Source organism: Thalassomonas sp. RHCl1 (assembly GCF_947387555.1).
GTDB lineage: Bacteria > Pseudomonadota > Gammaproteobacteria > Enterobacterales > Alteromonadaceae > Thalassomonas.
The window spans coordinates 1-50,171 of record NZ_CANDNZ010000026.1; the positions used below are offsets into that span (position 1 = coordinate 1).

General features: G+C 47.6%; 45 protein-coding genes. 18 read left to right on the forward strand and 27 right to left on the reverse strand.

Features of this window, described 5'->3' with window-relative positions:
• Positions 1-322: 322 nt before the first annotated feature.
• The 3 genes from QL234_RS31125 to QL234_RS31135 all read right to left on the reverse strand — a co-directional run bounded on the left by QL234_RS31125 (position 323) and on the right by QL234_RS31135 (position 2,988).
• Complete coding sequence (locus tag QL234_RS31125; RefSeq protein ID WP_281561621.1) at positions 323-601, reverse strand: SymE family type I addiction module toxin; 279 nt, start codon at positions 599-601, stop codon at positions 323-325.
• A 537-nt stretch (positions 602-1,138) separates the two neighbouring features.
• Positions 1,139-1,885: a transporter substrate-binding domain-containing protein gene (locus QL234_RS31130; protein WP_281561622.1), complete on the reverse strand. Its 747-nt coding sequence runs from the start codon at positions 1,883-1,885 to the stop codon at positions 1,139-1,141.
• 200 nt (positions 1,886-2,085) lie between these two features.
• Positions 2,086-2,988 carry an alpha/beta hydrolase gene (locus tag QL234_RS31135; protein WP_281561623.1) on the reverse strand — a complete coding sequence of 301 codons (903 nt, stop codon included), beginning with the start codon at positions 2,986-2,988 and terminating at the stop codon, positions 2,086-2,088.
• Positions 2,989-3,142: 154 nt separating this feature from the next.
• Between QL234_RS31135 and QL234_RS31140 the strand changes: the two genes are divergently transcribed.
• A complete protein-coding gene (locus QL234_RS31140; protein WP_281561624.1) occupies positions 3,143-4,039 on the forward strand; it encodes a LysR family transcriptional regulator in 897 nt (298 codons plus the stop codon).
• Positions 4,040-4,179: 140 nt separating this feature from the next.
• On the opposite strand, the gene QL234_RS31145 is transcribed toward QL234_RS31140, so the two are convergent.
• The 7 genes from QL234_RS31145 to QL234_RS31175 all read right to left on the reverse strand — a co-directional run bounded on the left by QL234_RS31145 (position 4,180) and on the right by QL234_RS31175 (position 10,617).
• Positions 4,180-4,566 carry a hypothetical protein gene (locus QL234_RS31145; protein ID WP_281561625.1) on the reverse strand — a complete coding sequence of 129 codons (387 nt, stop codon included), beginning with the start codon at positions 4,564-4,566 and terminating at the stop codon, positions 4,180-4,182.
• A gap of 357 nt (positions 4,567-4,923) precedes the next feature.
• A complete protein-coding gene (locus tag QL234_RS31150) occupies positions 4,924-5,406 on the reverse strand; it encodes a Rid family detoxifying hydrolase (RefSeq protein WP_281561626.1) in 483 nt (160 codons plus the stop codon).
• A complete protein-coding gene (locus QL234_RS31155) occupies positions 5,403-5,816 on the reverse strand; it encodes a GFA family protein (RefSeq protein WP_281561627.1) in 414 nt (137 codons plus the stop codon). Before QL234_RS31155 ends, QL234_RS31150 begins: the two co-directional genes overlap by 4 nt.
• Before the next feature lie 46 nt (positions 5,817-5,862).
• Positions 5,863-6,489, reverse strand: coding sequence for a TetR/AcrR family transcriptional regulator (locus tag QL234_RS31160; RefSeq protein ID WP_281561628.1), 627 nt, complete (start codon positions 6,487-6,489; stop codon positions 5,863-5,865).
• A gap of 176 nt (positions 6,490-6,665) precedes the next feature.
• Entirely contained in the window at positions 6,666-7,964 is a 1,299-nt protein-coding gene (locus QL234_RS31165) for a M20 family metallopeptidase (RefSeq protein ID WP_281561629.1), read from the reverse strand.
• Between the two features lie 79 nt (positions 7,965-8,043).
• Positions 8,044-9,468, reverse strand: a complete 1,425-nt coding sequence (locus QL234_RS31170; protein WP_281561630.1) for an amidohydrolase family protein — start codon at positions 9,466-9,468, stop codon at positions 8,044-8,046.
• Between the two features lie 258 nt (positions 9,469-9,726).
• Positions 9,727-10,617, reverse strand: coding sequence for a LysR family transcriptional regulator (locus QL234_RS31175; protein WP_281561631.1), 891 nt, complete (start codon positions 10,615-10,617; stop codon positions 9,727-9,729).
• Positions 10,618-10,805: 188 nt separating this feature from the next.
• Between QL234_RS31175 and QL234_RS31180 the strand changes: the two genes are divergently transcribed.
• Positions 10,806-11,516, forward strand: a complete 711-nt coding sequence (locus QL234_RS31180) for a hypothetical protein (RefSeq protein ID WP_281561632.1) — start codon at positions 10,806-10,808, stop codon at positions 11,514-11,516.
• 89 nt (positions 11,517-11,605) lie between these two features.
• Here QL234_RS31180 and QL234_RS31185 read toward each other — a convergent pair whose 3' ends face one another.
• A complete protein-coding gene (locus QL234_RS31185; RefSeq protein ID WP_281561633.1) occupies positions 11,606-12,259 on the reverse strand; it encodes a Crp/Fnr family transcriptional regulator in 654 nt (217 codons plus the stop codon).
• Between the two features lie 192 nt (positions 12,260-12,451).
• On the opposite strand from QL234_RS31185, the gene add reads away from it, so the two are divergent.
• Positions 12,452-13,447, forward strand: a complete 996-nt coding sequence (gene add, locus QL234_RS31190) for an adenosine deaminase (protein WP_281561634.1) — start codon at positions 12,452-12,454, stop codon at positions 13,445-13,447.
• A gap of 122 nt (positions 13,448-13,569) precedes the next feature.
• Here the strand turns inward: add and QL234_RS31195 are convergent, their stop codons facing one another.
• Positions 13,570-14,217: a hypothetical protein gene (locus tag QL234_RS31195; protein WP_281561635.1), complete on the reverse strand. Its 648-nt coding sequence runs from the start codon at positions 14,215-14,217 to the stop codon at positions 13,570-13,572.
• Between the two features lie 287 nt (positions 14,218-14,504).
• Between QL234_RS31195 and QL234_RS31200 the strand changes: the two genes are divergently transcribed.
• Positions 14,505-16,340, forward strand: a complete 1,836-nt coding sequence (locus tag QL234_RS31200; protein WP_281561636.1) for a hypothetical protein — start codon at positions 14,505-14,507, stop codon at positions 16,338-16,340.
• 178 nt (positions 16,341-16,518) lie between these two features.
• Here the strand turns inward: QL234_RS31200 and norR are convergent, their stop codons facing one another.
• Positions 16,519-18,096 (reverse strand): nitric oxide reductase transcriptional regulator NorR, encoded by a 1,578-nt coding sequence (norR, locus tag QL234_RS31205; RefSeq protein ID WP_281561637.1) that lies wholly within the window; start codon positions 18,094-18,096, stop codon positions 16,519-16,521.
• 167 nt (positions 18,097-18,263) lie between these two features.
• On the opposite strand from norR, the gene hmpA reads away from it, so the two are divergent.
• On the forward strand, positions 18,264-19,445 hold the full coding sequence (gene hmpA / locus QL234_RS31210; protein ID WP_281561638.1) for an NO-inducible flavohemoprotein: 1,182 nt from the start codon (positions 18,264-18,266) through the stop codon (positions 19,443-19,445).
• A gap of 92 nt (positions 19,446-19,537) precedes the next feature.
• The gene (locus QL234_RS31215) at positions 19,538-20,089 is read left to right on the forward strand and encodes an HPP family protein (RefSeq protein WP_281561639.1); all 552 of its coding nucleotides are present in this window, start codon (positions 19,538-19,540) and stop codon (positions 20,087-20,089) included.
• Between the two features lie 54 nt (positions 20,090-20,143).
• On the opposite strand, the gene QL234_RS31220 is transcribed toward QL234_RS31215, so the two are convergent.
• Positions 20,144-20,488 carry a Fis family transcriptional regulator gene (locus tag QL234_RS31220; RefSeq protein ID WP_281561640.1) on the reverse strand — a complete coding sequence of 115 codons (345 nt, stop codon included), beginning with the start codon at positions 20,486-20,488 and terminating at the stop codon, positions 20,144-20,146.
• 47 nt (positions 20,489-20,535) lie between these two features.
• Positions 20,536-21,171, reverse strand: coding sequence for a DsbA family protein (locus QL234_RS31225; protein WP_281561641.1), 636 nt, complete (start codon positions 21,169-21,171; stop codon positions 20,536-20,538).
• A 335-nt stretch (positions 21,172-21,506) separates the two neighbouring features.
• Here QL234_RS31225 and QL234_RS31230 point away from each other — a divergent pair, with 335 nt between their 5' ends.
• On the forward strand, positions 21,507-22,694 hold the full coding sequence (locus QL234_RS31230) for a glycosyltransferase (protein ID WP_281561642.1): 1,188 nt from the start codon (positions 21,507-21,509) through the stop codon (positions 22,692-22,694).
• A 70-nt stretch (positions 22,695-22,764) separates the two neighbouring features.
• Here the strand turns inward: QL234_RS31230 and QL234_RS31235 are convergent, their stop codons facing one another.
• The 6 genes from QL234_RS31235 to QL234_RS31260 are packed head-to-tail and all read right to left on the reverse strand — an operon-like array spanning position 22,765 to position 30,650.
• Positions 22,765-23,592 carry a Stf0 family sulfotransferase gene (locus QL234_RS31235; protein ID WP_281561643.1) on the reverse strand — a complete coding sequence of 276 codons (828 nt, stop codon included), beginning with the start codon at positions 23,590-23,592 and terminating at the stop codon, positions 22,765-22,767.
• Positions 23,593-23,650: 58 nt separating this feature from the next.
• Positions 23,651-25,225 carry an AMP-binding protein gene (locus tag QL234_RS31240; RefSeq protein WP_281561644.1) on the reverse strand — a complete coding sequence of 525 codons (1,575 nt, stop codon included), beginning with the start codon at positions 25,223-25,225 and terminating at the stop codon, positions 23,651-23,653.
• Between the two features lie 54 nt (positions 25,226-25,279).
• Complete coding sequence (locus tag QL234_RS31245; protein WP_281561645.1) at positions 25,280-26,092, reverse strand: nucleotidyltransferase domain-containing protein; 813 nt, start codon at positions 26,090-26,092, stop codon at positions 25,280-25,282.
• Positions 26,082-27,941, reverse strand: a complete 1,860-nt coding sequence (locus QL234_RS31250) for an alpha/beta hydrolase (protein WP_281561646.1) — start codon at positions 27,939-27,941, stop codon at positions 26,082-26,084. Before QL234_RS31250 ends, QL234_RS31245 begins: the two co-directional genes overlap by 11 nt.
• The gene (locus QL234_RS31255; protein ID WP_281561647.1) at positions 27,934-29,118 is read right to left on the reverse strand and encodes a glycosyltransferase; all 1,185 of its coding nucleotides are present in this window, start codon (positions 29,116-29,118) and stop codon (positions 27,934-27,936) included. Before QL234_RS31255 ends, QL234_RS31250 begins: the two co-directional genes overlap by 8 nt.
• Before the next feature lie 53 nt (positions 29,119-29,171).
• A complete protein-coding gene (locus QL234_RS31260) occupies positions 29,172-30,650 on the reverse strand; it encodes a 4-hydroxyphenylacetate 3-hydroxylase N-terminal domain-containing protein (RefSeq protein WP_281561648.1) in 1,479 nt (492 codons plus the stop codon).
• A 603-nt stretch (positions 30,651-31,253) separates the two neighbouring features.
• Between QL234_RS31260 and QL234_RS31265 the strand changes: the two genes are divergently transcribed.
• The 6 genes from QL234_RS31265 (at position 31,254) to QL234_RS31290 (ending at position 36,902) form a co-directional block, all read left to right on the forward strand.
• Positions 31,254-32,069 (forward strand): hypothetical protein, encoded by an 816-nt coding sequence (locus QL234_RS31265; protein WP_281561649.1) that lies wholly within the window; start codon positions 31,254-31,256, stop codon positions 32,067-32,069.
• Entirely contained in the window at positions 32,056-32,892 is an 837-nt protein-coding gene (locus QL234_RS31270; RefSeq protein ID WP_281561650.1) for a hypothetical protein, read from the forward strand. Before QL234_RS31265 ends, QL234_RS31270 begins: the two co-directional genes overlap by 14 nt.
• A gap of 81 nt (positions 32,893-32,973) precedes the next feature.
• Positions 32,974-33,402: a GNAT family N-acetyltransferase gene (locus QL234_RS31275; protein WP_348650748.1), complete on the forward strand. Its 429-nt coding sequence runs from the start codon at positions 32,974-32,976 to the stop codon at positions 33,400-33,402.
• Positions 33,403-33,578: 176 nt separating this feature from the next.
• A complete protein-coding gene (locus QL234_RS31280) occupies positions 33,579-34,436 on the forward strand; it encodes a DUF692 domain-containing protein (protein WP_281561651.1) in 858 nt (285 codons plus the stop codon).
• A 33-nt stretch (positions 34,437-34,469) separates the two neighbouring features.
• The gene (locus tag QL234_RS31285; protein ID WP_281561652.1) at positions 34,470-36,032 is read left to right on the forward strand and encodes an AMP-binding protein; all 1,563 of its coding nucleotides are present in this window, start codon (positions 34,470-34,472) and stop codon (positions 36,030-36,032) included.
• A gap of 12 nt (positions 36,033-36,044) precedes the next feature.
• Positions 36,045-36,902 (forward strand): phytanoyl-CoA dioxygenase family protein, encoded by an 858-nt coding sequence (locus QL234_RS31290; protein ID WP_281561653.1) that lies wholly within the window; start codon positions 36,045-36,047, stop codon positions 36,900-36,902.
• A 120-nt stretch (positions 36,903-37,022) separates the two neighbouring features.
• On the opposite strand, the gene QL234_RS31295 is transcribed toward QL234_RS31290, so the two are convergent.
• Together QL234_RS31295 and QL234_RS31300 are read right to left on the reverse strand one after the other, a co-directional pair.
• Entirely contained in the window at positions 37,023-38,135 is a 1,113-nt protein-coding gene (locus QL234_RS31295; RefSeq protein ID WP_281561654.1) for a DUF6136 family protein, read from the reverse strand.
• Positions 38,132-38,746: an ATP-binding cassette domain-containing protein gene (locus QL234_RS31300; protein ID WP_281561655.1), complete on the reverse strand. Its 615-nt coding sequence runs from the start codon at positions 38,744-38,746 to the stop codon at positions 38,132-38,134. Before QL234_RS31300 ends, QL234_RS31295 begins: the two co-directional genes overlap by 4 nt.
• Positions 38,747-39,071: 325 nt before the next feature.
• Between QL234_RS31300 and QL234_RS31305 the strand changes: the two genes are divergently transcribed.
• Genes QL234_RS31305 through QL234_RS31315 form a run of 3 tightly spaced genes read left to right on the forward strand, consistent with a single transcriptional unit; the run spans position 39,072 to position 39,822 of the window.
• Positions 39,072-39,329, forward strand: a complete 258-nt coding sequence (locus QL234_RS31305) for a type II toxin-antitoxin system ParD family antitoxin (RefSeq protein ID WP_281561665.1) — start codon at positions 39,072-39,074, stop codon at positions 39,327-39,329.
• Positions 39,319-39,618: a type II toxin-antitoxin system RelE/ParE family toxin gene (locus tag QL234_RS31310; protein WP_281561656.1), complete on the forward strand. Its 300-nt coding sequence runs from the start codon at positions 39,319-39,321 to the stop codon at positions 39,616-39,618. Before QL234_RS31305 ends, QL234_RS31310 begins: the two co-directional genes overlap by 11 nt.
• A 30-nt stretch (positions 39,619-39,648) precedes the next feature.
• Entirely contained in the window at positions 39,649-39,822 is a 174-nt protein-coding gene (locus QL234_RS31315; protein WP_281561657.1) for a hypothetical protein, read from the forward strand.
• Between the two features lie 165 nt (positions 39,823-39,987).
• On the opposite strand, the gene QL234_RS31320 is transcribed toward QL234_RS31315, so the two are convergent.
• The 3 genes from QL234_RS31320 to QL234_RS31330 all read right to left on the reverse strand — a co-directional run bounded on the left by QL234_RS31320 (position 39,988) and on the right by QL234_RS31330 (position 43,257).
• Positions 39,988-40,305 (reverse strand): CcdB family protein, encoded by a 318-nt coding sequence (locus QL234_RS31320; RefSeq protein WP_281561658.1) that lies wholly within the window; start codon positions 40,303-40,305, stop codon positions 39,988-39,990.
• Positions 40,305-40,550, reverse strand: coding sequence for a type II toxin-antitoxin system CcdA family antitoxin (locus QL234_RS31325; protein ID WP_281561659.1), 246 nt, complete (start codon positions 40,548-40,550; stop codon positions 40,305-40,307). The genes QL234_RS31320 and QL234_RS31325 overlap by 1 nt, the downstream gene beginning before the upstream one ends.
• Positions 40,551-40,833: 283 nt before the next feature.
• Entirely contained in the window at positions 40,834-43,257 is a 2,424-nt protein-coding gene (locus QL234_RS31330; RefSeq protein ID WP_281561660.1) for a BREX system ATP-binding domain-containing protein, read from the reverse strand.
• Between the two features lie 169 nt (positions 43,258-43,426).
• Here QL234_RS31330 and QL234_RS31335 point away from each other — a divergent pair, with 169 nt between their 5' ends.
• Both QL234_RS31335 and QL234_RS31340 read left to right on the forward strand, forming a co-directional pair.
• Positions 43,427-44,596 (forward strand): DUF917 domain-containing protein, encoded by a 1,170-nt coding sequence (locus QL234_RS31335; protein ID WP_281561661.1) that lies wholly within the window; start codon positions 43,427-43,429, stop codon positions 44,594-44,596.
• Positions 44,597-44,863: 267 nt separating this feature from the next.
• Positions 44,864-45,349 carry a papain-like cysteine protease family protein gene (locus QL234_RS31340; RefSeq protein WP_281561662.1) on the forward strand — a complete coding sequence of 162 codons (486 nt, stop codon included), beginning with the start codon at positions 44,864-44,866 and terminating at the stop codon, positions 45,347-45,349.
• Positions 45,350-45,961: 612 nt separating this feature from the next.
• Here the strand turns inward: QL234_RS31340 and QL234_RS31345 are convergent.
• A complete protein-coding gene (locus tag QL234_RS31345; protein WP_281561663.1) occupies positions 45,962-49,297 on the reverse strand; it encodes a type 2 lanthipeptide synthetase LanM family protein in 3,336 nt (1,111 codons plus the stop codon).
• Positions 49,298-50,171: the final 874 nt, after the last annotated feature.

Below are 50,171 nucleotides of genomic sequence, written 5' to 3' on the forward strand. Positions count from 1 at the left end.
ATTTGATTGATCTTGCTTGATAACTTTTTCAATCATGGCACATTACGATGCCTTTGCGGAGTGACCATCTCAAGCATCCACAAGCTGATCTCTTTAAACTTGAATATGGGGTTACTAATAAGTTTTCAATTAATTAGAAAATATATGGAAAAATGTTCACTGCTAATGTCAGCAGTATGCACTACCCCGACAGTAGAGTTATATTGAGAGTTAGTAGAAAACTACCTGTTAACATCCGGGAAAATACGGTTTACGGCATGCTTGGCAAGCTGCTGCATCAGGAGACACAGCAGCTTGGCTTCTTTTAGCCGTTATGCCGGGTTTATTCCTCCGTTATTTTGCTTGCCTGCTTAGGTGTGATGGTAAGCCCATCTTGATTTACCCTAATACTGATCTTTTGCCCGATGGCGAAGCCGGCCAACTTTAGCCACTTTCCCCTGAGCACAATGCAAGGTTCAAGCTTTACCGGCACATAGTTAATCCCTATGCCGCGGGTTTTCGAAGCCGTGCAACAAACGGTTTCCTGTACGGTAAGTTGCCGATAAATAGGATATTTTACTTTTGCCGAGCCTGGCTCTGACGTATGATGATATTCAGCCATGACTTACTCCTAGCTAGTTTGTTGTGGTTAGCGACCTCTGGGTGTGGGTGCACTCAGGGGTTGCGACTTGCGTTGTTGCCTAAAGGGCAACAGCTGGTGAATTAACAATCTGGAATGGGGGCTCTCCTTAATTGGATGGATCGCACTATTAAATAAAGCCCTTATAACGGGATAAATCAATAATAAGTGGCTTTTTATTTTGAAAGCCATTTGAGGGAGAAGATCATAGGTAAGCTTCTCTATTTATTAGGAAATATATCGCTGATTATTTACTGCTTATGGCAGAAATATGCACTTTTAAGCCGTTAACCTTCATGAGGGCATATCACAGGCCAGCCTGCCAATAGGGAACATACCGGGTGAAAAAATTTCAAGCCTGGGTTTTATCTGAACCTGACAGGCTGATTTAAGCGCTGCGCTGCAAGCCTGAATGTTAACAACCATCAGCGTCAGACACGTCTGACTCTCCTTAACCTGCTCAGATTTTTAAATTATTTTAACGACGGCGAGAGAAGTTTAGTGGCCAGCCTGGCAAAGTTATTCTCGGGCGGGGGGATTTTCAGCCGCCTGATTAACTTGTGACAAGGCAGCCCTGACTTTTTCCACGATAGCTACCGGTGTCGCTAAATTAAAAGCCATACAATTGCCGCCAACCATTTGGGTGCTAAATTCATAAACAGCTCTCATTTTGGTATCTTTATAACCCAGGCTTTTTAATCTTGTGTCTATCGAATGCCGGGTGCCAATAACCAGGTCTATTCTTTGATTTATCAGCTTATGCAGGCTGGTATTGTACGTAGAAGAGATGTCCAGGTGCCGGTGATCTTCAAAGCCACGCTCAAGCAAATATTGATAGGCATACTCTTCCCTGGCACTTCCTATGATATATCGCTTAAGATCATCCAATTTTTTTATGTTAATGTCCCGGCGCTTTGATAATGCATAAGCATATATTCGCTCCATTGGTAAAAAAGGGCATAACCATTGAAACTTTAATTCCCGTTCTTTTGTTCTGTAGATGGAATATATCAAAACATTTTTTTTACTCAGCGCAGTTCTGTAAGCCCGGGTCCAGGGATAAAGGTTAATGGTATATTCAAATCCCGCTTTATTTAAAATACGGCGAACTTTAGCTGTCGCTGTGCCGCCGATACTGCCATCGGGTAAAAGGTAACTATAAGGTTCCCAGCTTTCGGTAACGACTTCGATCGTTTCTACAGCAAAAGCAACCGCTGACATTTTCAGCAAGATACCGGTAAATAATAAGGTTTTGATTATTTTCATTTATTGTCCGGTAAGAAAACATATACCTACTAAATTATAATTGAGGATCTTTGCTAATGATGTTTAAAAGCGATTGCAATGGGGATTATGCTGCTTGCTTTGTGCTTATTTTATGGGGGTGAAAAGTTGCCTTTTATTTGCAAACACCATTGCGAGCCGGGAGATAGGAACTCCCCCGGGGCAGAGATAAGCGTTTTTTATTAAGCTTTCATGTTGGTTAACAGGTAAGTCATGATTTCATCGTCGTTTTCTATCAGTTTTTCAATAATATCAAGATGATCCCTGTTTTGGGCTAACTTCAGGTAACAGCTTCGGCCTTGTGCCAGGAGTTTTTGCTGATATTCCTTGGTTTGCCGGAAAAACTCCGGGGTATCCAACTCGGGCAACAGTAAATGCACCGGGCAGTTATGAGCCGCCGGCGCCAGCGGCAGCAATTGCGGGCTTACGCTGGCTGCAGAGGAGGGCGACATCTTGATTTCATCGTTAACAAAACTGTCCACTAACGGGCGGATGTCAAACAAGCCTGCTAGTGAAAAGATCCCTTTGAGTTTTTGCACTGCCGGCTCAGAAACATTAAATTGTTGCCAATCGGTGTGCTGCATCATAGTCACTAACTGACCGCCTGCCGAGTGTCCCACCAGGTATACCGCAGGGGCGGCGCTTTTCTCCGCTACCTTGAGTATGGCGGCCAGGGCATATTGCATTTGTCTGACGATAGACTCCATAGGCGCATTGTTCTCCCAGTCAGGCGCCATACGATAACCGGGCATATAAACCGCAAATCCCTGGTGATTAAACGGCTGTGCCAAATAGGAAAACTGTTCTTTGCTAAACCACTGCCACCAGCCGCCATGAATATAAACCACAATAGGGGCATTTTCCGGTAACGTATCGGGACGAAAGACATCTATTGAGCCGGCAAATTCAGCTTCACCGAATTCAAGTGTTGCCACGCCCCTGGCCCGGTATGACGCGCTTTTTTCCTGGGTGAAGGCTATATGGGCCGGCAGGAGTTCCTCTGTCGGTAAACGCTGTGTCCATAAGGTCGGGTTATATTGTTGATCATTTTTTTCTCTTGAAAAAGCATGCCAGAATTCGTTCATTGTTATTTCCTTCCTGTCTGTGTGATCACTGCCGCGAAGCGATTTATGACCCCTTGGCCATCAGCACCTGAGTCATGGAATTTTTGCTTGTCAGTGTTTAAGGGCTAGTATATTGTTTCAATAACTAAAGATAATTAACCAGAAAATGAAATAAATGTTCATAAAATCTGAACACAAGCGCTTGCCCTACCAAATGATGATCTTCGATGAGGTGGTGAAAACCGGCTCCTTTACCAAAGCTGCACAGGCTTTGGGTCATACCAAGTCGGCGGTGAGCCAGTATATCAGCCAGTTAGAAGCCGATTTGGGGGTGAGGTTACTGAACCGCAGTACCCGGCGCCTGAATTTGACGGTGGCAGGCCAGCAACTTGCCAAACGCAGCGAGCAGCTGGTGACTATGCTCAGCACCAGTGTCGAAGAGGTGGTGTCTCAGGTGGCGGCGCCGCAGGGGCGCCTGGCAATAACCGCCCCTTTAGCTTTTGATACCGAATTAGTGACTCCCGTGATTGCCGGATTGATGCGGGAGTACCCTAAGCTTGAGCCTGAGCTGATATTTACCGATGAGCGCCTGGATCTGTTGAGCCATAAGCTGGATTTGGCTATTTCTGTCGGTATGCAAAAAGACAGCAGTTATCATGCGATTTTATTGGGAAATATCGGCAGTATTCTGGTGGCATCTCCTGAATTTATTGCCCGCCACGGGATAATAGAGCCCGGGATGCTGCCGGCTTTACCTTTAATTATTTTGCCCTGGCAGCAGGGGAACGCTAAGGTTGAATACAAAGGCAGCAGTTTGGCTTTTCACTCGGCTGCAGCGGTTAAAATCAATACCAGCTTAGGGGCCATGAGTGCGGCAATCAATGGTTTGGGACTGGCATTGGTGCCTGAGATTTTGGTGAGTCAGGCAATCAGCGACGGCCGGTTGCAGCAAGTGTTGCCTGATTATAGCGGTGAGCACCGACAGGTTTATGCGTTGCACTCTTATCAGCAGCAATTACCTTTAGTGATCCGTTTATTTGTCGAGCGGTTAAAGTTGCGTTTTACCTCTTAGCCAAATAATGCCATCGCTATGGTTAAGCTTTTCACTGAAGAATACTGGCCGGCACCGCCTGATTCAATAGGCAATAAGGCCGGCGTTCGGTGATTTATCCTGCCGGCATTGTTGTTGAATTGAGCATACAAAAAACCGCACTAAAACAGTTCAATTTCACCAAATTCCTGCTCAGCAAATTCTTTTTCAGAGAACTTCCTTTCCGCTTTGTGGTTAGTATTCATTATTTGATGTAATTCAACATGCCAGGTCGAAAAGATATAGATACCAATAGAAAAGAGAAGTTTTTCAAAGCCTTGTTCATTATATCGATAATTTAAACGTTTTAAGACCCGCCTGGAAAGGGGAGTGATCTCCAGCAATGAAGTGTTTAACGCAGCTAAGGTTAAATTAAATTCTTGTGAAACGTATTCTTGTAATTCACGCTTTGCATCAATTGAATAGTTTTCGATGATGTAATCAATATCTTCGTTTGTCAGTTCATTGATATGGGTTGATATAGTACTCCAAAATCGATGTGGTGACATGTCAATTCCTATGAGTATCTGCTATCCCTGGATAGAAAAGTGTAGTTGAAAAATGATAAATATTTCAAAATTTGATAGCAGTTCTCCTGTTTTTAACGGCAGTATAGGCCTTAGGCAGCCGGGTGAATCAACTAAAGCTGTTTTTATGATTAACCCGGTGAACTTTAGCTGATGTATGGCTATCCAACATTGCTATTTTCACCGGTGCTTAACCTTAGCAAGACGGCGGTCAGCCAGCCATATTAAGGGGCCTGTTTATTTACCAGGCGCCCCCTTTTAAGCTTCAGGCCGGATACTTCTGTTTTTTCTTATTTGATGCGTGATAAGTAAAACAATATTCCTTGCCTTTTCACAAAGCTAATCAAAAACAGCGGCAATACATTCCACTTCAACACTGGCATTTAATGCAAGCTTATTAACGGCAAAGGCGCTTCTGGCTGGATAAGGAGGCGAGAAGTACTGGGTATATACTTGATTAAATGCTTTAAAGTCAGCAATGTCCGTTAGCATGACCGTACATTTGACCACTTGATCCATGTTATATCCATGGGCTTGCATCGTTTGTTTAATATTTTTCAGGGTCTGGTCAGCTTCGCCTTTAAAGCCGCCGCTTGCCAGCTTTTTTGTTGCCGGATCCAGGCCTATCTGGCCCGAGAGGTACAGGGTGTTTTCAACCCGGACTATCTCAGAAAAAGGTAACCGGGTCGAAGGCGCTTTCGTATTTAAAAACTCTACTGCCTTATCACTTTCTTTCGCCGCTATGGCGGGACTTAGCTGCAAGCCTGCTATAGCAGTAGCAAGCAGGCTCAGGTTTTTTAGGTTATTTTTCTTAAACATCATGTTGACGGCACCGTTTCAAATTTTGTCATTTCAGGTAAATCATCGAGCCAGGGCACTGACGAGCGGCACCAGATCTGACTCGATGGAATAAGTTCGCTTCTTTGATGCACCGACCCGACCCGGATACCGTAAATCCGGTTTGTTTTATCGGTCGAGGTTGCATAAATACTGCTGCCGCAATTGCTGCAAAAACCTTGCGCGCGCTCATTGCCGCTTTCGGCTATTTTTATATATTCTTTTGCCTGTCCCTGGCTAAAGGTTAATCCGTCGGGCTTTGATACCACCACGGTTCTAAAGGCCGCACCTGAGAGTTGCTGACAATCTATGCAGTGGCAAATAAGGACTTTTTCAGGGTCTATTTGCGCATGGTATTTCAGTTCGCCGCAGTGGCAGCCGCCGGTGATTTCCATGGTTACTCCTTTCCTTTTTCTAGGGGTTAGCGTTTAGTGTTAACTTTTAAGCACTTAAATAAGGCATGATCATTTTCGGTAACTCCAGCGAAAATTCCCCGGCATCCAAATCACAGGCAATGGCGGGGGTCAACCCGGGGTAGAGTACCTTGTCCAATAAAGTGTTAATCATCATAAAAACAACCATACCGGCTGCTTTTTCCTTATCACTTGCCGTGATCTCCTGGCTGAAGGTCAATAAAATTCCGGCAAGACGCTGGTAAATTACTTTACGGTCAACGACCTGATCCGAGTCTAATAATGCCGAATGTAGCCGGGAATTGAGATGCAAGGTTCTAAAAACGCTTTTCCGGCCGGCCAAAAATTGAAAGGTCGCTATCGACAGTTTCTCAACCGCATCTGCCAGTGAAGCATATTTTGTTTGCTCCAAGCCGCTTACCCATAATGTCAGATCATTACCAAAATCTTGATAAAGCAAGGGCAGCAATGATTCCTTATCCTTAAATCGCCGATAAAACGTGCCGACTGACACTCCCGCATGTTCGGCAAGTTCCTTAATGGTAATGTGCTCAAAAAATTTATCTTGCAGGCAAGTATGTAAAGCAGTTAACAATTTTCGCTGGGTATCCTGGCTTCTTTGCTGTTTGGGCAGAAAAACATTTTTTGTTGGCATAATGATGGCTGTGTATCGGTAAAAGTCGTTCGCTGGCCGAAATAATGCGTTTTTTTATGAAAAACAGCAATATAATAATTTGTTGGCATGAGTGCTAGCCACAATCATCTCAACGAGTTTTTTATATTGCCGTTTTTTACCTTGTCACTATTTACCTCTCGGTAAGGGGACTCGGGTTATTTCGCCTGTGCCATGTAATCAAGCGTAAGCCGGATCAAGGTCTCGGTACCGGTTTTAAAGGCTGATTCATCGGCGAAAAAGTAAGGCGAATGGTTGCTCGGTGCCTGTTTGGGATCCTGGCCAAGTGGCGTGCCGCCGAGAAAAACGAACAAGCCGGGAACCTCCTGGGCATAAAATGAAAAGTCTTCCGCACCGGTTATTTTCGGCATCATGAGCACCTTGTCCTGGCCGGCGGCTTTTTCCAAACTCGGCAACATTTGCGCCGTCAGCTCCGGGTTGTTCACGGTAACCGGGTAACCTTTGAATATTTCGACCTCGGCCTTGGCCCCTGATGCAGCGGCAATGTGCGTGGCGGTGGTCTTAATTTTATCGAATATCTGCTGGCGGTTATTCATGTCAAAGTTGCGGATGGTGCCGACCATTTCTACTTTTTCGGGCACTATGTTGCTGCGCACCCCGCCGGATATTTTGCCAAAGGAAACAATGGCCGGCTCTTTGGTAATATCGATATGGCGGCTGATGATATGATTGACTCCACTGACGATTTGCGCGGCGGCAGCAATGGGGTCAACACCGTTCCACGGCGTTGAGCCATGGGTTTGCTCGCCGTGGACGGCAATCTCAAAGCTGTCGGCACTGGCCATGGCAGGGCCGCTGCGGTAACCTATTGTTCCTGCTGGTAATTTTGAAGTGATGTGCAGGCCAAAAGCGACATCCGGCTGATGTCTTTCGAAAATACCCTGCTTTAACATCAATTCGGCGCCACCTTCTTCCCCTTTGGGGGCGCCTTCTTCAGCGGGCTGAAACACAAACATCACATTGCCGTGAAGTTGCGCTTTCATGCCCGCCAGTACTTCGGCTGTGCCCATTAACATGGCGACATGGGTGTCATGACCGCAGGCGTGCATCACACCGACATCTACACCGCGGTAATTGGTGGTTTTGGTCGACTTAAAGGGCAAGTCTGTTTTTTCGGTTACCGGCAGGGCATCCATGTCGGCCCGCAACATCACGGTAGGACCCGGTTTAGCGCCTTTTAACATCGCTACGACACCGGTATAAGCAATATTGGTTTCCACTTCCATGCCAAGGTTTTTTAAATGCGCGGCGACAATTTTGGCAGTACGGGTTTCACGGTTACCTAATTCGGGGTTTTGGTGAAAGTCGCGGCGCCATTCGATCACCTTGCTTTCGACACTTTTCAGTAAATCAGCCGTTTGCGCCGGGGCGGCGTGGCCACTGCCTGATACTAATAAACCGAAAGTCATAGTGCTGGCTAAAATTGATTTTTTCATTATGATCCCAATATTGTTGTTTTTGTTAAATTAAATATGCATTAACACCTGCTGTAAACGACTAATGTTCTACACAGCTTTAGTGCAAACCTACCACAGCTTTTGTTGCTTCGACAATTTTGTTGCTGCTATAACCGATACCATTTTTAAAAACGACGGACATTTTGCGTATCATCGAGGCATCAGCCTTTAAGTCGCCGTCGATTAATACCATGTCGGCATTTTTTCCGCTTTCAATGGTGCCTATTTCGTTTTCACGGTTTAAATAATGTGCCGCATTCGAGGTCGATATTTTAATGGCTTGTTCTATGCTAAAACCGCTCTCTACCAGTAATTCAACCACCCGTTGGTTGGAAAAACCGGCGATCACGCCGCCATAACCTGTGGGATCTGTGCCCGCCATGAGCTTACCGCCTGCTTCGACAAATTTTTTCTCCAGCGCCATCATTTTTTTATAAACTATTGGCCAGGTGGCATTTTCCTGTTTGGCAATTTTCTCCCAACGGGCTTCATATTGATCGCGTACTTGCGGGGTCAGTGCTGCCAGGGCTTTGTCTGACGTCTTAGGCCGCCCCTGGGTAAAGGTTTCAAAGACAGTTAGCGTCGAGGTCAGGGTGACATTTTTACTCACCAAAAAGGCGATCAGTTCATTGACTTGGTCTGATTCAATGTCTAAATCGACTAAAGACTGGTGTACCCCTGTTTTGGGGCATAAATCTTTCTTTTTGTCTTTAACAAAATCGGTTGCGGCAAAAAAACCATGTTCGAGGTTATCTATGCCTAATTCTGCTGCTTCCCTGTAGGTAATCGAGCATAAATGTGCGGTAACCTTGTGATCACGCTTATGCGCCTGCTTGATCACCTCGGCTAATTCATCCCGGCGAATGTGCATATAGGCCTTGTAGGAAGTCACGCCTTCTGACATCCAGTATTGCATCATGGTTTTGGCATTTTCCGCATCCCGCAGCGGCTTAATTTTTAAAATAGGCAGACCCGGGCCATTGAGGTAGGGGGCAGTAACGTCAATATCCGGGCCTATGGTTTCACCCTTTTTGATCGCATCCCTTAAATTTAAATCGGCATAAGGGGCTGTGGTGCCTGCGGTTCTGATGGTGGTTGCCCCTCCGGCGAGATACAGACGCGGAAAGCTGTATAACATCTCGGTATAGTTTGCCTTACCGGTTGGGTAAAACATGTGCTCATGCATCATCACTAGACCCGGGATCAAGGTTTTTCCCCGACCATCAATAGCTGTGATCCCCTCAGGTATAACGACTTCGTTGCTATGGCCTACCTTGCGTATGGTGCCGCCTGCCAACAACACGGTTTGATTGCGCCGGGTCGGCTCTCCAGAGCCATCAATAAGGGTGACGTTTTTAATCGCGATTTTATCCTCTTGATATTCGATAAAATCGCTGTCTTTACCGTGGCTTGGCTGTATCACGAAAGCGGCGAGCAAGCAGGTTAATGTGAATATTTTGCTGGCTGACAGGTGGTTTTTCATAGGCTGTTGGTCTGTTATCTGCGTCTGGCTTTGCTGCAATACTAATCAGTGCAGAATGAAATGTAAATACAGATTCACATTTTTATTCGGCAATATAATTCAGCTCTCAAGCGGGTAGCTGTTTGCTTACTAAGAGGAAAAGAAAGGAATAACAAGCTGATAGCGGTTATAGGTGATGCTTATAACCGCTACTTTTCTGTTGATATGGTGTTATTAGCCGGGGAAGCCGCGAGATAGCCGATAAGGGCAGTTAAAGGTTCAAGCCTGGTTTTTTACTTTGGTAACCAGTTTTTTCAGCCAGCCGTCTGCCATGGCGGGTTTATAGACCAAACTGTATGCTTCCTGATAATGATATTTAAAATCAACGAGCTCTATTGTTTTGAGCGCTGTTGATGTGATGACGAAATCTGGCACGTAGGCAATTGCCTGGCCCTGGCTTACTATGGATAACAGCGAACTGAAATCGTCGGTGCGAAAGGCGATGTTACGGGGAAATTGCTGATCAGGCCAGCCGTCAGAGCCGATACCGCGCACAATACCGCAAAACGGCGAGCTGCTCGGACAAACGAAGGCATACGCGAGCAATTGTTTTAATGTCATTTTTCCTGTCGGGTAATGTGAAAACAGTTGATGGCCGGGAGCGGCAACCAGTTTAAAGCTGGTTGTACCCAGTAATACCGAATGTAAATCGGTCGTGTCTATATCCGCCAGGGCTTCCTTGGTTACTATCGCCAGATGGGCATGACCGGCAATGAGGCGCTTCATTGCCTGTCCTTCAAAGCGGGCATCAATATTGAGCTCGGTACTATTTTCCGGCAACAGCTTTATCAGGGGGTTAAGGCAATGATTTAATAAAACTGACGGGCCGGTGATATTCACCACTTGTTTAACCTGGTTGCCGGTAAATTCACTGCACATTTGCTCATACTCGTGTACCAGTTTGGCCGCATATTGAATGAACTTTTTCCCCTGGCTGTTGAGCTGTATATTTCGTCCGACCCGGTCAAACAATTCGGTATTTAAGGCTTGCTCGACCTTTTTTAAGGTTTTCGATAGGGCGCCCGGAGTCAGATTCAAATCATGGGCACTGGTTTGAATGTTTTGGCTGTGGGCCAGGTGGATCACTTTGCGTAAATCTTCCAAATGCACTTAATTCGTTTCCAAATGGTAAATGATGTCGTCAATTTTTTCGATTATAACTCAACAATTAATCTTCTAGTATAGTAAGTGGTACCGGGCGAGTTGTTTGCTGACGTTTTGTTATAAAACCAGGCTAAGCCGATATCACCTGAATTTTTTACCAACACCTTAACAAGGTTGAAATATCCGGAGTTTGAATGACAGTTAATTATTACCGGCAAAAGCTTTCTGCTATGATGTTTGCTTTACTCATACTTGCCACTTTTACCTGCTTGATGGGCACTCCTTTGCTTGCACATGCGCAAGCCGAACATGGCGATCATGCCTTAATAGGCTCGCATGGTATGGTGCTGATTTATGATCAGCAAGAGGGGATCTTTGCCAGCCACTTGCCTTTATACCGTAGCCCGCATAACTACCAAATCATTTACAAAGTTGAAGTCTCAGAGCATAAGATGATCCGTGAGTTGCTGACAGCAGGCATGGTAACTGTGTTGCCAACAAACTTTGACTTGAATAAGTTAATCAGCGGAGAAGCCTTTTCGGTTGAAGCGCAATTTTTTCAGGGACATTTTGAGCGCGGCGGTGAGGTAAAAAATACCGGCAAAATCAGCTTTACCAAGCCGGTGCTGGTAAAAAAAGTCACGAAAGAACATTCGCAGGCGGCAAGCTTTTATACTGCTGCAATCAGCAAAACTAAGGCAATTGTTGCCCATAAAATTCAGCATCCCCCTTCTTTTGATGCCCTGGCTTTTATGGCATTGCCGGGCAAAGCTGCAGCGGAAACTAATGATGTCATCGTTTGTGATAACCCCAAAGCTTTTGACGCTGACATCATCAGCAAACAGCTGGAGCTATGTGGTATTCCCGCACCTGTTTATCTGGAAACCCGGGATTTTGAGTTATAAAAAAAGCCATGAAGTGCTTGTTGTTAAGCTTGAGGTTAGCGTGTTGCTTTCGTCCAGACTTTTAAGCTACCGATGGCGCCTGGCCGGGATTAAGATCTTAAAAACTCTGAAAGCTGGTCAATATTTTTTACCTGTAGCTGGTTATTCACCTTTTCCACCAGGTTCATTTCCAGCAGCTGATTGACAACCCGGCGGTAAACCCGCTCAGAGCAGCCAAAGCGTTCCGCTTCTTTATACACGTGGCCAAAATTGACTTTAGGTCTGGCATCGAGGAATCTTTGTTCAATATCCAGGGCGATATTGTAGATCAGCGGATGTAAGATCCGGCTGATGGTGGTCGCCATGGTTTCCTGGTATTTATAAGACAGGGATTGGCTGAGCCAGATAGCCAATTTGGGATCGCGCTGCATAAACTCGGTGAGCAGGGCTGCCGGCAACACCTTGGCTTCAATGGCTTCGTTGGCCCTGACGTCAAACTGACAGCGGGTGTCGGTCAGCAGCTCAACATCGCCAAGCAAGCTGTTATCGGCACTGAACAGGCCTAAACTGAAATGCCGGCCATTATCTGCGGTATAACCTACCGAGAACTGGCCCGTTTCGAGCCAATATAGTTCCGTAATTTCCTGCCCCTGCCTCAATAAATAGTCGTCTACCTGAAACGGTTTGCTTTTAAGATCTTGTTTTTTTATCAGCTGGCAAAACAATTCATATCCTTGCGCAGCTAATTCACTGAGTGTATCCAATAGTGACCCTACAACTGAAATTAAGTATTTTTATCCGATCCGGACATTTGTCCTGATAGTTTTGAATGGATAGGGGTAATATAGAGAATAATCAGTAGTGATACCAGTAGCTTTTCTCCATTGAAGCCCCTGTAGTTTCTTCCGTTATCATTTTATTGGTTGAATGTCATAAGCAATATCAGGTAGAGGTCTATGAATTATTTTAATGTGCCAAAAATCGATCTACATTGTCACCTTGATGGCAGCGTTCGCCCGCAAACCATTATTGAGCTTGCCCGGCTACAGGGCTTATCCTTGCCCAGCGAAGACATCGATGAAATTAAAGCATTAATGGTGGCCCCTGAAACCTGTCCAAACCTTGACGAGTACCTGAGCCGCTTTGAGCTGCCGCTTTCTGTGATGCAGACGCAAGAGGCTATTGAGCGTATTTCCTATGAGGTGTTTGAAGATGCCGCCAAAGAAAACGTTAAATATCTGGAAGTGCGTTTTGGTCCCCAGTTGCACCAGCAACAAGGGCTGACATTCAAGCAAATTATCGACAGTGCTGTAAAGGGGATGAGAAAAGCCGAAAAGCTCTATGACATTCACGGCAACTATATTCTGTCGATATTAAGAACCTTTGCCAAAGACAAGATCAACGACATTATCGATGCCGGGGCAAAACACCTCAATGACGGTGTGGTGGCCTTTGATTTAGCCGGCAGCGAGTTGCCGGGCTTTTGTCATGAATTTATCCCTTATGCCCAATATGCCATTGAAAAGGGCTACCGGGTGACCATCCATGCCGGAGAGCAGGGCAGTGGCCAGAATGTGCATGATGCGGTGTCGCTTTTAGGAGCCGAGCGTATCGGCCACGGTATTCATATCAAAGGTCACCAGCAAGCTTATGATCTGGTAAAAAACCAGGCCATTGCTTTGGAAACCTGTCCTAGCAGCAATGTCCAGACCAAGGCGGTAGATGCCCTGAGTGATCACCCGGTTAAAGCTTTCCATAAAGATGGCGTATTGATCACCATCAATACCGATAACCGTACGGTTTCCAACACTACTATGACCGATGAGGTACGTAAGGTTGTCGAGGAGTTTAATTTAAGCCAGCAAGAGTATTTTGATATTTATAAGGTCAGCGTTGAGCATTCTTTTGCTTCCGAGGCGGTGAAGCAGCATTTGTTAAGTTTTGCCCCTTAGGGTATTGCTGAGCCGGCTTGGGTTTTAATGTTTATGACAAAGCGGCTCATGGCCTTGTGCAGCAGGGAAAAGCGGCGACCACTTTGCTTGCGCTATCGATTGAGGTGATCGCCGTTATCTTGCTATCGCCTCTGATGTGTCAGTAACCTTGTATTTTTATCAAATACTTTATACTCAACCAGGTTAACCTGGTCATTGGCAAAATACGCATTTAAGTTTTTGAGTTCTCTGATCAACTGCGTATTTGTGGCTTCTATCAAGGGAGCATATTTACCTGAGATAAAGAGTGCATTGTCTATCGAGTTCACCGCTGCCAAGAGTTTAGTAAATTCTTGTGAAATTTCAAAGAGTTTACGCTTTTGTTCCTCATCTTTTATCGCTAAGGTATTGTGGCTTGCCCAGAATTCACCAGAATAATGATTAAGGGCATTTTCCAGCTGCTTCTGTTTAGACTTTATTTCGGTAAAATTATTGTTAAGTGTCGTGTTTAGTTTGGCCAACTCTCCGATATTATTCAGGGCAGTATTCATGCGAAGCGCATCGTGCTTAATTTTGTCACTGGTAATTTCAAGCTCTTGAATATACATAGAGACATCTGCCAGGCTTTTTGCTGCGCTGTTGGCTTTAATTGCGCTTGCTCCCGAAGCAGCAGTCATTAAGGTTAAAAATACCCCCAAGTAATGTTCAACCAGTTTGTTTTTTATCGTGGTAAAAAGCGTTGATTTGACGGCTTGTGAGTCGCTGTCATCAACTGGGTTGTTAGTGCTCATATGAAATTCCTCTAATGCTTTGTAAGCCTGGTATTGGACAGGAACAGCTGGCTGTTTAAATGTTACTTAATACCTGTGTCATAGCAGGAATAAATCTCACAGTGGTTTCAAAAAAAATTCACGATAATCCTGAGTATTCACGCCGTCACGGTAAAATATTGGCCTGTACCTCCTTTCATTGATCTCCCTCAATATCCTGAAATATGCGAGCTGACTTGTCTGGACAGTAATTAAAAAAATCTATATGGTTCATGATGTTATTTACCCTCCAGTTAAAAGGAATACCTATGTTAAGGAAAATATCGCTGGCATCCATGCTGTGTATCAGTGCTTTTTCAGCCTTTGCCGGACAAAATGCCTGGCAAGACGACCATAATGTTTATCGCTACCTGAAGAGTCCTTCGGGGGAATGTAAAAATACCAAGGAAGATTGTGCTGATTTACAAGCCTATTCGGTGACACAATTTAAGAAAGCCGATGGCTTTAATGGTATGCCTTATGGTTTGGGCGGCACCACGGCAATTGATGTCGATAATAATGGCCTGGCGGATTATGATGTGGTGAAATATTCCGGCAATAAAGCCACCTACACCGCCAAGCATGCCCCTACCGCAGTAAAGCAGGGCAGCTATAGCTATTTTGTCTATTCAGGTGAAGTGATTCTGGACAATTATTCACTCACGAATAAGAAAATAGGCACCACGGCTGCCGGCGGCTGTGATATCACCACCACAGAAAAATTTCGCATCAGTACCAATAAATCACCGGCATTGGGGATTTATGTGGCACGCTTTAACCACAATACCGGGAAAGTGTCGGAGCCGGTCTTAGTGCATATGAAGTGTACCGATGATCCCCACGATAATGCCGTGATAAACCTGGACCAGGCCGGTTACGTATACGTACTGGTTTCCGGACGTTCAACATCACGCGGCAACTTTGTCTTTAAGAGTAGTGCGCCAAACAGTATCGAGAGTTTTGTCGATTATACGCCGTTGATGGATGATTATGCCGATCACTTTAAAGATTTGATCGCGGCGGCGGGGCAGAATTTTCCTCTTTCCGGCACACATTACCGCGGCATCAATTACCCTAAGATGTTCTGGATTGACGACCCGGCCTATAGCAAGAATGGTTATTTCCGCTTAATTTATACCGTTTACTGTAACTCTGGCGAAACCCAAACCTGTAAAAGTACCAGGCAGGTTTATAGCGCCAAAATGGTGGTTGACGGTAGCAAAGCAAGTATCCAGGATATCACGCCTATTGCCGCTTATAAGGGGCATTATGCTATTGCCAAGGCCAGAGGCAAGGACGTGGTGATTGCCTTCAATGTTCATCCGGGCAATAAGCTGGATGACAGAACAAACCTTTATTACATGCATTCTTTTGATGGTGGAGAAAACTGGTTCAACGCCAAAAACCAGCGAGTTTCCCTGCCGATTGTTTCCCCTGAGGGCTTAAAAACGGTGGCGGTCAGAGAATATTATGATCCGGCAACTATAGGTGGCATCGGACGACGTATCTATATGAAAGATATTGATTTCATGAGCTCAGGCATGGCTAAAAAACCGACTATTTTGTATGTCGGCAGTCTTTCCGGAGATCACCAGCCGTCAACCCTAGCCGATCATTACCTGGCCAAAGCCCGCTGGACCGGCACCAGCTGGAGCAATGTGCGTCTGGCAAACCAGGTGGATCACAATTATTCTTCCGGTATGTTGCATCCGAACGGCTCAGATTACCGGGTATTCTACCCCGACACCAGTGATGAGAAAAATAATGCCATGGCGGGGGGCGCTGCCGCTTATTTGGATACCGGCGGTACCAGTAGCAGTGTCTGGGGACGTACGCTGATCTCCAACGATGTTGTTGACCCTGAAACCGGCTCATCAAGTTATTTGTATAACCTGTGCGAATACAATTACTTTAAGTCGGTATTAAACGGCAGCAATGATTTTGTTGGTATTTTTGCCGGCGGCAACATGCATCAATATCGTGAAGGTGCGCCGATTTTTATTGTTGATCTCGCCGGTAATATCAAACGCCTGCCAACAAGCATCAATTATGTTGATGGCAATGGCGAGGTGTCCCTGGAAAACAGCGAAGCTTGTCATAATTAGTTGCACAACAATTAAAGTAAAAAAGGCCAATTACTGGCCTTTTTACTTATATTGTTAAATTAAGAAAGGTAGATGGAAAATGAAAAAAGATGCAGGGAGTCTGGTTTAGACCCCTTGTTTATTTTTCCCGGTTATCGCCGTTTACCTGGCAGAAATGCGACATCAATCTCAGGTTCTTTTATGTCAGCCCCAAGCGGCGCATAGTACGGATTAAATTACTCCTGTCGACTTTAAGGCGCCTGGCTACTGCCGCTAAATTGCCCTGTTCACCTTCCAGTAGCTGACTGATGATCTGACGTTGATATTCATCGGTTGCCTCGCGCAAACCTAAATCATTTACTTCAACCGTTATCGCAGGCATTGATGATTTTTGAATATCGCTCTGCATAGGAGGTGTTTGAACCGAGCCTGATCCTGGCGTTATGCTTTCGAGCGGTTGCAAATTAAGGTGCTCGCCGTGAATACTGACAATGCGGGCTTCACGTCCTTGCTCTGTGATCGCCTTTAGTGCCGCACGGCTTAATAAATGCTCTAGCTCCCTGACATTTCCCGGCCAGTTGTACCGGGCCAGCTGCTCGATGGCGCTTTGTTGTAAACGTAATTTAGCGACCCCGAGTTGATGCTGGCTTTTTTCAAGAAAGTAGCCGGCAAGCAGTAAGTAGTCTTTTTCCCGCTCGCGCAAAGGCGGCACCGATAACGGATAGACGCTTAATCTGTGATATAAGTCGGTGCGGAAACGGCCTTCCTTGACTTCCTGCTGCAGATCCCGGTTGGTGGCGGCGACAATTCTGACATCAACGACTATGGTTTTATCACTGCCGACTCGCTGAATTTCGCCGTATTGCAAGGCACGTAACAGTTTTGCCTGTACGGCCAGGGGTAACTCGCCGACTTCATCAAGAAACAGGGTGCCGCTGTCGGCTAATTCAAAGCGGCCGCTGCGATCGTTTACCGCGCCGGAAAAGGCACCTTTGACATGGCCGAACAGCTCACTTTCAACAATGTTTTCCGGCAATGCGGCACAATTGATCTGCACCAGAGGCTGGTTTTTCCGGCGGGAGTTATGGTGAAGGCTTTTCGCCACCAGCTCTTTGCCGACTCCTGTCTCCCCGGTGATCAAGACCGACAGCTTACTGGGGGCGACGGTATCAATTTCCCCGCGCATGGTGTTAATTGCTGTACTTTTACCAATAATTTCTGACGGGCTAACGGTTTCCAGTAAACGTTGTGCCACCTGGTGATTATGCTCTACCCGGGCTTCTAATGCTTCGATATGCTGGCTGGTTTTGATCACCGCTGCCACGGCGGCGAAACAGGCCCGGGTTTCGATCGGATTAAGGGCGTCGAAGCTACCCGCTAGCATGGCATCCAGGGTGATGATGCCCCATGGGTTGTTGTCGATATAAATGGCGCTGCCCATGCAGTCATGCACATGCAGCTGCTCACTGTTGTCGTCTACCAGGCCGTCATAGGGGTCTGGCAACTCGGAATCGGCATCAAAGCGGGTGAGTTGCGAGTTGTTTAAGATATGTTGCAGCCGCGGATGTTGGGCAACGGCGAATTGCCGCGCCAGGGCCTCATCTTTTAACCCTAAGGCGGCCACGGGCAGCAGGTAACCGTCTGTTAATTTCAGCAGGGCAACCACGTCACAGGGGATCGCCCGTTGAATGGCTAAGACTAAACGCTGGTAGCGTTGTGTCTGACTTAAATCACGGTTTAAGTCTTCGACAATATCAATAAAGGGAGAAATATTCATAAAGGTCATTTTAACCTTTTTTAGGTTGAAATGACATAGGTCTTGATCTAGGTCAAATTAACCTGTATTTCTTTTATGTCTTTAAAAATCAATGGAGTAACAAGTTGGCATACTCTGTGTTATGAGCTTGTCAGTAGTAAATTATTTTATCCTGAAAGGAAGATATCTTGTTAGACGCTCAAACCATTGAAATCATCAAATCCACAGTTCCTGTTTTAAAAGTGCACGCCGACGATATTACCAAGGCATTTTACCCGCTACTGTTTTCCCAGCACCCTGATGTCGTGCCTTATTTCAATCAAACCAACCAGGGCAAGGGCACCCAGCCAAAAGCCCTGGCCAATGCCGTTGTTGCTTATGGCGCCAATATTGATGCCTTAGGTAATTTAAGCGAAACCGTGAGTAAAATAGTACAAAAGCATGTCGCTCTCGGTATTGAGCCCTCACAATACGATGCTGTCGGCAGTTGTTTATTACAGGCGATAAAAGCGGTATTAGGTGATGCTGCCACCGAAGAAGTGATTACTGCCTGGGGTAAAGCCTATGGCCAGCTGGCAGATTTGCTTATTGCTGCAGAAGAGTCTCTATATGCGGAAAATGAAAATAAACCGGGGGGATGGCGTGGTGAGCGTGAGTTTACCCTGGCCAAACGCATTGATGAAAGTGCAGTGATCACCTCTTTCTATTTTGAGCCGGTAGACGGTAAAGGCGTACCCCTTTTCGAACCGGGACAATTTTTGACCATTATTTTAGATGATGTCGACGGTGCCCGGCTGAGAAGAAACTACAGCTTGTCAGATGCGCCCGGCAGCCATTATTTACGTATCAGTGTCAAACGCGAACCGGATGGGGCGGTATCAAATCACCTGCACAGCAAACTTAATCCCGGAGACAAGGTTAAATTAACACACCCGAGCGGAGATTTTACCTTACGTAAAAACAATAAGCCGTTAGTGCTGTTAACCGGCGGTGTCGGTATTACCCCTGCCATCAGTATGCTCAACAGTGAAGCGGGATCCGGGCGGGATATACGTTTTATCCATGCGGCATTAAACTCTAATGTGCATGCCTTTAAGGCACATGTTGATCAACTGGCATCTGAGCATGAGCATATTTCGCCTTTATATGTTTACAGCAACCCGGAAAAAAATTGTCAGCCCCACGCCACAGGTTTTATTACCGAAGAATTAGTCGCCCGGCAATTACCACAAGATCGTGATGTCGAATTATATTTTCTCGGTCCGGTGCCCTTTATGCGGGCGGCACTGAAAATCGCCAAGAACCTCGGCTTACCTGATTCTCAGGTACATTATGAGTTTTTTGGTCCGAGTGAAGAGTTAATCGCTTAAGAGGTATTTTTTTACTATGGGCGGCAGGAGCCAATCAACCCCCGGGCCTTGGCAAACGGATTTACCTGGCTCCTGAAACAGCGAATATCTTCATGAAAACAAAGCTACCCGCCTGGTGGAAAACGCTGGGCATACAAGATGCCACAGCATCAAGAGAGCAATTGTTCCTTGCCCTCGGTGGATTTTTAAGTATTTTTATCGTTTTTTTTGTTAGTTATAAAGTTACCGGCCTTAAAGGGGCCGGTGCCATTTTACCTTCAATGGGAGCGGCGATAGTACTGTTGATGGCAGCGCCCAAAGCAATCTTTTCCAGGCCCTGGGCCTTATTTACCGGTAATGTATTATCTGCTGTCGTCGGCGTTTGCTGTTATCAGTGGATAGGAGATAATTTTATTGCTGCCGGTAGTGCTGTCGGTTTGGCTATGCTGGCGATGTTCGCTAGTCGATGTCTCCATCCCCCGGGCGGGGCAACGGCCTTAGCTGCCGTGGTGGGAGGAGATGTTATTCACGAATTAGGTTTTTATTATGTATTAACGCCGACTCTCCTGAATTGCTTCATTATTTTTTTAGTCAGTTATAGCGTTAACCAGTTAATCGGCAAGCGCCTTTATCCTAAGCAAACGCAAGCTTCAGGCACAAGTTGATTTTATTGAGAGCTGATATAAACCGGTATCCGGGGTGGACCCTTGCCCGGTTTATTAATGGTTGAAGCGGTGATTCCATTTGCCATTATTTTCTTTTTGGCAATTTTCTTCGGTATCGAATCTTACCCGTTGTTTGATGTCCCGAATCTTGAGCCCGGCAGATGCCAGCTCTTTATCTATTAAGCCGATCAAGTAGCTATCTTTGTGCTCCGTTCTGGCATCAGAAAGTTCGCTATTGGTATTAAAAACACAGACCACAGCAAGGGAGCCGGGGAATGAGTTGTAATTGACAAAATGTGTTAACCAGATAAAACCGGCCACTTCATCAAGGGCTGTTTCACAAACCTTGGTCAGCGCCTCTCTTAGTATTTTATCTAATTTCTTGTCGCTTTTTTTCATATAGTTGTTACCTAAGTGCGCAGTGCTGCATTTCTCCTTGCAGGCAATTATAAAAGAGCTGATGTCTTGTTTTGTAAATGGCTTATGATGCTGTCATAGCTGGTTTGCCAGTGATGGTAATCAAGTGCAATCGGTACTTGCTCGTCATCTGTTGCTAAGACCAGTGACGGAAAGCCTTGGATAGGTAGTTTTCTGGCAGCAGCAATTTCATCCGTTAACTTTTGCTCAATGTCGTGACTTGTCAGCTGCTCTTTAAACTGAGCTTTATCAAGACCTATTGTGGCAGCAATATCAGCCAGGGTGTCGAGTTCAGAAGGATTCTTTGCCTGCAGATAATAGGCTTGCTGAATAGCCAGGTACATGGCCTGCTCTTTATCATATTCACGGGCGATGATCACCGCCCGGCATGCCGGATAGGTTGAACGTCTCGGACGGCAGCGGGACCAGAAGTCGAAATTAAACTCTGTGCCCAGTTGTTGGGAGATTTTATGCCAGGTTTGCTGCAAAAATGTTTGCATCTCATCAGGCATAGGGGCATCACTATCCGGTGCTAATCCCCCGAGGCGATATTGGATCTCTACCCTTGTTTTCAGCTTTTCCTGCAAAGTCTGCCAGGTAGGGCGATAACCCCAGCACCAGCTGCACATAGGATCGTAAACATAATATAAAACAGGTTTTTTCATAAAGTTATTCCGTTTAACCGCACATGTTGAAAGTTAAGCATCCGCCAGACACCGCCTCTAGTAAAGGTAAAAAGCCCCGGGCGGGGTAATGATACTGATTATTGCCGTGCTTGTATGCCGAAGAATCTCTGCTATTTGATTTGTGTGACTAAATTTTGTTAATGATATGATAATAAATTAATAATATTTTGCTTCTGTTGTGGTTATTAGCAATAATGGATTGCTCAAAGGCTTGGCCTGTTGATGGGCTGATTTTGCCTGTACGGCAAGTATTGGTGCCCTGGCATTGCCCGGGCGCTAAGCCGGCAGTAGATATTAAATGAAGGAGAATTTATATGGGATTGACTGTTGCTATTTTGGGTAAGTTTCCGCCTATTTCCGGTCAAGTGAGTACCTTGAACCTTTGGTTAGCCAATGGATTAGCTGAAAAAGGGGCAAAGGTTGTTGTTTGTACCGACGCCTATTACCCGCGTAAACAGTCGATACGCGCATCGCGCGATGAGAGTGATTCCGATATCTGGCGTGAGCTTCACCCCGGTGTTTCTGTGGTTTATGCAGCCCATTTGAGTGATTCGGTATTCCTGCCTTTTTCTGAGCTGGGTTATGTTTCTTATCTGGCACAGGCACGAAAGACCATTTTGGCGCACAAACCCGATGTGATCTTCTCCCATTATCTGGAGCCCTACGCCCTGGCCGGCAGTCAAATCGCAGATGAGCTGGGGATCCCGCATGTGGTGACCCATGCCGGCAGTGATATTGTTCGTTTGTGTGGCTCAGAAGATTTGCGGACCTTATATCGCTCGGTATTGAGAAATGTCACTTATTTTGTCCCCAAATCCCGGATTGCCGGGGATGTTTTCGCCGAATATTGTCCTACCCGTACGGTATCTCCCTATTTGCCCGATCCCAGGTATTTTAACGGCAACAACAAAGCCGGTACCCGGGATTGGGGCAACCAGGATGAACCTGTTTTTGGTTTTTACGGCAAGTTTGTCCACGGTAAAAAACTTGATGATATCATCCAGGCGTTTCGTCACTATCGCCAAAGGTACGGCAAAGGTCGGTTATTGTTTGTCGGCGGGGAGATCGGCGGTAAGTTTCATCTTAGCGAATATCTTGATGAGTCCCAAGATGAGGCGATTGAGGTTCGCCGCTTTATCCCTAACTGGGAAGTACCGCGTTTACTGAACAGTTTAACGTGTCTGGTTTATACCAAGTCCAGTTATAAAGTGGCGCAACATGCGGCGATCATCCTGCGTGAAGCCGTCGCCTGCAATACTCCTGTGATTGCCACCCAGGAATCCTTGCTTGGATGTCCGGATTCCCTAATGGAATATGCGCAATTTAATTTTGTTGAACCCGATGCCGGGGCAGAGGCGCTTAGTTTTGCCATGGCTGAAATGGTTGAAGTTGGCCGCAGCGCAGCAAAAGCAGGTCATGAAGAATATTTTCAGCGCGGCTACGCACAATATGTGGACTCCTGGTACCAGTGTCTGCTTGATGCCGCGGGCCAGAAAAAGTAAGCGGGCAAAAAGCAGTGATGCAATGGGGCAGGCTTGCCTGCCCTTTCGCTGGGCGGGTATATCATTTCGCCTAAGTTTCTACAGGAAAAGCCCCCGACCAGTTGCCGACATAACCGGGAAAGTCAGCGCTCAGGGCCTGCATATCCATGTCCCGGTAACCAAGGCGTTGATAGTCTTCGTTAAACCGCTGCTGCCAGAGTTTACTTTCCTTGTTACCCTGCACATGGATATCCGGCAGGGTCACTGGAGTGCTGTCTTTGCTATCCGCCCCCAGAAAAGTGCTGATTTTATCAATCGTGCTCTCGGTATCTTTTGCCAGCTCTTCATAAGTGACAGATATGGTTTTGCTTTGTTGCTTGTTGAAATATTGCTGCCAACCCTCTTCCTGCCAGCGCAGATATTCACGACATTTTAGAATATGCCGGTAAACATATTTAGGCTGCTGTTTTTTTTCGGCGCTGGCAACCCAGGAGTGGGTTTGCATCGAGCGCGACAATGACACTGCCTGGGCGGTTTTGTTATCCCGGGTAAGAAACACATAAGCCGTGGGGGCAAGTGCTTGCAGCATTTCAGGATGAGCAGCTTGTAGTGCCACACGGTGCGACCAGAATAATTTACAAGCAAAAATACCATTGGCTGATGTGCGCCACGTTTTCAACTGTTCCAGATATTCACGGCTGTTTTGTGCCCCGAACCGGCGGGCCAGTTGATGGCGGTAAGGCAGGTTCAGATATTCGGTGGGACCGCCGAGTACGCCGGTTTGCCACAACTTCAGGCCCAGCAGGGTGCTGCCGCTGCGTGGTGTGGTGGCAATAATATAAGTACTCAGCGGTTTGTCAGGCCGCCGGGCATAGTCATAATGTTTGCTATAAAGATCATTAAGATGTCCGATCGACATTATCAAGTTTCCTGTGTATCTTTAGCGGCTGTTGTTATTTCCAAGCCTGAATCCAGACTCAGCACTGATAGGCAAATTCAAGTTGAGTATGGGACTTGAGCTTTTGCCGGTGCAGCTTGCCGGTTGCTGTTCTTGGCAAGCTGGAAACAAATTCTATTTGCTGGATATGATGTGAGGGGGTCTGCTCGAAAGCCTGACTTACCGTTATAAGGATCTCATCGCGTATGCGCCGGGTTGGCCGTGTTCCCTCAACTAATAAGATAAAGGCTTTAAGCTGGATCACCCCGTCGCTGTCGGGATGACCTACCACCACAGACTCGGCAACCTTGTCTACCTTTTGGATCTCGGCTTCGACGCTAAGTGGGTTAACCCAGTCGCCGCAGCCCACTTTTAGCAGATCGTCGCGCCGTCCCTGGAGAAAATAATAACCGTCCTGATCCCGGGTGAAGAGATCCCCGGTACGCACCCAGCCATCGCGAATGCGCTCAGCAGTTGCTATGGGATCTTGCCAATATTCCCGGCAGACACTGTCTCCCTTGAACCAGAGCTCGCCGGTTTCTCCTTCTTCAACCGGGGTTAATTCCGGCCCGCCAAGCAGCTGTACCTGATAACCTGACAGGGGTTTACCCAGGCTGCCAAGTTTTGAGGCATCCGGAGTATTGGAAATAAAAATGGCATTGGCTTCCGTGGTGCCGTAGCCGTCGAGCAGGGGCACGCCGGGAAAAACCTCTTGCCAGCGCTGTGCCAGTGTCGGGCTTAATTTTTCACCGGCAACAACCGCCAGTCTCAGTTTGTTAAACGGGCCGTCGGGGCCGCTTTCCAGCATAGCCACCAGGTTTCTCGGCTGGCCGATAAAAATTGTCGGCGGCTGTAGCCGGGCAGTTTGTTCAAGCACTTCCTGGGTCGGTACCGGCTCTATCAGTATTGAGGCGGCGCCGGATAATAAGGGAAAGACCAGGTTGCAGCCCAGAGCGTAGCCAAAAGAAAGTTTAGGTACGCACAGCACTATATCATCACTTTGATATTTCACTACCGGATCGGCATAGGCTGCGGCACAGTGCAAAAGATCGATATGGCGGTGGGGAATGCCTTTTGCCGCCCCGGTAGAGCCTGAGCTGAACAAGATATAGGCGAGATCATCACCGGTGCGCTCAACCACTTCAAAGGGGGCATCGGTGGTTTGATCAAGAAATGGCGTACGGCTTTGGCAATCGATAAAGAGCAATTGGCAGTTTTCAAGCGCTTCAAGGGAGGCGCTTGTTGCCGCCAGGGCAAGCTTACAGTCGGTTTTATCTATGATATGCTGAGCTGCCTGCTGCGACAGCCCCGGGGCGGCCGGGACGGCAACGGCGCCAACCGACATGATACCGAAGAAAGCGCCGACAAAGCCGATAGAGTCGGGCATCGCCATCAGCACCCGTTCTCCCGGACGGATATCAAGGGCGGCAAGTTGTCTGGCGTAACCGGTGGCAATATCCGCCACTTCCCGGTAGCTGAATGCTTGTCCGTCAACCAATAAAGCGGTGCGATCTTCATGGCGTTTTGCCTGAGCAAACAAGGCGGTTGTCGCCAGGTTGTTGGCGGTTTGTGTTTTATTCATCTTGCTAAATGTCTCCAGTTTTCGCGTGTCCATTCGCCTGATCCCCTGTGCCCGTAGCGCAAGGGATGGCAGGTAAGAACAACGCCGCTAGTTCTGCACTTTTGCTGCTTTGGGTGCAAGCCTGCTGTTATTTTCAAAACCTGCCATCAGCCAGCCGCCAACGGGAGTGAGAATATCACGCGCCAATAACGCAAGGGCTTGGGGCTTATTCTCCAGCAGTTCATTGTAGGCCTGGCGCAAGCGCCGGTTAATGTCGGGCGCCGCCGCTTCCAGGTGGTTGGCCAGGTGCTTGCCGCGGTGGGAAAAGGCCCCTTGTTGTTTGAGCAGCAAAGAAGAGAGCGGCGTAAACAGTGCCATACCCGCCATCAGTGCCTGATCTTCCGTCTTACTGCGGCAGAGCTCTGAAACCAGGCTGGTGACCGATGAACGGATAATATTGATTTGCTGTGCCGGCGGGGCGTCCGGGCCGGTTTCAAGCAGGGTACTTGCCGCCTGCCTGGCCTGGGTACTGTCTTGCCATTTATCGATAACCACTTCTCCCAGGGCTAAAGCGCTGACGATCCAGTCATTGCCGCTATGGCGGGCATTGGCCAGCAAGTCCTGGATATGATCGGCGCCGGTCTCGATAACATCAAGGCAGTAACCCTGATGAGAAGCAATATGCTTGCGGATGCCAGCAAAATTTCTGCGCACCACCATAACATCTATATCTGAGTAGGGGGTCATTTTTCCTGTGGTGGCGGAGCCGTGGATGAGCAGCAAGATCACATCAGGGATTTGCGCTTGTATATAGTCACTGACCAGGGTTTTGAGTGCCTTAGCGGACAGGGATTTTTTCCGGCTTGCGCTGTCGGGGTAGATCTCCGCCAGCAGTGTCGCCATAGTGTCACTATGATGCATTGACCAGCTCCTTTTGTGTTGTTGTCTGTACCTGGGGGCAAAGATCCCGGATAAAGCTATGCAAGCTGGTTAACAGGGTTTGCCAGCCTTCGTGGCTCTGGAAAATATGACCTTCGTTTTGTACCGTGATATAACGGCAGTCAAGCTCTTCCGGCAGCGACATCATAAAATCAGAGCTGTGCTGTGACGGCGAAATCGGGTCCCTTTGACCGTGCACCAGCAATAGCGGGGTATTGATTTGAGGGGCATAACTATCCAGGGCAGTAGTTAGCATGTTGTCTTCACTATAAAGGTGGCGCCACGGCCGCAGCGGGGGGATATCCGCGCTATAGACAGGATTAATGAAAGCGGCGCCGTCAATATCGTTATCGGCCAGGTAAGCCAGCGCAGGCAGACAGCCGAGACTGGCTGCGACTAGAAAAACCGGGCCGTTGCAGCGCTCACGCAGCTGTTTGATCGCTGTGTCTATCTCTGTTTGTGCTGCCCGGGCATAAATTGCTTGCTGAACCCGCTTATCGCTGCCGCTCCCCAGTGCGCCGTTGCCGTTAAGGCCAAGCAACAAGCCGTGTTCACCTGTCAGAGCCTGAAGCTCTGAGCGGATGCTGTAGTGGTAAAAAAGCCGCTCCGGCCCGCTGGCAAAGAATCTGTGGGGGCCCATGACATAAAGTATTGCAAAATCAGGCGTTTTTTCATTTCCTGAAAAGACCAGCGAGTTAGCTGAATCAAGCTGTGCTTGTTCCTGAGGCTGTTTGTTATTCGGGGTTTGCCGGACTTGCTGCCGCTGTGGCAGACTTTCCCGAGATAAGGTCCAGCAGGGCGTACTTTCCAGAGTCTCAACCACCCGGATATAGTCCAGGTTATTGACCCAGCTTGCTTGGCAAGTCGCCTGGGCCTGGTCTAGGTAAAGGTAGCCGTCACGGCCCAGGCATTGGCTGCGCCGTGCCCCGGGTATTCTTGTATCCTTGCCGCTGATAATCACGTTTTGTCCGTTTGGCGACCAGGACATCAGGTCAACTTCCAATGAAGGGTCACTCAGGCGCTGTCTGTGGCCGTTTTCATCAATCAGGTAGAGGCCGGATACCGTATCTAATTCGCCAAGTAGAGCGATGTTTTGGTTATCAAGCACCCGGCAGTTGATTTGCAGCTCGGCAATACCTACTCCGGCCACGTCGTCGAAAAACGTTTTATTGTCCTTGAGGCGCAGCAGGGTAAAGCGGCATTTTCCCTTGATTGGGCAATCCCCTAGTGCCAGGAAAAGCCCGGTTTGTTTTGTGCCTTTTAAAGAGATCTTGTCAATATCCCGGCCTTCAAAGGGATAGCGGTAAATTTCTTCGCCATCAGCTGTGACAACCAGTAAGTGATCCATTTCTTTCTTTGCCAGGTAAACTGCGTCACCGATAGCGGCAAGCGCGAGAATATCCCGGCTCACCAGTTGCGGTTGTTTTTCCTGTAGGCTATCTAGGGAGGGGCACAGGTATAGGTTCTCCCTAGATAGCACCAGCAAAGCGCCGTTATCATCGTATACCAACTGGCTGACGGGTTTGGAGAAGCTGTGTGTTTTTAACCTGCCCTGCAGATCTGACTCATGCACATCTAAAAACTGCGATACCGCCAGCCGCGCACCATCCCGGTGCCAGGCCGTTAAGGTACCGTCAGCGGTTGGGATCAGCTTGGGGCTGCGCCATAAATTGCTCCGGGTGGTTTTGGTATTGAGGAAACACTGGCTTTCCATCTTTCCCTGCGGTGACCAGCCGACGACAACTTCTGCCCAGGCCTGAGCACAGGGGGAGCAAGAGAGCGCCAGGTAAAACGGTAACTCCGGGCTGCTTTGTCGGGAAGTGCTAGCCACAACTTTGCTCCCCTTGTCCGGTAACCAGGTTTTCGATCAGCGCTACCGCAGCCGATGCCGGCGGCAGTTGGTAGATTTCGTCGGCTATTTTTTCAGCCGTCTCTCTAAAGCTATTGTCGGCCAGGACCTGGAGAATCCTGTCCCGGATATTGTCAACATTGACATCTCCCGGGGCAATCATGCGCCCGGCACCGGTGCGCTCGCAGGCTTGTGCATTGCGCATCTGAACGGCGCCGCCGCGCGGGATCACGATCAGCGGCAGGCCGTGGGCAAGCGCCGATACGGTTGAGCCGCAACCGCCATGGCACACCACAGCGTCACAGTGGGGCAGCAGTTGTTCATGGGGAATATAGCGCTCAATATGAACATTCTCGCCATGACTGCCCAGGGCCGCCGGATCCAGGTTCTCGCCGACAGTGATCACCAGGTTGACTCCTTTGCCGGCCAGGCCGTTAATAATATCGAGATAGATATCCGGGGCGGTATTATAGGTGGCAACCGTACCAAAGGTAACGTGGACAACCGGGCCGTCGGGCATGGCGCTCAACCAGGCGGGGGCCGCCGACGGTTCAAGTTTTTCCGGCACCGCCGGCTGGATGGAAAAGGCGGTCTCAAGCGACAGGCCAAAAGGGGTTTGTAACATAGGCGGACAGGGATCGAGATATAAAGTCTTGAATACGCCGCCGTTGGCAGGCGGAGTTACCCCGGATTCGAGCCAGAATTCATTTAAGGCATTCTCCAGGCGTTCAAGCTGAAAGGCCGCCCGCATCGGCGACGGCCAGCCGACGGCAACATTGGGCAGGCCAAGCAGGTGGCCGGCAAGGGGGGCCGCATATTCGCCTTCTTCATGTAATAACACATCCGCCTGCCATTCTTGTGCGACTTCCATCAGGGGTTTTAGCATGGCCCGGGGGGCTATCTGGGAAAACATCCGCGCCGCTTTTTGATCCGGGCGCAGCACTTCCTGGTTCGGCATCGGCTCATCGGCGGCAGCGATCAGGTCGTCCATGTCCATACCGGCGGCGACGGCTTTAAAGCCATCGCCGTTAATTTCCCCGTGAAAGCCGGGGGCAATGGCAAAAAGAATTTCATGGCCGGCCGCCGCCAGGGCTTTGACCGTGGGCAGCATAGGGTGATAATGGCCTAAAGCCGGGATGCTGGAACAGAGAATTTTCATGATTGTCTTCCTTTTGTTCTTTCCTTTGAAATAAGCGTGTCAGCGGGCTGAAATTACACGGCTTGTGTGCTGTTAACTATTGACGCCGCTGCCGCTGTCGGTACCGGTACGGGCTGTTCGCTGATAAGCTGGTCGATGATTCCCCTGAACTCCTGCCAGGGGGCTTCGCGGAAATTATGTCCGGCAAGGATCATCGAGGCGCCGGCGAAAAACTGCTCATATTGCAGCTGGCGTCCGGCAAATTCACTGCCTACCAGATCCCAGATCAGGCGTACCAGCTTTAAGCGCTCACCGGCATCTATGTTTGGTGTGGTCCAATAGTTATTAAACAACGCCGACATTTGCGGATCCTGAAAAATAGAATGATCCGCCGGCAGGTTAAAAGCACCGCCGCCAAGCAGGGTACGCAGCTCAGCGATAAACTTGCTGTAATGCTCTACGCTCCAGTTCAGGGCGGCATACATCATCCTGCGGTTATAACCCATATAGCCGTTGGCCCAGCTTTCTCCCGCCTGGATTTGCCCGGCGATCATGCCGGATAAGGCGGCTTCCTGGCCCGCCAAACGGCCCAGGGTCTCGCGTATAACCGGGATCTCTTCAAGATTGTTGGCGCTTACCAGGCGCTCTGCCAGGCCGAGTATAAAGCCGAGTTTGCTCTGGACCCGGACATTGGACTGGTGATTGCCGTATACATGAGCCGGGGTGTTGATATAAATAGCGCGTGCCAGCTGCGGATCGTTATGGACGAAGACCCGATCCCACGGGATAAAGACATCGTCGAAAATCAGCACGGAGTCGGTTTCGTCGAATCTTGTGCTTAAGGGGGCGTCCCAGTGATGTTTTACCGTGTTTTCATAGGGGCGGCGCGCCCACATCGACAGGCCGGGGGTATTACAGGGCAGTGAAAAGGTAATGGCTTCTGCTTTGTGCTCGGGAGCCAGGGGAATAATATTACCGACCCAGATCTCATCGGCAAGAATGGCGCCTGTTGCCAGCATCTTCATGCCACGCACGATCACTCCGTCATCACGCTCGGCCACTACCTGGCAACTTGGCGAAGAAATATTCGGCCGCTGGTAGAACTCGGGATCCCGGCTGGTTTGCGGCGGCACCACGGCATGGGCGAGAAAAATGTCTTTTTGCCGTAAGAAATCGTAATAGCGGCTGATATTGTCGGCATAAGGGCCAAACATTTGTGGTGCCGTAGCCATTCCGGTGATAAAGCTGGAAACATAATCAAGAGATCTGCCCATAAGGCCGTGGTGGTAAGACGCCAGTGTACGGTGTGCCGAGGTGCGAAATTCCAGATCTTCACGTGTTCGTGCCATCTTGTAATAAGCACTGAAAACTTCGCCGTTTTCGGTATAAGAAAGTCCGGCGTCTGCCCGTTTTTTATCATAGATATCGGCAATGGTGCGTGCACCATGGCGAAAGGCGTCATGTTGGCTGACATCCTCCACTTTTTCATTGCCGATATAGACAGTTCGTCCATCACGCAGACCCGAAAGATACTGCTCGCCAGATTTCAGCATAAATCTACTCCCCATTAAAATCACAGACAATCGCTGTTGTCCGATATTTCCCTATCAAATCCATATTTAACTTATGGTTATTAGTACGAAAAATAAGGTTTTCACCTTAATTAATGTAACAATTTGGTTACATTTGTTTTTGGTTTCTAAGAGCCATTATGAGCACTAAACTCGGTTTGGCTTTATAAATCAAGCCTTAAAGATTAAAAAAATGAAAATAAATATTTTTGATAAAAAGCGATTGACAGCATGTACGAAGTGTATAGGATGTTAATTGCATGTTACGCATGCGTTTTTAAATTAAGTAGAAAAATCAATATAAATAAGGAGATTAAATATGTCTTATCAAACAGCTGAAGTAATGGAAGAGTTGAAGGACTTCGCACTTGAGTCTAGCGACTCTTCTGAAAACCAAAACGGTGCAGAAGCTGGTTGTCTGTCTTGCTCTTAATAGCAAACTAGGCAGAACCTAAAGGTAAGTGAGTGTTGTTTTACCTTTTGGTATGACTTCGCTCACTTTATTGATTTTTATGTTTTACTTAATTTCTAATGGATAAGAGACCAGGCTTGGCCGCCTAAGGCAAGCAGGGGTTGGGAGGGACCATGACCAGGTTAGCTGACTTTGAGCAGTCCGTGCTCACCATTCTTTCTTCAAATCTTCAAGAGCAGGATAAAATTCCCCAGATACGTACCTTGATGAGGGAGGCACTTACCGGGCCTGAGTTTGTCATGTCCTGTATAGAGCGTGCCCTGGGCCATTTCGAACAGGCACCGGATCTGAAACCGCAGCCGCCGCTGCTGGTGTCACTGGACCAACAGTTTGCCGCGCACCTTATTTATTGGCCGCCGCACCATAAAAACAGTCCGCATATGCACTCCACCTGGGGGGTTACCGGGGTTTTCCATAATGAAATGGTGTTTGAAACCTATGACAATGCCGGCGATCTCGAACATCCAGAGCTGACGGTGGATAACCATATCGAAGCCGTGAAGGGAGAAACCGGGTATTTGTTGCCCTCGTGCATCCATAATGTCGCCAATGAAAGCGACAAACCCTCGGCAAGCCTGCATCTGTTCGGTACCGATGATATGAATCGTCCGGCAGAGTGCACTACCGTATGGTTCGGCGATGCCACGCGTATGCCGGGAGAGTTGCGTCCCCGGGCGATGGCCATTTTTACCGATATTTTACTCGGCATCGACGGCGAGGAAGCTGAAGGCCTGATGACCCGGGTTTTTGAACTTGCCGGTAATAAGACCAAGTTACGTCTTGTCCAGGGACTTTCCGGACGAAATATCGCGCTCAGCTACCGTCTCAGTGTTGCCCTTGAGCAAGCGCTTGAAGGGGCCGACCGGGAGCGCCTGGCAGCGATCAATAATAAATTATCCCAGCAGGTAGCCAGCCTTGAGCAAGCCTAATGATTATATGACTGCCGCTTTTCAGGCAGCGCTCGCCGATATCGCCACCAACGAGCAAAAAGCGAAACGTTATCTCGGACAGTGCGGCAGCGAGCTGCTTCCCGAGCAGCACCAAGCCTGTAAAGAAAGTTTAGCCGCCCTGTCGCCAACGGCGCGTAAACGCGTGACCTTGTTGGCTTCTTTGTTATCCGAGCGCCGCTTTAAGCGGGTAGCCAATCTTTTACCTGCCTCCAGAGAAATGCTGGGGGATAATTTCAGCCATCCGTGGCAGAGCTATCAGCAGAGTGCGCCGCCGGGCATGCCCAGTGCAACCGAAGAAGCGGTATCTTATGCCAATTTTCTGCAGAAATCCGCTCGGGAAAACAGCCTGCTTAAAGATGTTTTACGCTATGAAGCCGGTCTTAATGAAGTATCCCGCAGACTGCTTCACAGGGATGAAAAAAGTGATATGCAAATGCAGGTACGGCCGCTGGCTCTCAGGGATTGTGTCAGCCTGTGCCCTTATGTGCTGGTGGAAACTTTCAGCCATGATGTGATCACGGCAGTCAAGCAGCTCAGGGCCGGGGAAAGTGTTGCCAGTGAGCAGCAAACCAGTCAGTCGGTCATTTTCAGACCCAAAGAAGAAAGCGGGCTGGCGGTGGATGTTTCGATTATTCCAAACAAGCTGGCAAGCGTACTTGGCCGGGCATATAAACCGGCCCCGGTGGCGGCCCTGGTGCGCGGGGAAGCTGCAGAAGTGCAGGCCAGCCTGATGCCTATGCTCGACTATTTAATGCGTGCCGGTGTTTTAAGGCTGAGCCCGTCTATGGTGCTGGTCACCTGACGGCGAAGATAACATGTGCTTTAAGTCAGCACCATCAATGAGTTTAATCTGTTAGTAATACACATATAGGGAGAGTTTATTTTGGAAGGTTACCGGATCAGCACCAAGCTTGAGGAAATGGATTTGTCTTTTATCCATGGATTTTTAACGGAAAGTCCCTGGGCCAAAGGCATATCCCGTGAGGCGGTAGAAGAAGCGATCAAGCATTCGTTATGTTTCGCCGTTTTTACCGATGACGGAGAACAAATTGGTTTCGGACGGGCAATTTCCGACTATACCACCTTCGCCTTTCTCGGCGACGGTTTTATCAAGGAAGAGCACCGCGGCACAGGACTGAGTAAGTGGGTGATGCAGGAGATGACCAATCACCCGAAATTGCAGGGGGTAAGGCGTTCTTTGATCGCCACCGTTGAAGCTCACGGCCTGTATGAAAAATTTGGTTTTAAAGCCATCGCTAAGCCGGAGTATCTGATCGAGAAGTGGAATTGGCAGGCTTATAAGCAGTCGTAACTTTTTTGCCGAGTCTTGGCTTAAGGAAAAAATGCCGGGAGCCAAGGGATCGGCGGTGTGCTTGCTGCGGGCTTGCACACCACTTTATTTGGGACTTGCCCGTTATTGATCGCCACCCGGGGCCGACAACAGGCAAGTCTTAACATGGACATAGATGAATCAACCGGAGGCTGTTGATGCAACCTAAATTCGATAAGGCCCGCCTGCCCATGCTGGGGGTGGGACTTAGTTTCAGAACTGAGATCGCACAGGAGATAGTTGAGCAGATTGACTCGTTCGACTTTCTTGAGTTGATTGTTGAAACCGCCTTTGCCGGTATCTTGCCGGATGACTTTTACGAGCAGGTGGTAGGCCGGGTGCCGGTAACCGCCCACGGGGTCAGTGCTTCTTTGGGCTCACTTGATGAGGCCCGCATCGATGACGGCCATCTGGAGCGGGTTAAGGCTGAGCTGGCCCGGTTGCGTTGTCCCTGGTTCAGCGAACATCTGGCGTTTACCAAGGCACAGCAAGTGGACGCAGGACAATTACTGCCGCTGCAGCGCAGCCAGGCAACGGCGGATTTTGTCGCACAAAAAATCCGCCATATGGCCGAGGTGGTGGGCATTCCCGTGCTGATTGAAAACATTGCTTATTATTTCAATATTCCCGGGGCCGAAATGGACGAGGCCGAGTTCCTTACCCGGGTGATCGAGGCGGCCGATTGCGGTTTGTTACTCGATATCAATAACCTTTACGCCAATTGCCTTAACCATGACCTGGATCCCATAGCTTTTATCGATAGCCTGCCCGCCGACAGGGTAGTGGAAATTCACCTGGCCGGCGGCGAGGAAATCGAAGACGTCTATATCGATACCCACGGCCATGCGGTTAACCAGGCAGTATTCGACTTATTTGCTTATGCCTGCCGCACGAAAGCGCCGAAAGCCGTAGTGCTGGAACGAGAAAAAAATATTCCGTCTATTGACGAACTTATCGAAGAAATTCAGGCGATTAAAAGTGTCTGGCAACAAAGCCGTATGGCTATTACCGCGTAATTTTAAACAGGCATTTTGCCAAAGGAGTTAGAGATGACTGTTGCAGAAAATAATTTTACCCTACCCGGGAGCGGGGATCGCTATAACCTGATTGCCGATCTTCTGGTCAAACATGCCGACGGCGGCGCTTCCCCTGTGCCTGCCCTGTATTTTAACGATCAGGTGATCAGCTATGGCGCACTTTATCAAAGTGTCGGCATTGCCCGTGCGCTGCTGATGGACCAGGGGGTTATGCGCGGGGACAGGGTGGCGCTGGTGCTGCCGGATACCCCGGCTTATATTTATATTTTCCTTGCCGCCATTTCGCTGGGGGCGATACCGGTAGGCATTAACCCGAATGAGAATGCCTCCGATATCCCCGCGCTGCTAAAACATATAGGCGCCAAATGTCTGGTGGTTTCTGTCGAGAATGCTTCGCTGAGACAAAGCCTGGCTCAGTCCGAGATTGCAAGTGTGCTGGTTGAAGTGGACCCTCTGTTTGAACAGGCGACTAAGGCTTTTGTCGATAATTCAGCTCCTTGCTGTGACTATGAAGTCATGGCCGCCAACGATGTGTTATACCTGACCTTCAGCTCGGGCACCACAGGCAGGCCCAAAGCGGTGACCCGCCGTCATCTGGATATTCTCAACTGCGCACAAAGCGTGGATGCCGGGTTGATGGGGCTGACGCCAAAGGATACTGTGATGACGGTGACTAAACTGACTTTTGGTTATTCCCTGGTGGGCGGCTTGATGTTTAGCCTGCTTGCCGGTGCATCCCTGGTTGTTGCCGAAGAAAAAATGACGGTGGACAAGGTTATCGCTGCTGCCAAACGTTACCGCCCGAGTGTGCTGTTGGCACAGCCGCGGATTTTAACCGAGCTTAACCGCCACAGCGAAGCGGGGGAGCATGACTGGTATCGCTCGCTGCGTATGGTGATGTCTGCCGGGGATGTATTGTCGGCATCGGTGCGGGATAAGTGGACTAACTTGACCGGCCTGTCGGTGACCGAAGGCTTCGGCTCGGTGGAAGTGGGGCACTTTTTTATTGCCGGTAACGGCGAAGATATGCCTCAGGGAGCTTTAGGCAAGGTGCTTGACGGTTATCAAGTACAGCTTATCGATGACGATGGCCGTGAGGTTAAGCAGGGGCAACAGGGGCGTTTGTGTATCCGCGGCAACAGTGTAACTACAGGTTACTGGAACGATCCCCAGCGGACCCGTGCGGCTTTTGAACAGAGCTGGTATGTCAGCGATGATGTTTTTACCGCATCCGGGGACTATTTATTTTATGCCGGACGCTGGGATCATATGATCAAAACCGGCTGCGGCGAATGGGTGAGCCCGGTGCGTATTGAAAATGTCATTCGCCGCGATGAGCGGGTAGAAGATTGTGCGGTCATGGAAGCAAGGGATGAAGACGGGGTATCAAGGGTTAAGGCCTTTATTGTGCCCGGTAATGGCAGTGACCCCAAGGAGCTGCAAGGGGGGATTCTCGATTTGATCGAATGTCAGTGGCCGCAGCTGGATCATATGCGGGTGCACCTGATGGAATTTGTTGAAGCTATTCCGCGCTCTGCCAATGGTAAAATAGTACGTCCGCGCGCCCGGCGCTAACAGGAGAACAAAATGAGCATAAACCAACACGATCGTGACTTATACTGCCTGAAACAGGCCGGGTATATCGTGCTGAAAGATTTCGTCGATATCGCACTGGTGGATAAAATTGAAAAAGCCTGTGTCGGCTTCGAGCTTGAGGTGGAAGCTTTCAGATCTGAGCAGGAGGTGATTTTATCTCACAGCTGGCCGCTGAGAACCACCCGCTGCCTTTATGCCGTCAGCCAGGAGCTTCAGGATTTGGTGATGCGCGAGCGTATCCAGAAACTTGTTCACGGCTACCTGGATAAACCCGTACTGCGTGACAGTCTGATGCAAACCAATATGCCGGATCCGAGAAACGCCGAGCGTGGCCTGGACGGCGATATCAGTTTCCACCGGGATACCTTGTGGCCGGACGGCGAGATAACCCCGAATTATTTACACGTTTTTTTGTTGTTGAACGATTTTACCCCGGAGCACGGGGCAACCATAGTCGTGCCCGGCACCCACAGGGAAAAAGAACCGGGTTATTATTTTAAAAACAGCGATCCGCGTCCGCCGCAAAAAGGCATAGATTACCGGGTTTATGAACAGAGTTATTTCCCGAGTACCACGCAACTGTTGGCGCCGCGCGGTTCGGTGATTTTGATGGATCCTATGATGATTCACTCCCAGGGTATCAATATTGCTGATACCCCCAGACGGGTGATCAACACCACCTTCAGGGCCGCACAAACCGTGGGTAAGCCGCCGCTGCTTAATGCCAGGGCAATCGCCGAGCATACCGCCCGAGTGCCGATCCGACAGGATTTATTGTCCCTGCTTGAAGATACCGAAAGCCTGCCGTCGGAATATGGTCCGTTACGGGAGCTGGTGACCGAGGCATAAAAGTATTAGCTCCGTTTTTCGGACTTTTTACTCACTTTTGCCAGAGCTCAATATAAAAACGCCGGAGGCAGCTAAGCTTACTCCGGCGCTCTTGGTTGTCGGCGTTTTGTCCGCTGAGCTTTATGCCATTTTAAGGTAGAATAAAAACAGGGCGTAAAACAGGCTCGGTAAAATAAAAAAGTTACGGTAAAACTTAGTGACGCTGACAATAGTAAGCAGCACACCTAAAGGTAACAGCACTAACATCCCCACGGAGAAATTTAAGCCAAAAGTGATGACTGAACCTGTAAGCACGGCAATCACCATGGCCGGCAGCATATCAATAAGATAACGGCTGCGGTGCTGATTTAACAAACCGGCCAGGTAATGGGGATGCTTACGGTAAAACCTTTCATTATCAAATTGATAAGAACCTATCACCAGGGCCAGTACCCAGCACACCAATATTTGGATAAAGCCGTTGGCGCCTAGCGCCATTTTATATTGCACATAGGCAACCAAGCCCAGAAACAAGGCGCAAAAGTAAATACGACCGGTGAGATTGGTGGGGTTTTTCATGATGGCAATCCAGCGTATTTGCCAATACTGCTGCATACGCCAGGTCTGTTTGCCGATAAAGCGAAGGGGATCGAAAACCGCTTCCAGCAGCAATAAGGCTAAGACCCCGGTGTTGAGGGTAACGGCACTGATGTCATAGTGTTTTATTGTAAAATACAGCAGTACAGGCGCCAGGCATAGACTTAACCAGGGAACCCCTTTATTTTTTATACTGATCCAGGCAAGCACTATGGCCGAGAGGGCAAAGAGCGGGAAGTGCAGCTGATGGATGAAAGTTTGCCAATCAGGAATAAAGGTCACTAAAAACAGCGGTGCCAATAACGGGATATTGCCGGCGGCTAAGGTCAGCAAAAAGGTTGCCGTGTATCTGTGCCTGGCGGGGATCAGCAAACTGGCCATATAGGGTTGATAGCTTTGCGCCAAAATGGCTGTTTTCTGGATCCTAAGTAGCAGATATAGCAGGATAAAGTAACCCCACTGGTACAAAATACGCTGCTCCGGCGGAGTTTGCATATCTGCTATCACACTTAAAGACACCAGGGCGGTGAGGATAGATGCCGGGATTGCCAGGTAAAGTATCATCATTAAAAAGCTAACTAGCTGGATCACCGATGCCAACATACGTTTTAATTCAAAATAATAAATTTGCCCGCGCAGTTTAAAATAATGGCTCATGATATGATGCTGTTGCCTTGATTTAATTCATTGAGAAAGACACTGCGGTAGTGTTCATTTTCGGTAAAGCTCTCTTCATGGCTGGTGACGATAATTTTCCCGGGGTAGCTGTCAAGATAGGTCAAAAGCCAGGTGCGACTTTGGTGATCTAAGCCGGTTGTCGGCTCGTCAAGCAGCAAATATTGCGGTTGATGTGCCAATGCCAGCAACAGTGAGATCTTCTTTAAATTGCCAAGTGATAAAGCAGAGACTTGTGTGGTTAACTGGGGAGCAAAACCTAAGTGTTCAATGAATTGCGTGGGAAACGGGCAAGCATGCTGCGAACAATGAAATTCAAGCAACTGTTGCGGCGTTAAGAAATCCGGCAGCATAATTTTATCCGATGATATCCCCAACTGGCGTTTGGCGGAGACTGAAGAAATGGGTTTATCATCTAAGGTTACTTTCCCCGAGCTGGCGATTTCCAGGCCTGCTGCCAACATCAACAAGGTGGTCTTACCGCTGCCGTTGGGGCCAATAATGCAGTAGCGTTGTTGATCAAATTGATAGCTTAATTGATTGATAACCGAGTTTTTTTGATAAGACTTTGAAATTTCGTGAAGTAAAAGCAAGTGTTTTCCTTAACATTATATTAATAAATGTAATATGCAAAAAAACGTGGGTGGAAGCAACTTAAAATAAAAAGCAAAATACAGTAAGAGGTAGAGGAGAAATCGTTTGTTTCGAAAGTATCCGGTAAAGCCCTTTGGCGGGAGCAAGGCCACGAGAGTTCGGCTCCCGGCAGCAGAGATGACATCTCACAACCCTTGGAGTATATAAAGGTGAAGTTGAGAGTGATCTCGAGTGTACGATTTATAGCAGGAGGGGGAATGACTTATATTGTGCCAGTTACTATAATATAGTAACTTTATAAAAGTAAGAATTAGGAGAAAGATGATGGCTCATACGACCAGCATTAACCTAGGTGATCATTTTACAGCTTTTCTAAGTCAGCTCACTGAGAATGGGCGTTATGGCTCCGCGAGTGAAGCTGTGCGCGCAGCGCTTCGCTTACTTGAACAAGAAGAAAGCAAAAGAGAAGCTTTACAGAATGCATTGACTGATGGTGAAAATAGCGGTGAAAGTGAAAACTCTATCGCCGATATCATGCAAGCAACCCTTGCTCAATGTAAAGCGGAATCGAATGACCGGTAAATTCAAACAATCCAAAAATGTTGACCAGGATATCGTACAAATCACAACGCGAAGTTTTAGTGATTTTGGTGAACGACAAACAATAAAATATATTGAAGGCCTGATAGAAACACTGCAGTTTTTGGCTGACAACCCTGAATTAGGTCGTGATTATATTCACGATAAGTCACAGCGAAGTTACCTTTTTTATCGCTATATAAGTCATGTTATTTATTATCGGCAGCGAAAGAATGACATTTTTATTGTGCGTATTCTTCATACCAATATGTTACCAGAGATCCATTTTTGACACTCCGCTTTAATTATCCAGGAAGAATCAATGCAAATAAACCAAAAGGGAAAGCCTATATCTCAGACAGATAGTGATAAACAGTCACAGTTAATGGATGAGCGTTTAGCTTTTTTAAAATTGGTCAATATGGCCGAGAGAGATATTGTCTCTGGCCGGGTAATGAATTTGGATGAAGTGATGAAAACCTTGATAAAAGAATAAAAGGTTCAAAAAGTACTCGGTAGCACCCACCTAAACCAAGCACTATAACTGACAACTTAGCTGCTTTTGAAACGAAATTAACTCCAAAAAACACCTTCCGAGATGAAAAAACAATAAGGGAAATTATCAGGAAATGCTCATGCCCAAGGGGGTAGGAGATGCCTGCTATATACCTGTGATCGCAAAGTCAATTGCTGCGATAATTTCATCTCTCATTGCTTCTAATGAGCCAATAGGGGTCTTGAGTAAACTGGCAGGTATCGAGGCTATTTGCGGCGTAAGTAAAATAAACTCTTCATTTTTATACCTTATGGTTGGTGTTAGCCCATCCATTTTTTCATTTCTAAAATAACTAAGTCTTCCTAACGGGATCACTATCCTTGTGGTTATGTCACTAATCAGAGCATTTTGGACATCAATAATATAGGGGTATGCTTCACGGCTTTTTTTACCTGGATTCTCGTAGACATCAAATTGTGGCATTAAAACTCTCTAAATTCATCAGCAAAACAGCCATTTTCTTCGACAAAGTCATTGTAGGCAGTAATGGCATTTTTATTCTCTTTAACCCATTTTTTTTCTTCAATACTTTTTAATTTATCTGTTAAAGCTTGCTCTAAAGTAGCGGATAAATTAATGTTAAGAGCTTTTGTTTTCTTCAGTAAGTCACTATTTAAGCTAAGGTTTGTTGCTTTTTTTGGAGCATCAAAATCGTATAATGGTTGCATAATTTTCTCTCCATATGATGATATGCTAATTATGCGCATCCTAATGCGCATTGTAAAGGTCGATAGAAGTTCAGTAAGGGATATTGTTCGAGGCTGTACCTCGCTAGAGGAAGAGGTTGGGGGGGGGGGGACAGATAATCTTTTTATAGTCACAAATTTTAAACCGGTCGAAATCGACCTGTTTAACGTCAGCAGGGCTCAGTTTAAAAACCAGGAGAAAATTATATGAATTAGCTCAGACCTAACCTGACAACTTTCCTTGAAAAAAGAGGCTTACCATGTGTCATGAATATAATTTACTCAAAAAGTTGTAGTAACATAAATCACCATTTTTGAGTTGCCTTTCCAAGGCCAAATTTTTTACTTTCATCATGCTTTCGTATTCAGCATTTTGTAAGAAGCTCAAAGCCTTAAAATATTCGTATAATGATTCGAACACCCGACACAAGGTTTTCTTTACCTGAATTTCATACCCCTTTTCCAGTTTTTCCCGGCCTGCCTCATTGTTTTGTTCGAGTATCAGTGCGGCACCTTCGAACATCAGTCCAACACCTTCATAAAATATAAATCGTTTTTTTCTGGATAAATCAACCAAGGCTTTAGCATACTTTAATGCACTTTTCGCATCTTTAATATGTAAGCTTGACCAGGCAGCCCCCTGTAATGCGATAGCCAGGCTAAAGTCATGCTCGAAGCGTTGGCAATTGTCTAAGGTTGCTGCAATTAATGCTTTTGTTTCATCGACTCTTCCCGATTTTGAGGTGATGAGCACTTGAAACATGTCGATCATGCTTCTTGGATCCTGGCCATAATGCAGTACCTGCTCGGAGATAAGGGAATTGCCAATAAGGGCATTAGCAGCACTGATATGGGCCTGTGCCACCGCCATATTCCCTTTCCAGTAATATGAATTCCCCATTGCGATATTTGCCTGGATCAGCACATTATTATCTTTTAAGCGTTCACCAAGGGAAAGGCATTCCTGGGCAATGTTCAATGACTCTTTAATTTCCAGTGTCCCTAAATGGCAGGCCCACAGGCCAAAAAGTGCAGCCGACAGTTCTTCCACTTCTCCCAAGCCCTTGCATAATTCCCGGATCCTGAGATAAATTGATTTTACTTCATTCGAGGTCCAGCCGGTTATCGCTTTAACAGCATTACTCTGCAAAACAAGTACCTTAAGCTCATTTTCCTTAGCCCGGTTATCCGGTAGTTGCCGGGTAACCGCCAAAGTATTTTCACATATAGCATTGGCCTCTTCATAAGCGCCTAAGTTAAGTGCGTTTTTGATTGCCTCAAAGCTGTAGGTCAGGCTTTTATTGAGATCGCCGGCTTGCAAAAAATGATGGGATAGCTCAGCGGCAACTTCACGGGGGTGGTTTTTGTACAGGTTTTCAATCGCAAGACCGACATCTTCGTGCAGCAGCATTCTTTCCCTGCGGCCCAAGTCCTCATAAATAAACTTCTGTGTTAAGGCATTGTTGAAATGGAAAAGTGAAAACCATTGCTCTTGTGAACGGTTCAAATTTCCTTCGAACATAATCTGTAATGACCTTTCCAATTCTTTGGATAGGATACGGACGATTTTACGTTCAGGCACTTCAAGTACTTTGCTTAATACATATGACCGTGAAGCTATCCCTTCGATGCTTGCCACGGCAAGTACTTCCTTGGTGAAATCGTTTAAACTGTCCAGCCGGTTTCGGAGCAAGTCCTGAATTCTGTTTGGCAGGTGGCTCCAGTTTAAATCCGGCGTAGAACACCAGTAACCATGCTTGTTTTTTACCAGGTAGGATTTCTCCTGCAATGACTTTAAAACTTCCATAGCAAACAGTGGATTAGCGTTGGTGTGTTGCAGCATGTTCTTTCGAAAATCTTGATCGAAAGTATTATCTTCACGATCCAACAATAATGTTAAAAACTGCATTTTTTGTTCATCGGGATCATTGCCTAAAGGCAGGTAGAGGTTCTCGTTGGTTTCGAGTAACTTTTTGGCAACACCCAGCATAGGGGCTACCCGTCCTTCACGAAGCGCACTTTCTTCCTCCCGGTAACAGCCGAGAATAAAAACCGGAGCTTGGCCCAAGTGGTTCATCAGATAAATCAACATGCTGGCTGATGCGGCGTCTAACCACTGCATGTTATCAATAAACATGACGACAGGTTTTTGTGAGGCAAAAGACTGTAAGAGGCGGGTAAATTGAGGGGCAATTTTTTCATGCTGCAGCGCCTGGCTGCTGTTTTCGGTATCAAATTTATCTTTTAATTTCTTAAACCAGTCTTCTTTTTCTAATAACCGGGCACCTAGTTTCACCAACATATTGGATCCAGGGATCAGCGAACCAATTAAGTCGGGCGCGTTATCCATTAACAGCTTGCCCGTTTCAGAAACCAGGTTTTTGACCCTGTTTACATTGGCTTGATGGCCGCCATCTTGCTCTATGGATTGTGTAATCAACTGCTCGGCAATTTGCCTGAAAGGAAGGTAAGGATCACATAGCCCTACCTGAGCATTACAGATTGATTGCGCAACTTGTATGTTTGTCTGATTGCTTAAGTTTTTTAGAAACGCCTGTACTAAACTGGTTTTACCTACGCCAGCTTCACCCGTTATCAACCTTATCCCGGCCTGGCCTGCGCAAACCTGCTCAAGGTTTTTTTGCAATTGCTGTAATTCTTGATCACGTCCAACAAAATGACTGGTCATCCAAGCTTCCCTGCAGATAGAAAAGTGATTACGGCCGTTTAGGCACTTATCTGCAAGTATAAGTCTGTAGTTCATATGCTTACAAACTGATCGGCTATTCTTGTAATGAAAAGAAACCAATACTTATTTAGGAACCTCTTCGAGAAGTTATTTTAAAAAGGAAAGGAAAATGGCAAAGCTTAGCAATGAAGATTTACAATGGTTATTAGAAGGCGCGACATTTTTGGGCTGCGGCGGCGGAGGTTCATACTCCGTTGGTAAAGAGATTTTAGCGGCGGCGATTGCGCTAGGTAAAGACATAGTATTAATCAGTGCAGAGGACTTACCCCTAGATTCTCTGGCCATTTCGCCAGCAGCCATAGGCTCTCCCGACGCGGTATCGGCGCAGGATGATAGCGTGCCTTTCATAGCATCTGCACCTAAGGCATTTGATGCTTTACAGATGGCAATCAACAGCCAGAGAGAAATTCCAGAGCCAGCTGAATATGTGATAGCAGGCGAAACCGGCCCCTGGGCAACAACGATCACCCTGTACCTGGCTGCTAAAAAGAACTTAACCGTTATTGATGGCGACGGAGGCGGCAGAGCAATGCCGCAGCTTAATATGACCTATTTTACCGCGCAGGAGGTTATAGCTTCGCCTATCAGTGTGGCAAATGATACAACCCAAGCCAGCAAGTCCGTTGTCAGTACGTCCCGGGTTGGCAGCACAGATTTGGCAGGCGATGTGGTACGGGGCATCATCAGCACAGACTCTTTTGGTAATACAGGTGCTTTTGCAACCTGGCCTATGGGGAAAAAAGATGTTGTGACAGCCAGTATCACAAATAGTTTGTCATTTACGTTAAAAGTAGGAGAAGCGATCACCAGGCACAAATCTGATCCGGATAAATATCCTCTCTCAGAGGTTTTAGATGTCCTAAGGACCGAGCGCGGATTTGCTGAGATCATCATGAACGGGGAGTTATGTCTTTTCTCGGAAACAACAGACGGCACTTTTGATATGGGCCAGGCACGCTTTAAGGATAAGACAACGGGAAGGTCACTTTACATTTATAATAAAAATGAAAATATGATCGCTTATTTCGAAGATGAAACTTCTCCTGCTGCCCTGGCTCCTGATTCCATATGTTTCTTACGTGAGGATGGCTCCCCCACGACAAATGCCGATATTACGCCCGAAGATATAGGGCAAAGTTTTTACATCATAGGATTTTCGTCTGATCAACGAATGAGAAATCAAACAACCGTCACCACGTTTCTCGACGCGCTGAAAGATATGGGGTATGCAGGCAGGTTTGAACCGATAGAGGAGTTAAGCAAGCACTGGCCAGCTTAATTTAATAGATGTTAAAGGCTTAAGTTAGGCTGTTCAATAGGGTCTTCAGCTAAGTAAAAACGACCAGGAAATTTAGTGCTTAGTGTGGTATAAGCACGGCTACCTCAAAAGGAAGGGGCTGATAAAAGACCTGTTCAGTTAAAGCCTAGATTATAAACAGCTGATAGTTTTTTTGGAGCAATGTATGAGGACTATGTTCAGTGTTTGTACTTTAAACCATACAATACTAGTATTAGGGGAATCTGGAAGTGATCTAGAGTTTTAACTATGACTCAAATCGAAGGAGTTAAATGTGAGCATCAGCAGGGAGTCAACCTTTGCTGGGCCGCTACTTCGTTGTGCGTGATGGACTATTACCGAAAATATAATCTATTTCCAGCCTCGCAGCAGGAGTTAAAGGTTAAATTCACTGGGGGAAAAGATGCCAAATTTGATGTGATCCATGTACTGGAAGCTTACAATATTTCAAATGGCACAGATGATAAACATCCCCGTATAGGCAACATTCTGGAAAGTATCAGAATGAATGAGCCGATGATTCTTCAAATCGGACCTAAGGATAATATGCACTTTGTCGTACTGATAGGTTATAAGAAGGTCGTGGATAAGATGTATATAATTCTCGACCCTTTGGATGAACCACCGGTAGCTAAAGAATTGACTCTATCGGAGCTTGGAATTATTCAAGGCTTACAGTACACAAAGGCCCCGAGAAAGCCACGCGGATGCAAGTGCAGCTGCACAATATTGTAGAATGTATTGAAGACCCTAAGTTCGTAGAGGTCATAGTCAATCTATGTTTGATAAATTAAATTGGCTGCTACTAACAGGTCTTCCTTGACGTGATAAGTAGCCAGGGAAATTTCTCTGAGCTGAAATCCTGCCGGCCAAATTTATTGTGCCACTTCAAAGCTACAAAACTCACATGTGAGAGGGGCATATAGTTCGTTGGCGCTTTCGAAGTAGTTGGCCGTTGACAAAATAGAGTAGGGTGGTCCATAGGCGATATAGGAGTGTAATTGAATCAGTAAAATCAATGTTCGAGAGTCTATAAGCATTTTCTACTTTTAGCTTCAATTATTTTTCGGGGGGATTACCAAGTAAGCTTGTGCCATGTTTTCGGCATGAACTTCATTGGCAATCGTCGTTAGTTGTGAGGAGAATGCTCCACAGTTTTGCACTAAATTCATACCTCATCACCACGCCTTTCGATAAATCCATGGGATGAGGGTTGTCGTATGATCGCGATAGTTCCACTAACTTGTCTCTATGGCGTGCAATTAGTTAATTTAAGCCACAAATAGCATAACCTAGCCGGTTAATAGCGTCGGCTCGGGCAGGTTTTCTATGTGGCTTTTATTATTTTTAGTATGGCTGCATGCATACTTTGCCTTTTGGACTCAAACTCCCTGTTAATGCAATATCAGTTGCCGGTAATTCCAAGGCTAAAATGGATGGTACACGATCCGGATAGGCCACCCGCAATAGTTGGTAGCCCATGCCAGCCAAACCGACCATAAAACCCGGTGTTTCCAGATTATGCATATAGCCGGACACCCAGCCGCTGGATTGCTTTCCGGAGAGGAGCTGCTTCGCCAGCTTTTTGGCCTGTGCAGTGAGTTCGTGCCGGTTCAGTATCTTGCTGCCCTGTAGCAACAGGTCCAGGTTACCCAGGGAGCCGTGACACAGGGAATGGTTATCTTCGAAGCCATTTGCCAGGGTTGTTTTCAACGCCGCCTGAATTTCATCCCGCAGCTGATCGTCCTCCTGGTAAGAAAACATCGCCAGCCTGGCCAAACCTATACCGGGTGCGCCATGACACCAGCCCGTCATAAAATAGTAGCCCTCATCCTGAACAGAAGTTTCCGGGCGTTTACCCTGGCGTAAATCCGGCCAGTTGCTCATCCGCTTGCAATAAAGACTGCGCTCGTACAGCAATGCTTGGCTGGCGGTATCAGCAAAAGAGGTATCTTTTGAAACCTGAGCCAAAGAAAACATTGCCCATGCGATCCCGGCAACACCATGCGACATGCCGGCCAGAGGCTCAGTGCCGGCAGCTTCCAGTACCCAGGCCGTGCCAGTACCGGTATCTTGCGCCCGTTGTTGCAGGTGGCGGCCACAGGCCTCGGCCAGTGCCAGGATATTTGATTTGGCTCTGAACCGGTACAGGCCGAGCAAGGCAATGATGGCGCCGGCGGCGCCGGCAACGATATCCTGGTTTTTATCTTGTGCTAATTGTCCGCTGATATGAACTATCAGGCTTTCAGCCTCGTCGAACAAGCTCTCATCCTGCCAGATGCAGCCCAGATGGCACAACAAATAGATAATGCCGCCCCAGCCGCTGAACATGCCAATATCCCGGATATCGCCCGGATGGCTTCGCCACAGGTATTGGGCAGAATGCAAAGCTTCCCGGGCTAATTGCCGGTAAGCGGCATTGTCATCTACTTGCCCCAGGTAAGCCAGAAACAAAGTCACGCCGGCAAGACCATCATACAAGGTGGGCGTCATCGGCTCTAAATCCCAATGAGAATTGCCAACGGCTTTCCAGGTGAACCAACTTGCTCCACCACCGCTGCGAAAAGCCAGTTCACTGATGCGCCCGGCCAGATCCCGTGCGCCGTCAAGCAACTCCCCGGTCGTGGCCGGCTGTTCATGCTCTGCCAGGTCAATATGCGAATGGCACGCAGGGCGGTTCGACAAGTCGGCCGACAGCAAAGATGACTGGATAACCCAGCATTGCCGGATCAGCTCGTTACGATTTAAGGAGTTGATTTTCTGGCGTACCCGGGACATGCCGGAGGTAGAAAAAAAATCTTTAAAGATCTCGCCGCTGTCCGTCACCACATCTTTGGAATCGGGCCGTGTGGTAAACAGCGGAACATCCATCCGGCGTAATGATTCATGCTCTGACTTGATCAGGGGGGCAAGGTATTTACGGTGTCCCGAGGCCACCCAAAGCTGATCAAAAAAGATGTCCCGCTCCAGGGCGTTGCCCATAAAGTCAGGGTGAAGACTTTCCATCAAAAAGCTGGCATACATCCGGGTCTCGCGAAAAATCACCCTCACTTCAGCACTATTAAACGCACTCAGGGGGCCTGCGGGCGCCAGCAACTCGTCGCGGCAGGAAAGGAGCAGGGAGAACAGCTCCGCAAATCCCGCAACAATATCATCACTAAAGTCCTGCGCTCTAATTGCTTCCCCCATGAGTGTCGGCATGTTACTGGCGCCGGGAAAGCTAACGACCTTGCGGGTAAATTGCATTTGGTCGGTTCCGGCATGCTCTATGTCCAATACGGGCATGGGGGTTTGCTGATCCTGAACTTCGGAAAGTCCACTCAAGTCGACCCCTTCGCCTTCTCCGCGTTGAGTCCATATTCGCCGGGGCAGTAATCCGGTAGCAAGCACGGTACGTTTTAGTGCGACGGCGGGGGGCTCATTAGCATCGCCGCCACCGGAACTTTCCTGTCCCAGCCAGGGATGAAACAGGGTTTCCAAATCCACCAATACCGGGTGTTCGCCACAGGCAATGAGGTTTTCGTAGTGAAAATCATTGGCTTCCAATGCGTATAACAGTGCCAGTAATCCTCCCTGTCGCCGGTAAAAGCGTTTAAGTGCCGCTTTATCCTGGCAGCTTTGCTGCTGTGCAAACTCTACCCAGCCATGGGTTTTGGCTTCATATGTGAGCAGTGACTTAAAGGGGCTAGAGAAGCCTTTGTCGTTAAGCCAAGTCAATAACTGGCCAAAAGCGGCTTCAACAGCTACCGAGCGGGGCTTATAAACTAACTTCAGCCCACAGGAAAATTCGAGAATTGCTACGGTTTTACCTCCCCGGTGGCTGTCCCCCTCCGCCGTTTTTACTTTGCAAACCTGTCCCAGTTCCTTGCCCTGGTTAAATGTTTGCTGCAACACAGGCCAATCAGCAAATAACCGTTTAAACAATTCCAGGGCATTTTCCTGCCAGCGCTGGATAGATTCTACCACCAGGCGGGCCATAACCGGATAATCCTGTAACAGTGCGCTTCGAACACTGTTATCGGTTAACCGGGCAACAAAGTCGTTAAAGCGCTGTTGCGGGCTGTCACCCTGAAGCTTTTGTTCCACCCGGGCAATTTGCAACTCCATGACCAGGGTGCGACCGCAAATCATCGCCAGTCTGGAAAACAGTTCTTCAAATAATTGATCACAACATGAGGTCAAATTGATCTTTTGCTCATTTTCTTGTGATACAAGGCGGTTAAGCGTCAAACGTAATTCTTTTACTCCCTGTTGCATCAATGGTTTGATAAGTGTCAGTAAGTCGCCGCTGACCATTCCTGGCGGGTTCACAGAGGGCAATTTTACCGAGCTATGGTCCTTATTGAATGCGGCTTTAAGATAGTCTAGCCATTGCGGTTGCTGTGGGATGCGTTTGCTTAAGTCATGACTTGACTCTGCGGTAATAAACTTGAAACTTTCCAGATCTAAGCCATCGGTTTCCAGGCGCTGACAAAACAGGGATGCATCTTCATGAAATGGCTGTCGGGATAGCCAATAATCCGCCAGTTCAGTGTTGGCATTGTCGCTGGCATCGGAGCCGGCAAGATCACCGGGCAAACCATGTTTTCGCTCTGCCAGCGCTAAGCCCCAAGAGAAGTCTGTGTCTGATATTGATAGCCGAGCCCGATCGTCCAATCGCTGGGATGTATTTTGCGAATCCATTGCACTTCCTCAAAAAACTGGCCATTTTTTATTATTAGAAATCAGGTCGCTGTCTTGGCCATTATCCAGGTTTGCTGATATATCCTTAGGAAAAAATGGGGGAGCAAACTCCCCCAAAAACTATAGCCAAATTCCTAGAAACAGTGCCGTGGCGGGCAAGGAGAGCATATAGCTGAGCCCATCGCGCTGAAGGCTTCCGGATTACCGTCTATTACTTCCTGGTCCAGTTCATTATTTGCAGCTGGATGACCGGGCGTGTTTTCTAACTGTCCCTGAGACAAACTGCGACGATAAGCCGGATCTTTCCAAGTTTTGATAATTTGACTTACTGACATAATTTTAACCTCGCTATTTTTCTATGTTTCGCCAATGGGGTTGACGATTGAATAGTGATGGCAACCAAGCCGCATAATGTGAGCAGCAAAAACCGGTCACCGGGTGATTACGCCTATCAAGGCTTACAGCAGGTTTGCAGAAAGAAGATACGTCTTATCTAAATATTCCATATTTATGACTGAGAATATGACTTCATGGATAAATGCTCGTCCCTGTGACCAAGAGCAAAAGATGGCATGTAGACAATGTAACCTATATAAATTGATTGTCAAATAGCCTTTTAAAATAATGATTAAGCTTTTGGTATGTGTAATACAGTGTCATTTCGGAGACAGTTTGGCTTATAAAAATCACAATCAGATGGCGCCATAGCAGTGGCTTATTAACTGTTTATTTTATTTGCTACCCAGCTAGCTATAGATTTACCATAACAGGCTAAACCGGCGCTCAATCAAGTTATGGGACATATATGGTCACTCCCCCCGAGTCAAATAGATTTGGGGATTTTCTCTTCTTTTTGCCTGCTTCTGCTATATGC

Excerpts from the sequence above, each read along its gene's own strand:
- QL234_RS31125 (WP_281561621.1), bottom strand. The coding sequence starts at position 601 with ATGGCTGAATATCATCATACGTCAGAGCCAGGCTCGGCAAAAGTAAAA.
- QL234_RS31130 (WP_281561622.1), bottom strand. The coding sequence starts at position 1,885 with ATGAAAATAATCAAAACCTTATTATTTACCGGTATCTTGCTGAAAATG.
- QL234_RS31135 (WP_281561623.1), bottom strand. The coding sequence starts at position 2,988 with ATGAACGAATTCTGGCATGCTTTTTCAAGAGAAAAAAATGATCAACAA.
- QL234_RS31140 (WP_281561624.1), top strand. The coding sequence starts at position 3,143 with ATGTTCATAAAATCTGAACACAAGCGCTTGCCCTACCAAATGATGATC.
- QL234_RS31145 (WP_281561625.1), bottom strand. The coding sequence starts at position 4,566 with ATGTCACCACATCGATTTTGGAGTACTATATCAACCCATATCAATGAA.
- QL234_RS31150 (WP_281561626.1), bottom strand. The coding sequence starts at position 5,406 with ATGATGTTTAAGAAAAATAACCTAAAAAACCTGAGCCTGCTTGCTACT.
- QL234_RS31155 (WP_281561627.1), bottom strand. The coding sequence starts at position 5,816 with ATGGAAATCACCGGCGGCTGCCACTGCGGCGAACTGAAATACCATGCG.
- QL234_RS31160 (WP_281561628.1), bottom strand. The coding sequence starts at position 6,489 with ATGCCAACAAAAAATGTTTTTCTGCCCAAACAGCAAAGAAGCCAGGAT.
- QL234_RS31165 (WP_281561629.1), bottom strand. The coding sequence starts at position 7,964 with ATGAAAAAATCAATTTTAGCCAGCACTATGACTTTCGGTTTATTAGTA.
- QL234_RS31170 (WP_281561630.1), bottom strand. The coding sequence starts at position 9,468 with ATGAAAAACCACCTGTCAGCCAGCAAAATATTCACATTAACCTGCTTG.
- QL234_RS31180 (WP_281561632.1), top strand. The coding sequence starts at position 10,806 with ATGACAGTTAATTATTACCGGCAAAAGCTTTCTGCTATGATGTTTGCT.
- add (WP_281561634.1), top strand. The coding sequence starts at position 12,452 with ATGAATTATTTTAATGTGCCAAAAATCGATCTACATTGTCACCTTGAT.
- QL234_RS31195 (WP_281561635.1), bottom strand. The coding sequence starts at position 14,217 with ATGAGCACTAACAACCCAGTTGATGACAGCGACTCACAAGCCGTCAAA.
- QL234_RS31200 (WP_281561636.1), top strand. The coding sequence starts at position 14,505 with ATGTTAAGGAAAATATCGCTGGCATCCATGCTGTGTATCAGTGCTTTT.
- norR (WP_281561637.1), bottom strand. The coding sequence starts at position 18,096 with ATGAATATTTCTCCCTTTATTGATATTGTCGAAGACTTAAACCGTGAT.
- QL234_RS31215 (WP_281561639.1), top strand. The coding sequence starts at position 19,538 with ATGAAAACAAAGCTACCCGCCTGGTGGAAAACGCTGGGCATACAAGAT.
- QL234_RS31220 (WP_281561640.1), bottom strand. The coding sequence starts at position 20,488 with ATGAAAAAAAGCGACAAGAAATTAGATAAAATACTAAGAGAGGCGCTG.
- QL234_RS31225 (WP_281561641.1), bottom strand. The coding sequence starts at position 21,171 with ATGAAAAAACCTGTTTTATATTATGTTTACGATCCTATGTGCAGCTGG.
- QL234_RS31230 (WP_281561642.1), top strand. The coding sequence starts at position 21,507 with ATGGGATTGACTGTTGCTATTTTGGGTAAGTTTCCGCCTATTTCCGGT.
- QL234_RS31235 (WP_281561643.1), bottom strand. The coding sequence starts at position 23,592 with ATGTCGATCGGACATCTTAATGATCTTTATAGCAAACATTATGACTAT.
- QL234_RS31240 (WP_281561644.1), bottom strand. The coding sequence starts at position 25,225 with ATGGACACGCGAAAACTGGAGACATTTAGCAAGATGAATAAAACACAA.
- QL234_RS31245 (WP_281561645.1), bottom strand. The coding sequence starts at position 26,092 with ATGCATCATAGTGACACTATGGCGACACTGCTGGCGGAGATCTACCCC.
- QL234_RS31255 (WP_281561647.1), bottom strand. The coding sequence starts at position 29,118 with ATGAAAATTCTCTGTTCCAGCATCCCGGCTTTAGGCCATTATCACCCT.
- QL234_RS31260 (WP_281561648.1), bottom strand. The coding sequence starts at position 30,650 with ATGCTGAAATCTGGCGAGCAGTATCTTTCGGGTCTGCGTGATGGACGA.
- QL234_RS31265 (WP_281561649.1), top strand. The coding sequence starts at position 31,254 with ATGACCAGGTTAGCTGACTTTGAGCAGTCCGTGCTCACCATTCTTTCT.
- QL234_RS31280 (WP_281561651.1), top strand. The coding sequence starts at position 33,579 with ATGCAACCTAAATTCGATAAGGCCCGCCTGCCCATGCTGGGGGTGGGA.
- QL234_RS31285 (WP_281561652.1), top strand. The coding sequence starts at position 34,470 with ATGACTGTTGCAGAAAATAATTTTACCCTACCCGGGAGCGGGGATCGC.
- QL234_RS31290 (WP_281561653.1), top strand. The coding sequence starts at position 36,045 with ATGAGCATAAACCAACACGATCGTGACTTATACTGCCTGAAACAGGCC.
- QL234_RS31295 (WP_281561654.1), bottom strand. The coding sequence starts at position 38,135 with ATGAGCCATTATTTTAAACTGCGCGGGCAAATTTATTATTTTGAATTA.
- QL234_RS31305 (WP_281561665.1), top strand. The coding sequence starts at position 39,072 with ATGGCTCATACGACCAGCATTAACCTAGGTGATCATTTTACAGCTTTT.
- QL234_RS31310 (WP_281561656.1), top strand. The coding sequence starts at position 39,319 with ATGACCGGTAAATTCAAACAATCCAAAAATGTTGACCAGGATATCGTA.
- QL234_RS31315 (WP_281561657.1), top strand. The coding sequence starts at position 39,649 with ATGCAAATAAACCAAAAGGGAAAGCCTATATCTCAGACAGATAGTGAT.
- QL234_RS31320 (WP_281561658.1), bottom strand. The coding sequence starts at position 40,305 with ATGCCACAATTTGATGTCTACGAGAATCCAGGTAAAAAAAGCCGTGAA.
- QL234_RS31325 (WP_281561659.1), bottom strand. The coding sequence starts at position 40,550 with ATGCAACCATTATACGATTTTGATGCTCCAAAAAAAGCAACAAACCTT.
- QL234_RS31330 (WP_281561660.1), bottom strand. The coding sequence starts at position 43,257 with ATGACCAGTCATTTTGTTGGACGTGATCAAGAATTACAGCAATTGCAA.
- QL234_RS31335 (WP_281561661.1), top strand. The coding sequence starts at position 43,427 with ATGGCAAAGCTTAGCAATGAAGATTTACAATGGTTATTAGAAGGCGCG.
- QL234_RS31340 (WP_281561662.1), top strand. The coding sequence starts at position 44,864 with ATGACTCAAATCGAAGGAGTTAAATGTGAGCATCAGCAGGGAGTCAAC.
- QL234_RS31345 (WP_281561663.1), bottom strand. The coding sequence starts at position 49,297 with ATGGATTCGCAAAATACATCCCAGCGATTGGACGATCGGGCTCGGCTA.